The 44,714-nt window shown below is 39.2% G+C and carries 39 protein-coding genes, 1 other RNA gene, 4 pseudogenes and 1 CRISPR repeat array; of the genes and pseudogenes, 3 read left to right on the top strand and 41 right to left on the bottom strand.

Annotation, left to right across the window (positions count from 1 at the left end; genetic code table 11):
• Positions 1–564: a CRISPR direct-repeat array (repeat unit 36 nt; unit sequence GTTTTGTAACCATTCAAATCAACACAGCTCTAAAAC).
• 70 nt (positions 565–634) lie between these two features.
• The 9 genes from csn2 to ADH99_RS10495 form a co-directional block, all read right to left on the bottom strand.
• Positions 635–1,303 (bottom strand): type II-A CRISPR-associated protein Csn2, encoded by a 669-nt coding sequence (gene csn2, locus ADH99_RS03230; RefSeq protein ID WP_049554576.1) that lies wholly within the window; start codon positions 1,301–1,303, stop codon positions 635–637.
• On the bottom strand, positions 1,287–1,631 hold the full coding sequence (gene cas2 / locus ADH99_RS03225) for a CRISPR-associated endonuclease Cas2 (RefSeq protein ID WP_049554575.1): 345 nt from the start codon (positions 1,629–1,631) through the stop codon (positions 1,287–1,289). The genes csn2 and cas2 overlap by 17 nt, the downstream gene beginning before the upstream one ends.
• Positions 1,628–2,497 (bottom strand): type II CRISPR-associated endonuclease Cas1, encoded by an 870-nt coding sequence (gene cas1, locus ADH99_RS03220; RefSeq protein ID WP_179944349.1) that lies wholly within the window; start codon positions 2,495–2,497, stop codon positions 1,628–1,630. Before cas1 ends, cas2 begins: the two co-directional genes overlap by 4 nt.
• The gene (gene cas9 / locus ADH99_RS03215; RefSeq protein ID WP_049554573.1) at positions 2,494–6,522 is read right to left on the bottom strand and encodes a type II CRISPR RNA-guided endonuclease Cas9; all 4,029 of its coding nucleotides are present in this window, start codon (positions 6,520–6,522) and stop codon (positions 2,494–2,496) included. Before cas9 ends, cas1 begins: the two co-directional genes overlap by 4 nt.
• A 255-nt stretch (positions 6,523–6,777) precedes the next feature.
• Entirely contained in the window at positions 6,778–7,074 is a 297-nt protein-coding gene (locus ADH99_RS03210; RefSeq protein ID WP_082160229.1) for a helix-turn-helix domain-containing protein, read from the bottom strand.
• The gene (locus ADH99_RS03205; RefSeq protein ID WP_049554571.1) at positions 7,016–7,276 is read right to left on the bottom strand and encodes a hypothetical protein; all 261 of its coding nucleotides are present in this window, start codon (positions 7,274–7,276) and stop codon (positions 7,016–7,018) included. The genes ADH99_RS03210 and ADH99_RS03205 overlap by 59 nt, the downstream gene beginning before the upstream one ends.
• A 468-nt stretch (positions 7,277–7,744) precedes the next feature.
• The gene (locus ADH99_RS03200) at positions 7,745–8,023 is read right to left on the bottom strand and encodes a type II toxin-antitoxin system YafQ family toxin (protein ID WP_049554570.1); all 279 of its coding nucleotides are present in this window, start codon (positions 8,021–8,023) and stop codon (positions 7,745–7,747) included.
• Positions 8,020–8,292 (bottom strand): type II toxin-antitoxin system RelB/DinJ family antitoxin, encoded by a 273-nt coding sequence (locus tag ADH99_RS03195; RefSeq protein WP_049554569.1) that lies wholly within the window; start codon positions 8,290–8,292, stop codon positions 8,020–8,022. The genes ADH99_RS03200 and ADH99_RS03195 overlap by 4 nt, the downstream gene beginning before the upstream one ends.
• Before the next feature lie 133 nt (positions 8,293–8,425).
• Entirely contained in the window at positions 8,426–8,584 is a 159-nt protein-coding gene (locus ADH99_RS10495) for a hypothetical protein (RefSeq protein WP_160313161.1), read from the bottom strand.
• Here ADH99_RS10495 and ADH99_RS10260 point away from each other — a divergent pair.
• A pseudogene (locus ADH99_RS10260) lies at positions 8,571–9,916 on the top strand (IS3 family transposase). The gene ADH99_RS10495 and the pseudogene ADH99_RS10260 sit on opposite strands and share 14 nt — an antisense overlap.
• A gap of 274 nt (positions 9,917–10,190) precedes the next feature.
• Here the strand turns inward: ADH99_RS10260 and ADH99_RS03175 are convergent.
• The 10 genes and pseudogenes from ADH99_RS03175 to ADH99_RS03130 form a co-directional block, all read right to left on the bottom strand.
• Entirely contained in the window at positions 10,191–12,320 is a 2,130-nt protein-coding gene (locus tag ADH99_RS03175; protein WP_049554565.1) for a heavy metal translocating P-type ATPase, read from the bottom strand.
• The gene (locus ADH99_RS03170; protein WP_049554564.1) at positions 12,313–12,681 is read right to left on the bottom strand and encodes an ArsR/SmtB family transcription factor; all 369 of its coding nucleotides are present in this window, start codon (positions 12,679–12,681) and stop codon (positions 12,313–12,315) included. Before ADH99_RS03170 ends, ADH99_RS03175 begins: the two co-directional genes overlap by 8 nt.
• Positions 12,682–14,200: 1,519 nt before the next feature.
• Positions 14,201–16,429: a heavy metal translocating P-type ATPase gene (locus tag ADH99_RS03160; RefSeq protein ID WP_082160228.1), complete on the bottom strand. Its 2,229-nt coding sequence runs from the start codon at positions 16,427–16,429 to the stop codon at positions 14,201–14,203.
• A gap of 19 nt (positions 16,430–16,448) precedes the next feature.
• Positions 16,449–16,646 (bottom strand): annotated as a pseudogene (locus tag ADH99_RS10245) (CopY/TcrY family copper transport repressor); the annotation flags it as partial.
• A gap of 150 nt (positions 16,647–16,796) precedes the next feature.
• Positions 16,797–17,302: pseudogene (locus ADH99_RS03155) on the bottom strand (mobilization protein); the annotation flags it as partial.
• A gap of 191 nt (positions 17,303–17,493) precedes the next feature.
• Complete coding sequence (locus tag ADH99_RS03150) at positions 17,494–18,399, bottom strand: alpha/beta hydrolase family protein (RefSeq protein ID WP_005606297.1); 906 nt, start codon at positions 18,397–18,399, stop codon at positions 17,494–17,496.
• 127 nt (positions 18,400–18,526) lie between these two features.
• A complete protein-coding gene (locus ADH99_RS03145) occupies positions 18,527–19,213 on the bottom strand; it encodes a YjjG family noncanonical pyrimidine nucleotidase (protein ID WP_005606298.1) in 687 nt (228 codons plus the stop codon).
• 21 nt (positions 19,214–19,234) lie between these two features.
• A complete protein-coding gene (locus tag ADH99_RS03140; protein ID WP_049554563.1) occupies positions 19,235–19,720 on the bottom strand; it encodes a hypothetical protein in 486 nt (161 codons plus the stop codon).
• Between the two features lie 43 nt (positions 19,721–19,763).
• Positions 19,764–20,003, bottom strand: coding sequence for a hypothetical protein (locus ADH99_RS03135; protein WP_049554562.1), 240 nt, complete (start codon positions 20,001–20,003; stop codon positions 19,764–19,766).
• A 12-nt stretch (positions 20,004–20,015) separates the two neighbouring features.
• Positions 20,016–20,957, bottom strand: coding sequence for a hypothetical protein (locus tag ADH99_RS03130; protein ID WP_049554561.1), 942 nt, complete (start codon positions 20,955–20,957; stop codon positions 20,016–20,018).
• 411 nt (positions 20,958–21,368) lie between these two features.
• On the opposite strand from ADH99_RS03130, the gene ADH99_RS03125 reads away from it, so the two are divergent.
• A complete protein-coding gene (locus ADH99_RS03125) occupies positions 21,369–22,577 on the top strand; it encodes an alpha/beta hydrolase family protein (protein ID WP_049554560.1) in 1,209 nt (402 codons plus the stop codon).
• 425 nt (positions 22,578–23,002) lie between these two features.
• On the opposite strand, the gene ADH99_RS03120 is transcribed toward ADH99_RS03125, so the two are convergent.
• The 22 genes and pseudogenes from ADH99_RS03120 to guaB all read right to left on the bottom strand — a co-directional run bounded on the left by ADH99_RS03120 (position 23,003) and on the right by guaB (position 43,428).
• Entirely contained in the window at positions 23,003–23,464 is a 462-nt protein-coding gene (locus tag ADH99_RS03120) for a hypothetical protein (RefSeq protein ID WP_049554559.1), read from the bottom strand.
• Position 23,465: 1 nt separating this feature from the next.
• Positions 23,466–23,837: a TIGR02328 family protein gene (locus tag ADH99_RS03115; RefSeq protein WP_049554558.1), complete on the bottom strand. Its 372-nt coding sequence runs from the start codon at positions 23,835–23,837 to the stop codon at positions 23,466–23,468.
• 11 nt (positions 23,838–23,848) lie between these two features.
• A complete protein-coding gene (locus tag ADH99_RS03110; RefSeq protein WP_049554557.1) occupies positions 23,849–24,301 on the bottom strand; it encodes a hypothetical protein in 453 nt (150 codons plus the stop codon).
• A 193-nt stretch (positions 24,302–24,494) separates the two neighbouring features.
• Entirely contained in the window at positions 24,495–24,647 is a 153-nt protein-coding gene (locus ADH99_RS10240; RefSeq protein ID WP_289014922.1) for a DUF2992 family protein, read from the bottom strand.
• A 67-nt stretch (positions 24,648–24,714) separates the two neighbouring features.
• Positions 24,715–25,257 carry a ClbS/DfsB family four-helix bundle protein gene (locus ADH99_RS03105; RefSeq protein ID WP_049554556.1) on the bottom strand — a complete coding sequence of 181 codons (543 nt, stop codon included), beginning with the start codon at positions 25,255–25,257 and terminating at the stop codon, positions 24,715–24,717.
• Positions 25,258–25,410: 153 nt separating this feature from the next.
• Positions 25,411–26,307 carry a helix-turn-helix transcriptional regulator gene (locus ADH99_RS03100; RefSeq protein ID WP_049554555.1) on the bottom strand — a complete coding sequence of 299 codons (897 nt, stop codon included), beginning with the start codon at positions 26,305–26,307 and terminating at the stop codon, positions 25,411–25,413.
• Between the two features lie 205 nt (positions 26,308–26,512).
• A pseudogene (locus ADH99_RS10235) lies at positions 26,513–26,961 on the bottom strand (MobA/MobL family protein); the annotation flags it as partial.
• Positions 26,962–27,276: 315 nt separating this feature from the next.
• Positions 27,277–27,873, bottom strand: coding sequence for a recombination mediator RecR (gene recR / locus ADH99_RS03090; protein ID WP_005606316.1), 597 nt, complete (start codon positions 27,871–27,873; stop codon positions 27,277–27,279).
• A gap of 17 nt (positions 27,874–27,890) precedes the next feature.
• Entirely contained in the window at positions 27,891–28,208 is a 318-nt protein-coding gene (locus ADH99_RS03085; RefSeq protein WP_039848979.1) for a YbaB/EbfC family nucleoid-associated protein, read from the bottom strand.
• A gap of 29 nt (positions 28,209–28,237) precedes the next feature.
• Positions 28,238–29,956 carry a DNA polymerase III subunit gamma/tau gene (gene dnaX, locus ADH99_RS03080; protein WP_049554553.1) on the bottom strand — a complete coding sequence of 573 codons (1,719 nt, stop codon included), beginning with the start codon at positions 29,954–29,956 and terminating at the stop codon, positions 28,238–28,240.
• A gap of 61 nt (positions 29,957–30,017) precedes the next feature.
• Positions 30,018–32,162: a HelD family protein gene (locus tag ADH99_RS03075; protein ID WP_049554552.1), complete on the bottom strand. Its 2,145-nt coding sequence runs from the start codon at positions 32,160–32,162 to the stop codon at positions 30,018–30,020.
• Positions 32,163–32,240: 78 nt separating this feature from the next.
• An RNA gene (ffs, locus tag ADH99_RS10165) (signal recognition particle sRNA small type) lies at positions 32,241–32,327 on the bottom strand.
• A gap of 564 nt (positions 32,328–32,891) precedes the next feature.
• Positions 32,892–33,113 (bottom strand): hypothetical protein, encoded by a 222-nt coding sequence (locus ADH99_RS03070; RefSeq protein ID WP_049554551.1) that lies wholly within the window; start codon positions 33,111–33,113, stop codon positions 32,892–32,894.
• Positions 33,114–33,293: 180 nt separating this feature from the next.
• Positions 33,294–33,839 (bottom strand): DUF6609 family protein, encoded by a 546-nt coding sequence (locus ADH99_RS03065; protein ID WP_049554550.1) that lies wholly within the window; start codon positions 33,837–33,839, stop codon positions 33,294–33,296.
• Between the two features lie 116 nt (positions 33,840–33,955).
• Entirely contained in the window at positions 33,956–34,573 is a 618-nt protein-coding gene (locus tag ADH99_RS03060; RefSeq protein WP_049554549.1) for a DNA alkylation repair protein, read from the bottom strand.
• Positions 34,574–34,681: 108 nt separating this feature from the next.
• Entirely contained in the window at positions 34,682–34,948 is a 267-nt protein-coding gene (locus ADH99_RS03055) for a SemiSWEET family transporter (RefSeq protein WP_039848980.1), read from the bottom strand.
• Between the two features lie 115 nt (positions 34,949–35,063).
• Positions 35,064–35,570, bottom strand: coding sequence for a tRNA adenosine(34) deaminase TadA (tadA, locus tag ADH99_RS03050; RefSeq protein ID WP_082160226.1), 507 nt, complete (start codon positions 35,568–35,570; stop codon positions 35,064–35,066).
• Between the two features lie 4 nt (positions 35,571–35,574).
• On the bottom strand, positions 35,575–36,870 hold the full coding sequence (locus ADH99_RS03045) for a hypothetical protein (RefSeq protein WP_049554547.1): 1,296 nt from the start codon (positions 36,868–36,870) through the stop codon (positions 35,575–35,577).
• Positions 36,857–37,978: an AI-2E family transporter gene (locus tag ADH99_RS03040; RefSeq protein ID WP_049554546.1), complete on the bottom strand. Its 1,122-nt coding sequence runs from the start codon at positions 37,976–37,978 to the stop codon at positions 36,857–36,859. Before ADH99_RS03040 ends, ADH99_RS03045 begins: the two co-directional genes overlap by 14 nt.
• Position 37,979: 1 nt before the next feature.
• On the bottom strand, positions 37,980–38,432 hold the full coding sequence (locus ADH99_RS03035; protein WP_244266358.1) for a low molecular weight protein-tyrosine-phosphatase: 453 nt from the start codon (positions 38,430–38,432) through the stop codon (positions 37,980–37,982).
• An 835-nt stretch (positions 38,433–39,267) separates the two neighbouring features.
• Positions 39,268–41,076 (bottom strand): glutamine--fructose-6-phosphate transaminase (isomerizing), encoded by a 1,809-nt coding sequence (gene glmS, locus ADH99_RS03030; RefSeq protein WP_049554544.1) that lies wholly within the window; start codon positions 41,074–41,076, stop codon positions 39,268–39,270.
• Positions 41,077–41,949: 873 nt separating this feature from the next.
• Entirely contained in the window at positions 41,950–43,428 is a 1,479-nt protein-coding gene (gene guaB, locus ADH99_RS03025; RefSeq protein ID WP_005606346.1) for an IMP dehydrogenase, read from the bottom strand.
• Between the two features lie 198 nt (positions 43,429–43,626).
• Here guaB and ADH99_RS03020 point away from each other — a divergent pair, with 198 nt between their 5' ends.
• Complete coding sequence (locus tag ADH99_RS03020) at positions 43,627–44,406, top strand: M15 family metallopeptidase (protein ID WP_065427284.1); 780 nt, start codon at positions 43,627–43,629, stop codon at positions 44,404–44,406.
• Positions 44,407–44,714 lie beyond the last annotated feature (308 nt).

The raw sequence follows: 44,714 nt of genomic DNA, 5'->3' as shown, positions 1-44,714 counted from the left end.
GTTTTGTAACCATTCAAATCAACACAGCTCTAAAACAATGGACGGGTACGTAGAAAGGATACTAGAGTTTTGTAACCATTCAAATCAACACAGCTCTAAAACATTGCTAACTGATACGCTTTATCTTTCAACGTTTTGTAACCATTCAAATCAACACAGCTCTAAAACCAATGGTTTTAGCTTCTTCTTCGTCTGTTTGTTTTGTAACCATTCAAATCAACACAGCTCTAAAACGTTGTTTTCAACAGCATTTTCGATTTCTTCGTTTTGTAACCATTCAAATCAACACAGCTCTAAAACCAAGGAGTGAATAAAATGAATAAATTCCAAGTTTTGTAACCATTCAAATCAACACAGCTCTAAAACCACTGCATCCGCCAAGATTAGTAGTGTGGTGTTTTGTAACCATTCAAATCAACACAGCTCTAAAACTCCATCCTTGCCTTTAACAAAAGCATTCGAGTTTTGTAACCATTCAAATCAACACAGCTCTAAAACAACTCCCAGCGAACTCCTGAGGAATTGCGAGTTTTGTAACCATTCAAATCAACACAGCTCTAAAACCTCGCAGAAGGTTTCGTAATCGCGCTGCTCGTCTCAGCCGGACTACTGATTTGAATGATTTTCACTATTTTTACAAATTTTTGATTAATATAAAATCTTCATCAAGAGTATACTGCGGATAGTTAAACACACCTCTTGGCTCAATAAATAATACATTTATTTGATTCAACTCAATAAACTCTTTTATAGCATCTAATTCTTTCGCACTAAAGTAAGATGCAACATTAATAAAGATAAGTAGTTTCTTCTTTACAAGATACTTGAAAATTTGAAGTACTTCAAAGAGTTGCTCAAATAACGTATTCGACTCCGAGTCTATACGAACTTCTAATGCAGAAATAATTTTTTCAATCTTAAGTTCACTATACGTTAAATTCAACTCACTCTCTATGCATTGAGAACCTAAAATGCTTGTGATCTGCGTAAGCATCAAATCTAACTGATTTTTTATTTCGATATTCTCGTTCAGCTGGTCTAATAAATCAGACTGCACTGCTTTAACAACAGCTGGACTGTTAATGGAAAAACCAAGTAAATCTGAGATTACTATCAGTTCAGAAGGTTTAATTGTACGGAGTTCCGAATCGTACAACTTCAACTGACTAGCTTCATCGTACGCATAAATCAATTGCACGAGATGTGATAATACTTCTCGATTTTCTACGATAAATAAAGTAAAACTTTCTATTGGAATAGATTCGTCCAAAATTGGTAAATTCAATCTAATACTCTTCCCCATAATCTTCTCCCAAAAAAACTAATCGGTTATCCGTATTAGCAACACTCTCATCCTTTTCACCGTGTAAATAAATCATCCTCGCAAATTGCTTTTCGGTCACTGTTAAAATAGTGATTGAACCTTTATTAGGATTATTGGCCTTCAGTCGGTCGATTAATAACGAATTAGCGTTTCCATTCAGCAATAATCGACTATAAACTGAGTACTGGTGCATAAGAAAGCCTTCCGATAACAAGAACTTTCTAAACTTTCGATAAGCCCTCTTGTCTTCGACCGTTTCAGTAGGCATATCAAACATAATAATCATTCTCATAAAACGATAACTCATACCCGAAATACAGGAACCCCTTCTCCTTTATTATTTAACGCCCTTATGACTTTTTTCGTGTAGTCCGACACAATATTTGTTAGGAACATTTCCTTTCCTGAGTACTCATAATTGTGTATAAAAATCTGAAATAACTTCGCCTTAATTTTGCTGAAGTCACTTTCTCTATTCTCATATACAATACGATCTACAAGCGGTCGGAACGGTTCCATAATATCACTCGCAAAATTAAATGGATTGAACTGGTTGGCATGTTTCAAACCTAGTTGCGTCACACATCCAGTTGCTACTATTTCTCTAGCAAACATACTTAACAGTAGCGAATAACCATAATCCAACCCCGCATTAATATCATTTGATTGTTCGCGGTTAAAATCATTTCCAAATAGAGTATTAAAGTAAATCCGTGCCGCATGACCTTCACGATTGGTAGGATCAAACATTTGTAACTCATCATATAAGTGTGTCAAAGATTCACTCTTCTTATCGAAGCCACACTCGTAAAGAAAAACCGCCTGGTTGAAAATTTTCTGCGCGATAATCTCCGTCCAAACGAGACCTTTCACCGTTTCATTCCACTCAATTTGCTTAGCAAACTGCAAACTAGAATCATGTTTGCCGTAATATGGAACCAATTGTGCAACAGGTAATCTCTTGTCATCACAAAAAATTACTAATATATTTTCATCTGAAAGTCTCTTCGCCAACATTGTTGAAAGAACAATGTCTGTTGTCTCTAACAATAGAATGTCTATCTCAGACAGATGTATCATTTCTGTCCGAGACGAATCTTTATAAATCAAGTGGTTATTTTTATACGTCAGCTTTGAATGTTGATTGACAACAATTGTCCGCCATCCCATTATTGCTCACCAAATTTACTGAGATCAATACGTGTTTCGTATAGGCCAGTAAGAGCTTGTAAAACTAATATTCCATCCGCATGTTCTTTTGAACTATTGTATCTATAATTATTCCTTGTAATTTCCTCACCAAAGAAAACGAAGGTTGACGAAGCACCCAAATTTGTAATAGTAAGAAGGTTTACAAAAGATTTGGCAATCTCAAGATTATTTGATTCTGAAAAACGTGTATTGAACACTTTTCTTAATCTGTCAGACACCTTTGGCTTTTGGATATAAGAATCAACAAAATCCATAATTCTTTCAAATAATGGTTCAAATAACATTTTGTGTTCAGAAATATATTTGTCGTAATCATCTTCGCTTTCATCAACATATTTAGAACAATTATATAGCAATGGGATAAATTCCCTTGATAGATAAAGAGTGTTTCCTTTTTGCAACTCTGTGGCACTACTTAATAATCTTCTTCTACCATTTTCAAATTCAAATAAACTATTCTTATAAATCTTGAATATTCCAACAGTATTGTTGATGCCTTTTCCATTCAGATATCCAATTACATCTTTTTCAACAAGGACAACATCTTTAATTGGTATTTTTACAACCTTTCTACTAATTTTTTTGTTACCTTTTGCTATCTCTTCAAAAGCCACTAAAAGCGAATAAGCTTCTAACGGTTCTTTATAGCCCCCATACTTTTTAGTAGAAAGGTTTCTCTTAATCGAGATTAACTTACTGTCATCCTTTTCCTCTCTTGGATGAATCGTTTCTTTATAAAGAGGTCCACTTTCAACTCTCTCAATCTTCTTAACGATATTCACCTGGGGCATATTCAATACATTCCGGACAATCGGTAAGTCTTTATCATTATCCCAAATCAGTTCGCCATCCTCTGTAACTCTATCTTCGAGTGGCCCATTTAAGAAATTCAAGATATTCGAATAGAATAAGAAACGTCTCGTTGCTTTCTCATAAGTCTGTCTAGTCGTAAGCTTTTTGAATGCGCCATATACAAATTCGGACTCTAACTTAGGATATTTTTTTAATAATAAAGTTCCTACAATCGCATTTAAATACGCATCATGAGCATGGTGGAAATCATTTATTTCTCTAACCTTATATAATTCAAATTTTTTACGGAAATCTGAAACTAATTTTGATTTCAGCGTAATTACACGAACTTTTCTTATAGGCTCACCACTTTCATTCTTCTCGTGATTAAACCGTTCATCAAGAATTCGAGCAACTTGCTTCGTAATCTGGCGGGTTTCGACTAATTGACGACGAATAAAGACTTTTTTATCATCTTCTGTTAGCCCACCTCGTTCTGCTTTGGTTAAATTATTGTACTTTCTATCAGACATCAATCCAGCTTTTAACAACTGCTGCCAATAGCCTTTCATCTTACGTACTACCTCTGAACTTGGGACGTTATCCAACTTACCTCTATTATCCTCCCTTGTTGTCAAAGCAATATTATCAAGTGAGTCATCTTTAATGAAGCTTTGTGGAATAATATGGTCGATGTCATATGTTGACAACAGATTGATATCTAAATCTGCACCCGTATAGATATCCTTACCATTTTGAAGATAGTAGAGATATAACCTTTTGTTAGTCAGCAATTTATTTTCTTTTGGTAGTGATACATTGACTTTCCCTTCAAACTCAGCGAGAGCCTTTTCCAGACTTCTCATCCGTTCTCTAGAGCGTCTTTCTCCTTCTGCAGTCGCCTGTGCTTCTCTTGCCATTTCAATCACAATATTTTCCGGGTCGTATCCCATTACGCGACGAATCTCTTCCACAATTTTAAGACTTTGATGGATTCCTTTTTTGATTGCTGGACTACCAGGTATTTCTTGAACTAATTCTCTAAGACTCTGTGTAGTATCAATACTTGAAGCGTCTTTAATTTCTTTTGCGAAAGACAATTCATCAGCAGTTACAAGTTGCATCAAATTACGATTTGTATATCCGTCGTCTTCAAGAAATTCCATTATAGTTTTATGTGTTTGTTTATCTCGTATTCCACAGATGAGTTTCTTAGATAATTGTCCCCAACCTGTATAGTGTCGTCGTTCTAACTTTTTGAGTTGTTCTTTTGTAAAATGATCTTTATATTCCGATAATTTTTCACGGATAATTTCACGATCTTCAAAAAGTGTTAAAGTCTGGATAATATCTTCAATTTCTTCAGCATTCTCTGGATTATCCAAATATTCTTGAGAAACAATTTTCTTTAAATCATGATAAGTAGCATAAGAACTATTGAATTGTGGTTTCTTTCTGTCCAATCCCATCACTTTTGTAATATGAAAATCTGGATATTCTTTATCAAAAAATGCCAATAATTGTTTTTCTGTTACTTTCCGGGTCTTTTTGAATAACATCTCAAAAATCTTTATTTTCATTTCATTGTCTACTGCAAAATGTTTGTTGTTCTCTAAAACATATCGAATTTTTGTCAATTCATTAAATATCATGAATTTTTCATACAACAAACTATGCTTTGGCAAGACATTCTCACTAGGGAGGTAAGTACATCGATTCGTCATTCGAGTAATAAACTGTTCAGCCGTCGCACCTTTATCAATCTGCTCTTCCAAGTTCCATGGTTTAATGGCTTCGTTTCCTCTCCGAACTATCCAACCAAATTTACTATGCCCATTCGACAATGGCCCTACGTAATATGGGATTCGGAAAGTAAGGATAATCTCAATACGTTCTGCTTCTTTTTCTAAGAAAGGATAGTATTTCTTTTGTTTCTCAATAATTGCTTTTAATTCCGCTAAGTGAATTTGATGCGGAATAGCTCCATTATCAAATGTTCGTTGTTTTCTTAAAAAATCTTCTTGATCAATTTTATCGATAATCCAATGAGCATCATTGTCTTTCTCAAAAAATTTTTTAACTGCTTTATAAAATTCTACTTGCGATGTTTTTCCATCAATGTACCCAGCGTAATAAGGTTTTGTATTATCATTGAAGAAACTATTATAATCATAAGTGGGATGACTCTTAAAAAATCTCTTAAGTCGTTCTAAGTCCTCTTTATGTTCAGTGAAACGACGAACCATTGAACTTGAAAGCGGTGCTTCTGTCCCAGAAATATCTGATAACATTGAAGAAAGCAAAATACTATCGTATAAAGCTTTTGCAGAATATAATACTTCAAAATATTCATCTGGGATTTGTCCTTGTAACCCCTCTAAATCTTCTTCAAAACTTTCTCTTGGAATTTGAAGTTTGCATTCATTTTCTAATTCGAATTCCTTTTGAAAACTAACAGAGGTACCTACTGCTAAACTAATGAACTTAGCAAAAAAATCTCCCTTTTTTAAACCTGGATATAATTTAATAATATCCTCAATTTTCTTTGATTTCGTCGATTTAGCAACCAATATCGACTCCACTTCTACTGAACTATCTTTATCGTCATCAAACACTTCGTTGTAAATATCTACAAACTTAGAGAAGTTGCCTTTCAGATTGGCATTTTTTGGATCAACTTTTTCAAATAAAAAATGACCACGATATTTAATAATATGAGCTAATGCTAAATATACCAATCGAATATCTGCTTTTGTATCGCTATCGGCAAGCTCTTTTCTCAAATGATAAATCGTTGGAAATGTTTCATGATACTCTAATTCCTCTTTCAAAGTACCAAAAATTGGATGCTTGCTTCCTTGTTTATCATCTGGCCAAAGAAAAGATTCTTCTAATCTCATAAAGAAATTCGGATCTACCTTATCTATTTCTGATTTAAAAATTTCTTGCAGATAGAGCAATCTATTCCGTCTTCTCGTATATCGTCTTCTTTGCCCACGTTTCATACGTGTTTCTTTGGCTGTTTCTCCCCCTTCAAAGAGAAGCGCTCCTAGTAAATTCTTCTTAATATATTTTTTGTCAGTGTTTCCCTCCACTTTCATTTTCTTCGACGGAACTTTATAGTCATCTGTTATAACCGCCCAACCAACACTATTTGTTCCGATGTCCAACCCAATTGAATATGGTTTATTCATAAAACACCCTCCTAAATTTAATAACTTGCAAAATAATTTTATCATAAAACCGTTTACATTTTAATAGGTTTGTAGTAAAATAACATTGTTGAAACCATTCAAATCAACACAGCAAGTTAAAATAAGGCTTAGTCCGTATCCAGCCACTTAGTGGTGTGCACCGATTCGGTGCTTTTTTTATTGCCTAATTAATCCTATATCTAATTTACTGGCGATTACTGTTAAGTATCTCTTTCAAACAACGCCATGTAATTGCTAGAATTTCTTTTTATTCATCTTAATCTCAACCTCATACCCATTTTGTCTTGCTAGTTCTACAAGACTTAGAATGGTCGGATTATGATGACCACTTTCAGCTCTATTCAATACACTTCGTACTATTCCATTTCTCTCTGCACACTGATCTTGGTTCAGTCCTTGTTCAAGGCGCATTTTAATAAGACTTAACGCAACTTTTTGAAGGGTTACTTCGTTTAATAGGTCCTTCTCGAAGTTAGGATACTTTGAAGATAACATCGTGAATACTTTGTTCAAAGAAGAAGTCACTGCCATCCACCCCCTCTTTAACGTCTGATAATGGAATTCTTAAGTACCACTCTCCGTCTCTCTGGAATCCCCAATGTTCTAATACTTCTGGCGTCACTCCATCGTCTTGCAAGATTTTTAACACTGCAGCAAGTCGAATCATTTCATTGTATTCGTAGTTTTCTAACTGCATTGCCATGTCCATTGTAATCTTAAATTTCTTCCCCAATTTGAACACCTCCATTTTCTTCATTGTAGCATATTTGCTACTGTAGCATATATGCTACTTTTTGCTTTTTTGAAGCCCTATTTTGCACGCAAAAAACGCTATTCAAATACTAAATAGCGTCTCTTAAAAATATATAATATTAGTTGCAAATTTGAGTCCTCAAGCTCCCTTCTTCTTAGAAGAAACCTTATTAAATAAAGAATGTTACACTTCCCCTAGCAAAACTTTTCATTATCCTTTTGAAGGTAACCATCTTATTTAATTTTAATTATTAGATTGATATTTATATAAGAATTTATGATTTATATATTCGTAATGTTCATTTATAGGAATTATTCTTACTTTCTGTAGAAAAATTATTATTAATTTTTTAGTCTTAATTTTTATTAATTTGCTTGTTTTTTCGGAAAATACGCCTTTTTAAACACAAAAAAAGGAAGCCTAAGAATAGCTTCCTAGCAATATAATTTAAAACAAATCAGAATGGCTTCCGGTTCTTTGCAAAGACAAAACTAATATATCTTCAAAAATTTCGTAAATCATTAGCCAATCTGGTTCACTATGACATTCTCTCGTTCCTTTATAATCTCCTATTAAAGAATGATCTCTATATTTTGCTTCAAGCGTTTCTCCTTGAGCAAGCTTCTCGATAATATCAAATAATTTATCTAAATCTTTACCTTGCTTCTTTGCAAGTTTAATATCTTTTTTAAAGCGATTTGTAAAACGAATTTCATATTTAGTCATAGCTCTAACGCTTTCTTCAATTCACCCACTGAGTGATACCCTTTTACATTTGGATCTTTAGCAATCTTTCTTCCTTCTTCAATTGCTTCAATAGTTTCTTTATTAAATTTATCCAATTTCAGAGAGAAAGGAATACCTTGTTCTCGAATACTAGCGCGTAAAAATAGATTTACTGCTGCTGTCATCGTCAATCCTAATTCATTAAATAATTGATCTGCTTGTTCTTTAATATCTTTATCCATTCGGATATTTAAATTTGATGTTGCCATCCTTATCACCTCTTTATGCGTACATCGTACATCTTTTTACGTTCAATGTCAACACAATGTAATGCATTTATCTTTTTGTTACACAAAAAACCGAGGCACTCGCCCCGGTTTTTTAAGTTTATTCTATTGTTGTTTAGCTCCCCTGTTTCGGCACCACCTCTAGATAATCGAGCAGTGTCCAGACGAATTCGCGGCCTTTGATGCGGTTGATGGCTCCTTCGGCACAAGAGATTTCGTCGTAATGTTCGACCTTATCCTGACGGATGCCAGGTCCTGAGATGACGATTGGCACCGGCTCACCACTTGCTTTTGCCCCCAGAAAACAGAGATTTAGCTACTCACGACTTGCAGATATGTTCGGTATAGATGCGAGAAATCTTTCCTACATGATTAAATTGATTGAACGTTATGGGTTAGAGATAGTTAAAAAAGGGAGAAATAATTATTATTCTCCAGAAATAAAACAAGAAATGATTGATAAAGTCTTACTCGAAGGTTGGAGTAAAGAAAGAGTTTCTCTCGAATACGGCCTCCCTGCGCGTGCCACTCTTCACAACTAGCTCGCACAATACAAGAAAAATAAGTATACTATTGTTGAGAAAACAAGAGGGAGAGTACGTGAAATGGGACGTAAGCCAAAGAAAAAACCAGAAGAGATGACAGAACTAGAACGCCTTCAGGCTGAAAATGAGTATTTAAGAGCGGAGAATGCCATTCTAAAAAAGTTGAGAGAACTCCGCTTGAAGGAGGAAAAAGAGAAAGAAGAAAGACGCAGATTGTCAGAGAGTTAGTGTCAGAGTTTCCTTTAGATATTCTTCCAAAGATTATTACACTTGCTCGTTCAACTTACTACTATCACTTAAAGCAGCTAAACCTAGAAGATAAGAATCAGGCCGTAAAAAACGAAATAGAAACCATTTATACCGAACATAAAGGAAATTATGGATATCGTCGTATTACTCTTGAACTTAGAAACCGTGGGTTCATCGTAAACCATAAGAAGCTACAACGCTTGATGAAACTGTTGGGGCTAACTGCTCGTATTCGTAGAAAACGTAAGTATTCTTCTTATCATGGAGAAGTTGGTAAGAAAGCTGAGAATATTATTCAACGTCAATTTACAGCTGAAAAACCGATGGAAAAGTGCTATACAGGCATTACAGAGTTTTCTATTCCAACAAGTAATCAAAAACTATATTTATCACCAATTTTAGATGGTTATAACAGCGAGATTATAGCGTATACTCTATCGTCTTCGCCAAATTTAAAACAAGTAAAGGATATGTTAGAACAAGCTTTTAGAGAAGAAGAATACGAGAATACTATTCTCCACAGTGATCAGGGGTGGCAATACCAACATGAAGCTAATCATCGTTTTCTTGCCAGTAAAGGTATACGTCCATCCATGTCTCGCAAGGGAACCAGCATAGATAATGGCATGATGGAGTCCTTCTTTGGTATCTTGAAAACAGAAATGTTTTACGGATTTGAGAAAAATTTCAAGTCTCTGGATCAACTGGAGCAAGCTATTACCGAGTATATTTTTTACTACAACAATAAACGCATTAAAGCAAAACTAAAAGGACTTAGTCCTGTTCAGTATAGAACTAAATCCTTTCAATAATATTTTTTGTCTAACTTTTTGGGGTCAGTACAATGACTCATAAATATTTTTTTGCAAGTTCAAATACTCCATGAGATTAATAACTTTATTATTTTCGCCAACTTTACTAATCGTATAAACATTCTCCAAATTTCTCAACATCAATTGAGAAATTTGGCTTTTTCCGTTGCTCAGTTAAAGCGTCCTTTAGTTGTATATTTCCTGTTAATATCCCTTTTGAAGCATAACATTGTTCTCAATGATCGCACCCGATTGTTGACACCCATTTTAGAACCTATTCTTTGATTTTCAATAAGCGTAAACTGTTTAATGTTACAAGTAAAGTTGCTCCCATATCAGCAAATATCGCTATCCAAAGTGTTAACCAACCGGGCATGACCAAAAGTAATGCCACTAATTTAATCGCCAAAGAGAAGGTAATGTTTTGCTTGATGATTGCTAAAGCCTTACGACTTAATTTTATTGTATATGGCAATTTACTCAAATCATCAGACATTAAGGCGATGTCAGCCGTTTCTAAAGCTGTATCGGTTCCAGCACCACCCATTGCTACACCAACGGTAGATGCCGCAAGGGCTGGAGCATCATTCACGCCATCTCCGACCATCCCCACACTTTGATGTTTTTCTCGAAGTTCTTTAATAAAATCAAGCTTATCTTCTGGAAGTAAGTCAGCTTTAATATCCGAAACACCAACTTGTTTTCCGATGGCTGTTGCCGTTCTTTGGTTATCGCCTGTTAGCATCACTGTTTCGATTCCCATATTGTTCAACTTGCCGATAACTTCTTTAGACGATTCCCTCATTTCATCGGCTACGGCAATAAACGAAAGAATTTCTTTTTCTGTTCCTAACACCATCACCGTTTTACCTTGAGTTTGCATATCGGCAATTTTTTCTTTTTTATCGCTTGAAATGCTTCCGTGTAATTCCTCAAAAAGATTTTGACTTCCCACATAATACATTTCATTATTTATTTTGGCTTTAACGCCTTTACCTGTAATGGATTGAAAATCCTCTACTGTTACTTCATTGAATTTTAATCCATTTTCTTCTGCTTTTCGCATAATCGCTGAAGCAAGAGGGTGCTGCGATCCTTTTTCAATGGCTGATGTTATGGTTATTAATTCATTTTCATTTCTACCATATGTCACAATGTCTGTTACAGCTGGAATCCCTTTGGTTAATGTTCCTGTTTTATCAAAGGCTATCGCTTTTAAGTGTCCTGCTGCTTCTAAATGGATACCACCTTTAATTAATACACCATTTTTCGCTGCATTTCCTATTGCTGTAACCACAGCAACTGGAGTTGAGACTACTAAGGCACAAGGACAACCAACCACTAATACAGCTAATCCTTGATAAATCCATTGGCTCCAGTCTCCGCCAAATAATGGTGGAACTACTGCAATTAAAAGAGCTAGTATGACAATAGCTGGTGTATAGTATTTTGCAAATTTATCGACAAACGCTTGAGAGGGGGCCCGTTCTGCTTGGGCTTCTTCTACCAAGTGAATGATTTTTGAAAGAGTGGTATCTTCAACTCGTTTTGTTACTTTAACCTCAAGTAACCCTTCTTCATTCAAGGTTCCTGCAAATACTTCATCATTTGTGATTTTCGTTACTGGAACACTTTCACCTGTAATCGCAGCCTGATTTAATGTCGATGTACCTTTAACCACTATTCCATCCATTGCTAACTTTTGACCGGGCTTAACTATCATGATGTCTCCAACTTGAATCTCATCAACATGAATCATCATTTCTTCATTGCCTCGTCGAATTAACGCTTCTTTTGGGGCAATATCCATTAAAGATTCAATAGATTGACGTGCTTTATCCATTGAATAACGCTCTAATGCTTCACTAATCGCAAATAGGATAACAACGGTTGCCCCTTCACCCCATTCACCAATAATTGCAGCTCCTATAATGGCAATAGTCATAAGCGTATTCATATCGAAATTTAATCTGCTTAAATTTTTGAGACCTTTAATAAATAACGAATATCCACCGATTAAAATGGACGCTGCATAACCAATTGTCGGTAGAACATGCTCTTCACCATACTGCTCTCCTAAGAACCAGCTAACTACAAGTAAAAGAGCTGATATATATACCTTAATGTTTTCTTTCTGCTTCCAAAAAGGTTCTCCTTCTACCCTTTGTTCTTTTTCATCTCGAATTTTTAAATTTTCAAATGCTCCTGCTTTTTCTAATTCTTCAATGGTTGTCGTCCCTTTAACATAAACTTTAGATGCTCCGAAATTTACTTTCGCATCCTGAACACCGGGAAGTTCTTTAACATTATTTTCAAAAATGGCTGCACAGTTAGTACAAGTAAATCCTTGAACACGATAGGCTTTCATTTCTTCTTCGAACTGTTTTGCTTTCCCACTAGACATTGATCTTCACCTCTTTCTTAAATGCCAATGCAATCATCATAATTTGTCTGATATGCTCATCATCTAATGAATAAAATGCAAGTTTCCCCTCTTTTCGAAACTTAACAATCCCTTGCTTATGGAGCGTTCGCAGGTGATGAGAGGCATTTGCAACCGTAACACCTATAATATTTGCAATATCACACACACACAGTTCGTCATCTTGACACAATGCATAGGTAATTTTTGCTCTATTTTTATCTGCAATAGCTTTTAACATTTGGGCAACACTAGAAATATCTACTGTCTGTAAATTACCTTGTATTCGATTGACCTTTTCTTCGTCATAACAATAAATTTCACAAGTATCTTTTTTAATCATATTCTCACCTCAATATCATTCAAGTATTTGTTTGAATATAGTATCACCCTTTTCATTAATTAAGTCAAGTGTTTTTTTGAGTGAATAAAAAAATTCATAAAAAAAGACTTGGAGTACCCAATTCTAATAACAAAATAACCAATCTGCATAAGACTTTAAGTACATAACATTATTAGTATTGAACTTGTTGAGGAGGTGCTCTATGAATCAGCTTGAATTTCAGCGTAATCACCTACAAATTTATCAAACAACTGAAATTCTCAAGAACTATTTATAATTCGAATCGGATTTTCCGGGACTTTTATCGTTTCAAGTGCCTTTTTATGCCATCTCCTTACCGTTCTTACATCAGCAAATAGAACTTCTCCGATACGCTACCAAGTATAATTATGAAGATAGCAATACATCAAAACCATCTGTTCGGCTGTGTCTTTGACGGTCATTAGCAAATCTCTTATCTCTAATAAATTCTAATCAACAGTACCACACACTCCACATGTGCTGATAGCACCCCCCTATACTATAGAACGAAAGACTGTTGATAAGAGCTGAAATGATACTGTGGAACGAAACTGTCCCATATCTAAAAAATCAAATTTCCACTAAAATCCTCTCAAACAGCTCTGTTAGTTTCTCTTTAGAAGAGAATCCACTAATCTACCGCTATTCGTACAAGAAAACTACAACATATTTAGTACAAAAATAGGAGTGATGCAAAAGACCACTCCTATTTTCTATCGTCTCATTATATAATTAAAATCACCATTTTATTGAAGCAAATAGATTCTTAGGAATTATTTTTTCTATAATATCTAATTGCGCCGAATGTACTGGTACTTCTTCCTTTTAAATGAAATGTTTAGGTTTTATTGGCTTATCAAAATAGATGGGTTTGCAAGAATATCTCTACTATCATCTACCCTTTTTGGGAGACGAGAATTTTAATCATCTCGTCCTGATAATATGTGCCAATTTTTGGTCCCAGATATTGTTATTTTGTTTCATCATTTCAGCCATGATTTTCAGCTCAAACTCTGCGCAATTATTCCTGGGTTTGAACTAGCTTTGCCAACAGGCGTTGCATTATTAAACGTTGAATTACCGGAGACCGTAATCAAGGCTAAATTACCAAAGCAATTCAGATCTTCATTTTCCAAAGGGAGCAACTCTGTTGGATTTTGCGGATAGATATGAAGAAAATTTATAATTTGTGCATTTAAGCCCTTCAAAGTCTTCAACTTTAAACATTAGCGGCTTGTAACTTTCAAATCGCTGATTGATGTTGTCATTGTATATCATTGTTGAAAAAGCCCACTAAGCACCTACGATTAGTACGAGTACAGTGAGCACAATCATTCGTACTCTTGATTTTTTTGAGTTTCTCATTAAAAATCGTGTTGGTAGAAAAATCGTCTACTTCTACCAACACGATTTTACAAAGAGCCTGTACTTACATCTCTTTTTCTCCTGTAAAACTATTGTATCTTGATACTTTAAGGAGTTGCAATCAGTCAATCTGTTACCCATTATTTTTTGGATCTAAACTTAATAACATCGCATTAATGGCGACGATGACTGTTGACACAGACATTAGGATTGCTCCTAATGCAGGGCTTAATGTGATACCAATAGGAGCCAAAATTCCTGCAGCTAGAGGGATAGCTATAAAGTTATAACCAGCTCCCCAAAATAGGTTTTGTTTCATTTTACGAGTTGTTTTGTGTGCTAATTCAATGAATGATTCAATATCTCCTGGATCGGATTGAGTCAATATGACATCAGCTGAATCCAATGCAACTTGAGTTCCAGCACCTATAGCTATACCAACATCTGCTAAGGCAAGAGAAGGAGCATCATTTACACCATCACCTACCATGATACCTTTCTTTCCTTCATCTTTAAGTGTTTTAACCAACTCATATTTGTCTTGTGGAGATTGATTTGATCTATATTCAATCCCTAAAACTTCTGCTGCGCCTTGAGCCGCTTTTTCATTATCACCTGTTGCCATAATTGGTTGAATATTGTTCTTTTTAAGAGCTTTAATTAACTCTTTACTCGTTGGTTTTAATTCGTCCCCTAAAGCTACAGCACCAATGGCATCATCGTTTTCTACTAAGACACTAAGAGTTGCTCCTTTTGGAATATCCATATCAAGATTACGTCCATAGGCTTTTTGACTGATTAATTGGTAACGGTGCTCACCTGCTTTACCCTCTACTCCAGCACCGGAAATCACATCAATCGAATCAAAAGATGCTGGACGTATATCTTGCTGCTCGGCGAACCTTATAATTGATTGAGCAATTGGGTGGCTCGATCCTCCTTCAATACCTGCCAATAAGGCAATGATTTCCTCTTTTGTATATTTGTCATTAAGAAGTTTTACATCTAATACTTTAAATTCACCAGTTGTTAAAGTACCCGTTTTATCTAAAATCATCACATCTGCATCTTGAGCTATTTCTAAGGCTTGGCGGTCTTTTACTAGTAAGCCACGGCTAGCCCCTAAGCTTGTGCTACGGGCGGTTACCAATGGAATAGCCAGACCCAATGCGTGCGGACAAGCAATAACTAATGTAGTAATAGTAAATATAACTGCCGTTGGGATATCTCCAATAATCATCCACACTACAAAAGCAAATAGCGCGACAATAACAGCAATATAGAAGAGCCACCCTGCAACCTTTTGCGCAATATTTTCTGCCCTGGAAGGCTGACTTTGAGCTTGGCTAATTAAAGTCTGTACTTGAGAGATAAAGGATTGATCACCTGTCTCAAGCACTTTAATATAAAGTACCCCTTCTCCATTTGTTGAGCCCCCGATTACTTCATCGCCAGGGCCTTTTTTTACTGCTTTTGACTCCCCAGTTAGAAGAGCTTCATTTAAACGTGATTCGCCACGCTCGATAATCCCGTCTGCTGGCACATTTTCTCCGGCTTGAACACGAATTAAATCACCTATCTTTAAGTCAGCAACTGGTCGTGTTTCAATTGAATCGTCTTCTAATACAACGTGAGCATCTTTCGGCACTAACTTAGCCAATGCTGCTTGTGCGTCTCCTGCTTCTCCAATAGCTTTCATCTCAATCCAGTGACCTAATAGCATGATTAATAGTAATGAAGCAAATTCAAAGAAAAAGTCCATCACGTGTCCACCCGTTACGTAGGTAATGATCACAGCATAAATACTGTATAAATATGAAACACTTATACCTAAAGAAACGAGTGCCATCATTCCAGGTTTTTTTTGTTTAAATTCGTCAACTGCACCTTGATAGAATGGACGTCCACCATAAACAATTAATATAGTAGATAAAATAGCTACTACAATATCAGAATATGGAAAAGTAAACTGGAATGGTAGTTTAAATCCATGCAAAGGGGAAAAGAACATAATAATAATTCCTAGTGGCAATGACTTTAAGAAAAGTTCCTTAAAGCTTCCGTGATGATGGTGGGCATGCCCACTGTGTCCTCTGTGATTATGCCCGCTGTGATCATGCCCACTGTGCCCGCTGTGATCATGCCCACTGTGATTATGCCCACTGTGCCCGCTGTGATCATGCCCACTATGCCCGCTGTGATCATGCCCACTATGCCCGCTGTGATCATGCTCAGCATGATGTACTTGATGTTGATCCTTATGGTATCCATGTTCATCTGTGATTCCATGCTCCTGTTTTAACTTATCCATGTCGTCATAATCATGGTGATTATGGGACGAATATCTGTTGTCATTATTCATTTTAAATTCCTCCTTATACTTAATGATGATGTAAATGACATTCGCATTGTCCTTCTGGACAATTGCAATCCACTTCTTCTACTGCGAAAGATTTTTTCATCTCTAATATTTTTTCTAGTCGATCTATATCATCGAAGCTTAAAACATGATCTTAAATGATGCTTCCTATTACATTTCCGACTTTCTTATTGCAAATACGGTTAAAAATATCTTCTGCATCTGTGATATAAGTATTAAATTCTATTGTGCTCATTCTCCTTTTCCCTAGTTGTTTACAGATGTGAACAACTATGTTCAAAGCAAGTTTACTATTGTAAACGAATTGTGTCAAGTCTTTTTAATAAATATAAGCAACGCTTATAGCTTTTTATCTCTCCACTTCTATCCCATAATAATTTTCATAGTTTTTCCTATACTGAACAAGGTCAGAAAATTGTTCTTTATTCAAAGAATACTCTTGCATAAGGGTGTTCTTTTTTCTTGCAATTTATCGAGTTTTGATAGTATTTCTTTTGTTTTTGGTAGCTTTTTATAGTTTTCTAAAATTTCTTTAGTGGCAATTTTATATACGGAAAGTTCGCTATAATACTCCTCTGCAAATTGTTCATCTTCAGGATTTCTCTTGTGGTATTTATAGATTTCACGATACTTATTTATAGTATTTATATTTTCCATATCTTGAGATAAACTCTTCATTTTAGTTTCAATGTTCTTTATTTTATGTAACAAATCTTGTCTATCATCGGCAGATTTTTTGATTAGATCATCGAGCTAGGTAATGGAATTAATGCCTTGTTTTCTTAATTTAATTATTGAATCTGCCATGGTTTTGATATTATGTTTTCTTGCCTAAACTTCATAACCTTTGGCACTGAACCCCGTAAATGAGAATTAAATAAAAACACCTCCAAGTTGAATTGAAGTGCACCCCAAAAGTTAGACACAAAATCTAACTTTTGGGGTGCACTTCACTTAGCCGGTGGTTTTTGATTGAAACTATACAAAAAACCAGAGCCCTCGCCCTGGTTTCTCCTGTTTGTTGTATTTAATTTTCTATGTCGCTTTTACTTCATCCCATTAAAAATCTCATCGGCAATTTCTAGTCCAATTTGTGCTTGTTGCTCTGCTGTGAGGGAGTGTCCGGTTTCGTCTAGGGTGGTTAATCGTGCGTCCTTGAGGGTTTTCACCGCTTTTTTGGAAGCAGTGATGGGCACGATAAAGTCATCCGCGCCGTGATAAATATGGACGGGTGAACTAATCTTGCCCAGTCCCTCATACGCGTCGATTGGATAGACGTCGGCTAAGTATTTCTTGCTAATTTTTGTCCCTAGAAGATTAAACGTTTCAGGGGCTGCGTCTAGGCTCGCGAAGGTACTTCTGATATCGTCTGGTAAGGAGAACGCTGGATAGAGCAAGAAGACTCCCGCTAAATTTGCCGCCTCTTGCGCCAAGAGTGCCGAGACGAATCCGCCTTGACTGCTTCCCATTAAATAGAGTCGGTCCGTATTGACAAACGGGAGGGAACTTGCAAATTGCAAGGCATCTCGCAAGTTTTGCACTTCGGTTAGAACAGACATTTCCGTCGTGGCCCCCTCGCTTTTTGGAGAGGAGGAAGAAGATCCACCGGCAAATTCAAAGCTGAACACCGCCACCCCGGACTTCGCCAAGGTTTTCTGTACTTCTTCATCGTGCTCCACGCTGGCTCCGAGTCCATGGCTATAGACCACTAAAGGAACTTGTCCTTGAACATATGGAATGTACGCTCTGGCATAGAGTTTCTTCCCGTTACTAACAAAGGTGTATTCCTTCACGGTATAGGTACCGTCTGCTTTCACTTCCACGCGCAGGGCTTGCGTGGTCTCTTGAACGGTTGTTGTCGTAGGAGCCTCCGTGTTTTCTGTCAGTAGTCCGCATGCTCCTAGTAGGAGTACCGCAAATAGTGTTCCTAGTAATTTCAATCGTTGTTTCATCGAATTCCATCTTTCTTTTCTGGTAGAGGGTCTTTGCCCTTTTTAGTAGTCTACCCGCTTCCCCTTGAAAGCTCAACTGTTCTGTTTGCAAAAAACGACCGCAAGACATTCCCGCAGTCGTTTTCATTTATACTAAAAATTCTAATAATTCCGCGTAGCTACGGACTTCCACGGTTGGTTTTACCGCCGTTCGGTTCTCCTTACGCGCTAGGTTCATCCAAATCGTGTCGATTCCCGCATTAATCCCGCCTTGGATATCGGCTGTGAGCGAATCCCCAATCATCACCGCTGTCTCTTTGTCGAAATCCGGGATGTCTTTTGCCACTCGTTCGAAAAAGAGCGGACTTGGTTTTGCGACTTTTAATTCTTCCGAGATAAATACTTTTTTGAAATACTTCGTAACCGGAGAATGCTCCAAGCGACCCTTTTGAATCGTCGTGATGCCATTCGTAGCTGCGTAGAGTTCATATCCCGCCTTGGTAAGCGTATGTAGCATTTCCTCCGCACCATCGATCGTTTGCCCTTGCGTGGAGAGGATGGCCTCATATTCGGATGCTAATTCGTGGCCATCTTTTTCCAAACCGAAATGGTCGAATAACTTGGCAAAACGCGTCCCCACTAACTCTTCACGGGTGATTTCGTTTTTCTCCAGCGAGCGCCACATCGCACGATTCATCGGAATGTACACCTCAATATACTTCTCTATCTCACTGACCCCTTGATTCTCCAGCAATTTCGTCAGCGCGTAGTTCTCCGCCGAATGAAAATCCCACACCGTCGAATCCAAATCAAATAGTAATGTTTTGTAAATCATCTACCTAACCCCTTTACATTGTTACCTTATTTTTTGTTCAAATTGATATTCCGTTTGCAATGATTTTAAAAAGCCTTCTAGTCCTTTTACAAGGGTGCGATTTGTCTCGAGTGGTTTCTTTTTCCCAAAAGTGATTTCTTCCTTTGCCCGTTCCACTAAAGCATTGAATTCTTTCTTGAAAGAATGACGTCTCCAGAAAAAGACAGCTCCTAGAACGATAAAAGGAACACTCCACGTCCAGAAATAGTGGCTCGTGACGGTCACCACGAATTCGAATGTTTCCCAAGCGCCAACCTCAAAAACAGTTGCAAATGCACCCCCTATAATCGAAAAAGCGTGCGCATTTTGTAAATAGACACCTGCAAAACAAAGAGCGAATAGTGGCACTAGTATTCGCGCTATTTGATGTTCTTTCGGCAAAGGTGCTGCATCTTCTCTTTCAGAAATCACCTTTTCCAATAATTCTCGGAGTCGGTTGGCTGTTTCTTGTGTGACTTTCTTCTTCATTCTTACTCCTTCTGTTTTTAAATCTCTTTATTTTAAAGTAGCCTTATAACCCGTAAGTTCTATATTTTTTAACGAGTAGTTTCGCGCGTTTCACGTAGTCGTTCTCGTTCCCGCTAAGAGCGTCCAGTGCTTCTTGGGCAACCGGCAAGAGTGCGCGGATGTCTTTTTGGATGAAGAGTTGGTTGTGTGTATATAATGCCTTTAAAAAGAACATCCCTAACATCCAGATGATGACGAGCGGGAAGAACACGAGCATTTCTTTGTTGCTCAGCCGTTTTTTCACGCTCTTTCCTCCCTACACCCCATATTTTATTCGTAAGAACAGCACGTAATCGTACAGTGCTTTAATAGGCTCTGGAATCTTGTCCCAAGGAACATCCTTATAGGCTGAAATATCTGTACAAGCTATTTTTAACAATTGTCTGAAGTGTCGTCCTCGAATAAAGCAAGAGATGGTCCATCCCATCGAACAAATAAACAAAACGACCAGCCATATCCAATTATTCTCCCATAAGAGATTCAAAGCATGGTCCAATTGTTCTATCAAAACCAAAACGAAAACCATTCCAAACGCGAAAAGGGATAAAATCCAGAAAACCATCACGCCGAAAAAGCGAGAGTTTTCAACCCAATACTCCGAGCAGCCTTTTGGTAACGACGCTTTCTCCTCAGGATTTTCAGATGAATCCTCCGCAATCAGTTGACGGAGTGTTAACAGTTCCTCTTGAGAGACTTCTGTCGGGAAGAATAACGCGAGTAACGCATTTTGTTTTTTAATCGGCGCCTCCACTGTGAAAGCCAGCTTTTCGGCATTCCATTGGGGTGGTATTTCCTGCGCATACAGTTGTTTCTCTTGCGGATGAGTTTCTTCAGAAATCAGCTCTGCCTCAACATCCGGACCAGCCATTTGCAATAAGTGCTCTACTTCGTTTTTGTACAGTCTGTTTCGGATCCAACGAAAGACAAAAAACAAGACGATGGCCGTTTCCCATATCGGTAACAGAACTCTATTTCTTCCTGCTAAGAAAGTGGTACCCATGGTGAACCACAAGTATACTCCAAGTGGAAACAACGTGACGATTAACACCGCAATCATGAGTATTTCTCCATCGGAAAGGATTCTTCTGGCGAGTTTCCTTCCAGGTGGTAAGGCTAAAGGGGTCTTTTCTCTTTGTATCCGTTTGGCAAGCCTCGTTCGTAATTGAGTTATTTCTTCTTCACTCAGGCGTTTTTTCACGCTCTTTCCTCCCTACACCCCAACATTTTTTTCGTAGTTTGCGATAATGAACTCCGCGTCTTCAATGTCGCTCGCCATATCTGTGAGGTTCATTTTTTTTAATTTTTTTCTAACACTTTCAATATAGTAAAAAGTTAACAAAGTTCTTTATTTAAGGTGGAGCCGTAACATTTTGACGTTGTAGCTCCAAAGCGTATGTTATGTACTTTCCTCATTAAATGATTCTATCTTCTATTGGTAACGAGAATTGCTTATATTGTACCATAAACATACGGAAAATAAATATGACAAGATAGTTAAAAACCTTTGTAAATAAAGCTTAAATCAATCTTCGATAATTTAAATGTGTTAAAGATTCATCGATATGGTATGATAAAAAAACAGGAATATTCTGAAGTTAAGAGGCGCGTTATGAAAGAAAATGAAGTTATTTTAAAAAGACAATCTACCCGGATATTTTTCAAAAATGGGGATACGGATTTTTTCTTTAATTGGTTGTTAGGTATAGGAGAAGTTTTTGGTTTTTCTCACGGAGAACTTTATTATCTTGCCCAAGAGTTGGGCAAATCACCAAAACCTGATAACTGGAAAAATGTTTTTTTATCGCATGGAAACTATCTTGAACAAAAAGTAAGTCATTCGGGTTTAAGTGAGCAAACAAAGGCACAATATTATCTAGCACAGACCTATTCCCTTCGTTCAGCAATTCAGTTTATCAATCCTTTTTCTGACGAGTATTTGCCTACCGTTCATAAAATGGAGACGGCGTTTTCTAACGCCATTCAATCACTAGGAGCCCCAGTCGAAGAATTATCGATTCCTTATCAAGATTCCTATTTGCCGGGCTATTATCTTTACAGTGGCAATCATTGTCCAACCTTGATTATGATTGGTGGTGGAGATACCTATCGCGAAGATTTATTTTACTTTGCTGGCTATCCAGGCTGGATGAGAAGTTACAATGTTTTAATGGTTGATCTACCTGGTCAAGGGTCCAACCCTGGCAGAGGTTTAACTTTTGATGTAAATGCCTCTATTCCAATTTCACAGTGCATAGACTGGTTAGAAGGCAGAAATCCTCAGCTGAATCATCTAGCCATTTATGGAGTTAGCGGAGGGGGATATTTTACCGCACAAGCTGTCGAAGAAGATACAAGAATCCATGCATGGATTGCAAGCACTCCTATTTATGACGTTTCGGAAATCTTTAGAAAAGAATTTGGGGCAGGCCTAAAAACTCCAAGTTGGTTAATGAATGTCCTTTTAAAGTTAGCTGGAAGTCTGAATGAGGCTGCGGATTTAAATCTTAAAAAATATGCTTGGCAGTTTGGTACTTCTGATTTTAAGAGTGCTATTAATGAAGTGTTTAACCGTGCAAAGGTTGTGGACTATCAAAAAATTCAGTGTCCTTGCCTATTTATCATGGGAGAGGGTGAAGGCGCCGAATTACAACACCAAACCAGAGTGATTTTCGAAGCACTTAGGTCTAAAAATTCGCAAACTAAACTTCAAATTTTTGAAGCAGAAAGTGGTGCGGATGCTCATTGCCAGGTCAACAATTTGAGACTCGCTCATAATGTCGTTTTTGATTGGTTGGACACCTTATTTGAATGGAATTAGAAGGGATAAATTAGATTTATAATCCTGATTATAGTCCTCCTAACAATAATGTTTGAGCAGCTGTAACATCCTTTTGATTGAGTAGTTGCGCTATTTGATTCATCTTAGGCTAAGCAGATAAACAGAAAACTAAAATCTTTTGTTTATCTTTGCATACTTCCGTTCATCAAAATTACCTTTTATAGTTTCGTCGCAAAAAACGGCTTTCTTGTAAGTGCACGTAGCAACACAAGAAAGCCGTTTTTATTTATCTCTCTATGTTTAGACCTCTATGATTCCTAACCCTAACTCTGGGGCTTGCATTTTCATTGCCTTCAATCTGATGGTTTGTTGAAGTTATTTTTCAATTACATTCAACTACTCTTTACCCAAGCATATAAACAAACTCCCTTTACAAATCCATCATATCAATGAATTTCATACCTTCATAAACTGTTGTTTTCGTAGTTTTCGATAATAAACTCCGCGTCTTCGATGTCAGTCGTCATGTCTGTGCGGTTGGTTTCTTTTAAAATCGCCAGACTCTTCTTGATCAGCACGATGAGTCCACCGATTTCCTTTTCATAAAATTTTTGTTTTAAAAATAGGAGCAAGCACCAGAGGAAGAACAGCGGAACAGCAAAATACAAGACTAAGAGCGAGATGGAAACAAATCCCGGTTCCTGTGCTACACGAGCAACAATGGCCATCGTTGGGGCTTTGAAAAGTTCGGTCTTGATAAAGAAATACCCTAAAAATCCCATAATAAATCCAATTATCGCCAGCCTTTGTTCTGCACGCTTTGGTTTTGCCTGTTTGACGCCTGCTTCTTGCGTCAATGTATCGGTCAAATAACGAAACTGCGCTAATTGTTCATTCGTAATTCGATTATGAAACGAAAATTTCATACTATTCTCCTCCTAGAACGATTCCTTTTTGTGCTAAATTCTCCACACATTCTTTGTAATACGCATCATCATGCTCTTTGTATAACGGACGCTTCCACGCACACGTCACGACTTCGGTATACGGCGGACACACTTTACCCCGGTACGACGCCTCTTTCCATAGAGGAGTCACATTATACCCACGGTGCTCCATTTCATCCATAATCAACGTATGGTACTGATAAAGCACATACGGGCTATAAGTAAACACATAGTCCACCGTTGCGTGCTTCTTGCCCCATCCATTTCCTCTAAGGGCACAACATTCACGGTGTTGCCCCAAGAGTTGCGGACGCGGAAGCTTTCCAATCAAGTCTTCATGCCATAATCTCATCACATTTCCTCCTAAAATCCAAATCGGTCCTTATAGTCCGCCATCAGCACTTCTACATCTTCGATATCCTCTGCCAGTTCCGTGCGCCCCTCTTCTCTCAATCGAGCGACCACCTGCTCAGCAAAAGTCACTAAGTTTTTTAATTCTTGTTTTAAATCCTTTTGAATCCATAATTGATCTAAAAACAAGACCAAATTGACACTAATCAAAATAAAGAGAACGGGAATTCCAATAGAAAACCAACCAAACTGTTCCAACAATGTCTGAAACGGAACCCAAGTAAACGAACTCCGATAGAAAATGATGGCAAGTGCCAGCACGACAACCGTTGGCACAACAGGATTCCGTTCGATTTTTTCCGGAACCTCCTCTGTCAACTCTGCTTTTTCAGCTAAAAACTCAACGATTTCACGAAAACGACTGACCGTCTTCTTTGACAGAAAACTTCTAAACAACTGATTCACTGCCTTCCCCTTCCTGGAACATGCCTTTTTACTTTATTTCCCAATTATACCATCTCCTGCCCCACTTCGCCTACACCCTCGCGAATGTATAAGATACCCCCAAAATTAATCTGTCCTATTTTTCTTTCAAGAACCCCTTAATTCACAAAAAAACCAGTAAATCCGGTTGACTTACTGGTTTTTGGGACATAAACTATTTTCCTCTATGTTTTTGTTTTCGTTTTTCTTGTTTTAATTGAAACTTTCTCTTTTTCTCTAATTCTCTTTGTTGCTTGCTTTCAACTCTTCTTTCCAATTTCATTTCTTCTCTTTGTTGCTGCAGAGCCATTTGAGATTTTGAACAAATTCATTCCATTCTTTGAAGATAGTATTCCTTTTACTTTTGTAAAATGCACTTTACTATCCTATTCCGGCTATTTTGATTTACAGTTTTTCTGATGAGCTTTTAACTTTTTCATAGCCCAATCATAATGACTTGATGTTGCACTTACAAAATAGGAACCCAATGTACTCCCACCTGTCCACTTATAGACACCTTTGGAAAATAATTCTTCACTTGTAAATTTTTCAGCTAATGCTAATACATCAACATGGGATTTATGAAACATATCCGTAGCGTCTTCAAGAGAAGTATTTTGATGTTTCTTCCAAAATTCTACATTCATATCTCCATATGTTTTCCAGTTATATGGTTCAGGCAAAAACGGTTTCCCTTCTCCCTTTTGATTGGAATGTACCCAATTAAAAATAAGCTGATGCCATTCATAGAGATGGATTAAAACATCTCTTAAGTTTTTATCTCTTTTCCAATGAGCTTCTTTTTTCTTTTCATCTTTTGAAAAATCAAACGGTGTGTTTAACTCTTCCTCTGTCATCTTTGAAATAAGTAAATTTAACTTTTCATAGTTTTCCTTAGCAGCAGTCATTAAATCATTTTTTGTCGTTGGTCTTGGCATAATACTTTACTCCTTCCATCTGAATTTGTACCATAAAGTTCTTTCCCTTCACCAATAGACATAGCACAACACTGACAATACTTCATATCCATTGTTTATTCCTTCTTATCTTTATTTAAGATAATTATACCTCAATATACTTGACACCATTTGTCATATTATATATTTCCCCGCCATTTTATTTATCATTTCTTTAATCTGCATTCGTATCTCCTTTGGCTCTAATACTTCTACCCCATCTCCGAAAGAAAAAATATAGTTGAATAGGTTATAGTCATTTGGTATTTCTATTTCAGCATATAAATTCTCATCATCTTCTGTGATTGCTCCATTTAACTCATCATATACCCTGAAAGCAACTTTCCGATCAAATTTAACCTTTATACGCACTTTATTATCATTTGGCATTTCTTTTTTGAGTATCACATCATCAAAGCTGTTTTCAAACTTTTCCGCTTGGGTTTCCAAATTCTTTATCCGGGACAATTTGAAATATCTAAAGTCATTTCTAAGTAAACACAAGGCATATAGATACCAATCTTGACTCTTGAAAAGCAGTCTAACAGGTTTAACTCTTCTGCTTGTTTCTTTTTCATTACTGCTAAAATATGTGAATGAAACAATGTTCTTACTTAAAATTGCGGACTTAATATCATTAAATGTTTTTTCATACAACTTATTGTTTTGCCAATTATTAAAATCAACTTCTATCCAACTGGTATTTTTTATTTTAAAGAGTGCGGATAGTTTTGTTAGAAGCTCATTCTCATGTTGTATTGTTGTATTCTCCAATCCCTGAAGAGCTAACATAATCTGTTGTTTCTCGTTTTCAGACAGTAGTGATTTACTAAGCACAAAATCTTCAGCAATTTCTATTCCACCGCCCTTTCCTTGTGTGGCATAGATGGGAATCCCTGCACTGCTGATAGAGTCAATATCTCTATAGATCGTCCTGACTGATACCTCAAATTTATCTGCAAGTTCATTTGCCGTAACTTTTCCCTTTTCTAAAATATAATATAGTATCCTAAATAGCCTATTATCTTTCATCGTCTTAACATCACCTATATTTATTGTACCACAATAACTCGACATCTATTGTCATATTATGAAATGTTTTTCCAAATCATGATAGTGCTACTTATCTCTCTTATTCACTGTTATAAAAATAGTCAAAGTCCATTCTTCCGTCTCGCTAAAATTAAATTTATTTCACTCAATATTATTAATGTTAGATTTATATTTTTACTACGTTTTACAACCCTAACTCTTGCTTCTTTACCTTTGTTAATCCTCTCTTTTCTTGCAGTAATTTATCTATACAGCTTCTAACACTTTCGGCCTGTTCCACTTCTTTTCGTATATCTGTGATTTGAGAATATAGAGTATCTTGTTCTTTCCTCAAAGTGCCTATTTCTGATTTCCTTTTGGATATATTTATGGTTTTGCTTTCTCCTAAATGCTCTTTCAGATATTTTTGGCAATTTCAAATAAAACAATCTCTGCGGTATGTTCATTGTAGAAAGTATCTTGTTTGTTTTTCTTTAGCTTGGTATAGGCTTTGTTTGTAATGTCTGCCCACGACTTTCTCCACTCTTCTGCTTTGCCTTGCTCATTCCAATCGACTGTATCTATTTTCCTTGTTTTGTAATTACCATTTTTGAGTTTTACTTTCTCGCCATTTTTATCAAGGATATATTCCTTTACAGTTGATAGTATGCCCCCATCGAAACGCACTCTCCCGCCTCCTCGAAGGAAAAAATAAAATCTATTGATTTAAAGCAGTATTGTTGGCTTAAAAAAGCCCTCGGGGACTCTATAGTGAGAATAGTAAAGAGAAAGCAACCAATGCGAAATAGAGCCACAAGAGAATTTATTCTCCTGTGGCTCTTTGAGGCTTGGTAGGATTGAGACCTTGGCTCAATCCGATGCCTTTACTATCATCACTATGAAGATGTCCCCCGAGGGCGATTTAAGACAACGTCTTAACCTTCATTTTCATTGAATCAATAGATTTTATTATAGTTCTCTTCGTCCTTCGATGGCGCGGAAGAGAGTCATTTCGTCTGCGTATTCGATGTCGCTGCCGACCGCTAGCCCATGAGCCAGACGCGTTACTTTAATGCCCGCTGGCTTGATGAGACGGGACAAGTACATGGCAGTCGCTTCACCTTCCGCTGTCGCATTAGTGGCGATGATAACCTCTTGGATTTCCGGATCCTGCAACCTCGTAATCAGTGACGTAATATTAATATCATCCGGCCCCGTCCCTTCCATCGGAGACAACACCCCGTGAAGCACATGATAGAGCCCTTTATATTCCTTCATCCGCTCCATACTCATCACATCTCGGGCATCTTCCACCACGAGAATCTTCGTACGGTCACGCGTTGTATCCGCACAAATCTCACACGGATCCTCTTGCGTCACATTGCCACAAACCGAGCACATTCGTAAGTCACGCTTGCAGCTAATGAGCGAATTTGCAAAATTTAAGACGTCTTCTTCACGCATATCCATGCAGAAGAAGGCAAGTCGTGCAGCCGTCTTCGCACCAATCCCCGGCAGCTTCATAAAACTGTCCATCAATCGTGCAATCGGTTCTGGATAATGCATGCTCCAACCTCCATTGATTAAAATCCTGGGATGTTTAATCCTTTAGTGAATTGACCCATTGTTTGGTCGTTGGCTTTTTCCGCTTGCGTTAACGCATCGTTTGTCGCCATTAACACTAAGTCTTGTAATAATTCTACATCCTCTGGATCAACTGCTTCTGGTTTGATTTCCACGTTTAAGACTTGGCGTTTTCCGTTTACCGTTACTTTGACCAAATCACTTTGAGAAGTTCCTGTGTATTCTGTTTGGTTTAACTCTTCTTGAGCTTGTGCCATTTGTTTTTGCAATTTTTGCATTTGTTTCATCATGCCTTGCATATTTCCCATTCCACGCATGGTTGTACCTCCGTTAATTCGTATTTTTTCTATTCTTCAATTTGAACGAACTCTTCTCCGAAAAGCTCAATCGTATCTTGTACTTTTTGTTTAAATTCTTGTTCTTCCTGAGAAATCGGCTCTTCCACAACAGGTGCTTCCGTCACATGAGAGACCGCTTCGCCTTCTTTATTCTTCTTGCGTTCCAAAACGAAATCGGAACGAATTTGTTGCCATTGTTCACTTGTGACTCCGACAAAGGTTCCGCTATAGCCTCCGAGGCGTTCGAGATGTCCTTGAACTTCTTCATGGAATCCTACAGTCGTCTCAGCTAGCCCGCAAATGTGTTCATACATAAATTGCATCACAAATCCATTTGGCCCTGCAGCAACCGGTTGTGCTTGATTCATCAGCGCTCGTTGTTGCGGCGTTAAGCAGCTGAGCAAGTCGCCCCATAAGTCGCGCACCTTTTCGATGTCTTCTTTGGTAGCTTCCATCAAAATTTTGTTCACGGCCGACACATTCGGCTTGAAGCTTGCTTTTGGTGTTTTTGCAACTGGTTTTGGCGGAGCAGGTTGCGAAGAAGGAACGCTTCCTCCTTGCATCAATGCAGCCATTTGTTGACGTAACTGCGCGAGTTGTTGTTGCAATTGCTCTACTTCCTCGCTACTTGGCGCTTCTATTGCTCTAGGTGCAGCAGCTGTTTGTGGTTGCGCCATTTTAATCGTTAAGACTTCGAGTGAAATCGTTGGTTTCGTCGTGAAGCGCATTTCTTGTTGCGTTTGATTTAAAGCTTCCACAAAGCGGTATAAGAAGCTTGCATCCACTTCGTCTTTAAACTGCAAGAAGCGTTCGCTACGACCCACTGCCTCGCCACTTTGTTTGGCTACAAGGAGGTCTCTAGCAAATTCCAGCCATTCTTCCACCAAACGGCTTGCTTCTTTTCCCATTTTAAAGAGTTGTTGTAAGCTCTCCAAAGCTTCTTCTGCTTTTTGCGCTTGTAAGTCCGCTACAAAATCAATCATCAAGTCATCCGTCAGGCTTCCTGACACTTGAATTGCTTCTTCAAACGTGACTTTCCCGTCGCCAAACGAAATCATTTGATCGAGTAGACTAAGGGCGTCCCGCATTCCCCCGTTGGCACATCTAGCCACTACACTGAGGGCATCCGCTTCGTACTCTATACCTTCTTGGTCTAGAATATACGCCAAGCGGTCGATAATTTCTTGCGACGTAATGCGTCTAAAGTCAAACCGTTGCGTCCGAGAAATAATCGTCGCTGGAATCTTATGCGGTTCCGTCGTTGCGAGAATGAAGATGACCTTTTGAGGCGGTTCTTCTAAAGTTTTTAAGAGTGCATTGAACGCTCCTGTTGAGAGCATATGCACTTCGTCGATAATATAAATTTTGTATTCGGCTTGCGTTGGTGCATAACGTGCCTTGTCGCGAATATCACGGATTTCTTCAACCCCATTATTGCTGGCCGCATCGATTTCAATCACATCGCCAATCGTTCCGTTCGTGATGCCTTTACAGATTTCACATTCGTTACAAGGTTCACCGTTTTTTTGGTTTGGACAGTTAATGGCCTTTGCAAAGACCTTCGCGGCACTCGTTTTTCCTGTCCCACGAGGCCCCGTAAATAAGTAAGCATGACTCGTTTTTTGATTACTAATCGCGTTTTTTAACGTATGCGTCACCGCACTCTGCCCGACCATATCATCGAACGTTTGTGGACGCCATTTTCGATATAATGCTTGATAAGCCATATTACTTCCCTGCCTTTTTAAAAATTTACAGTTCTATTCTAGTATAGATTCTTCAAAAATTCTACTGTTCGACGCGTTTCATCGGCGCCTGTGACGTCTGAATAAAGCGACTTTCTGTCCCTTTTGGAACAATGAGGGATAGACGGTGTTTTGCCCTTGTACAAGTCGTATACAGCATCATTTGTTCTTTCGCGGTATGATACGCTTCATCCGTCGCATTCCAAATAATCACTTCGTCAAACTCCATCCCTTTCGCCACTTGAATCGTCGTTAATACAAAGCGACTGCCAAGAGACTCACTGCTATCTTCTAGAAGCGCAATGTCTTCCACGTTTAGCAGTTGATGTAAGGCTTTGGCTTCTTCCATCGTTCGACATAAAATCGCCGTTGTGTGATACACTTGCGGACTTTCTTCCAATAAGCCTTTCAAACGCGTCAACTGCATGCCATCTGCGTCGCTATACAGCGTTACTTCGCTTCCTGTACGTGGGAATACATTTTTATCGAGTGGCCATTTCAAAATTCCATTGGCAAATCGTGTAATTTGTGCGGTACAACGATAGCTGATTTCAAGCGAGCGATTTGTCAAGGTCCGGTTTGGGAAGACGAGCTCGACCAGTTCTGGATGTCGCGCTCCCAATGTGAAAATCGTAGAAGACGTCGAGAATGACTGGTAAGTGTCCCCAACGACCGTGAATTTCGCACGGAAATAAAAGTTCGATAAGGTGCCTAACCATAATAAGGACACGTCTTGCACTTCGTCGATAAAGAGATGGCTATACCCCACATAATCGCGAACCGGAGTGACTCTTGTCAACACATATTGCAAGAGGCGAATCCCTTCTGCCGTCACTTGGAGACGAGATCCTTCTATTTTCTTCAACGGAATTGGCGCATTGTCCATCTTCTCTAGTTCTTGTCGGCGCGCTTTCGCTTGCGGCATCCATTGTTGAACTAGATAAGCGATGTCCACGAATGCGAACATTTCTACTTGTTGCGTCACTTCAAGCACTTCTTTTTCGAAGACTTTTTGTCCAAGTACTTGGAAATACTCTGCCTCACTCTTCGTCTCAACATCCTTCATCAAGACTTCGATTTGCATCGCATTCATAGACTCGTAGACGGCTTTAGCCTTCTCGGACATAAAGAATTTATTGAGACGGCGTTTTAAAGTACGCTCTAAGACGGTTTGCATTTGCGTTAATTGCTGATGCAATGGTAAGGTCACATTCACATTTTCAGTGAGTTTTTCGTAGTCTTTCATCGTGAAGACCGCTTGCCCTTTAATCCCGATTGCTCGATACGGTAAGTCTTTCGCCGTTAGCCCTTGGAGATTGCGATGAACGAGTGCAATCCACTCACTATCCGTTAAGTACACTTTACGCGTTGGTACTTGGCTTAAAGTCGTTGTTTTATGCAAGTACATCTTGCGGTATAACTCAATCGTATGTTGCGCTAGCGTTTGTTGGTATAATTCGCTTCCCGTTAAACTTGGGATCACATGCGATACGTATTTTGCAAAGAGTTGGTTGCGTGATAGGAGCAACATATCGCTCATCCGCTTTTCTTTGGCTTGATACATCAAATACGCAATGCGTTGTAGTAAGATCGTCGTTTTCCCACTTCCGGCACATCCATTCACGATGAGCCAGTCTTTCGGGTTCAGACGGATAATTTCATTTTGTTCTTTTTGAATCGTTGCGGTGATGCCTTCTAAATGCCCATCCTTATTCGTCGGTGCACTTAAGGCCTCCATTAAGAGCGATTCTTCATTTTCAATATCATAAACAGACTGTAAGGTTCCTTTTTTGATGACGATGTCGCGTTTTAGGAAGGCTTGTGCTTTTTGCGCCCCGTTTGGAGTCTCGTAATGGAGCTCTCCTAAGGTTCCTTCATAAAACAAACTTGCAATGGGTGCTCTCCAGTCATACACTTGCACTTGATCTTCTTCATCAAAGAAGGTCGCTGGTCCAATATACATTTTTTCTACTTTTTCGTCTTTTCCAAATTGAACGTCAATTCTTCCAAAGTACGGAGATTCTTTTTGTCTTTCTAATTGCTGGATTCCATACCGAATTGTATCTTGTCTAGTGATATCCAGGTCGCGTTCTTGCAGACGTTTTTCTTCGAATGCAATTTTGTCTTCCATTAGCTTTTTCACACCTTCTAGATGTTTAGCTTCTTCTTGGAAATTCTGGTTCTTCATGCGACTCACTCTCCCTCCACTGGATATTCTTTCTCATAAAAACAGGCTGAACCTCTGGTCCAGCCTGAATCTTCTTCTATGTACATACAGCACATAGCGAACATTACTTATAGCTGCTTCCTTCCGGACCTGACTCGATTCATAAGTTCGCTATTGCCATATGGCCTAACGGCACGTATTATTATACAAAACTTCTTTTTGAAAAGCAAGCAGATAACGCTTGAGAAAGAAATTATTGGAAACGACAAAATAAAGGTCGCAAATGAAACTATCCCATCGTTTTTTGCGGTTAGATGCTGGGAGTATTCCATACATAGTTTTCTCTTCTTAAAAGCACACCCTTCGGGGGTTGATTTCTTCGAGTGCTTGCGGATTATTTTATAGTAGCGGTAACGTTGCACCGGTTCGAGCCTCTTCGAGTCTCTCACCTTTAAAGCTTCAAAGCAGGAGTACGTCCACAAGCGGACTACTCCTGCTAATTCACATTTAATGCGTCACACGTTACTACTACTATAAAATCCGCAAGCTTCTTCGAAATCAACGTGAAGAAATAAATAGGCTACTCCCTACCGCAAACGATGGAGTTTCGTGCACCTCTATGTGGTGTTTCTTTTTCAATTGAAACTGCTTGGTTTTCTAAAATAAAACCGTGACGAGGGACAGCAAAAGAGACACTAAAAAAGATAGTCTCTCCAGAAGGAAAAACTATCTAAAAATGTTTGCTTGTGCTTACTGATGGTTTGCTTTTTTTGTTTCTTCTCTTTCATCGAAAAATAACATCAATGGTAATAGCGTCCACAATAGATTTCCATCGAACACACTTAGCCAGGATTCGCCTGTATATAATTTCAACCCTATTCGAAAGATTAAGGCTAGCACGTTTACCACTATGGCTATCGTAAATAATTGTTTGGCTAATTGAGAACTTTCTTTTTGTTTCGGTTTTTCCATGTTGAACTCTCCTTATCGGCTTTTGTTATCTTTATTAAATCATTTTAAGGAGTCGTGCAACAGGCACTTTCGTCATGAATTATCATTACTAAAGTCATGGTTTGCTTGATTTCGTAGGAACAGCGGAAATTTAAAAAACAGCAAACCAGATTGATTTGCTGCTTGTTCTCTAAAATAAGTTTATGCTTTGGATGGTTTGGATAAGAAGAATAGGTAAAGTCCAAAGGCTAATTTAATAATGGCATCGATATAGGTGATGGTCACCAGAGAGCTTTGCGGAGAGAGGTATCCGACCGCTGCATTGATCACGCATGCCAATCCTAGGAAAATCATTGATTTTCCATGGACGAAGTAGTATGGGAAGAAATGGATTCCTGTTGCTAGGAGCGCACCTAACCAGATGAGTCTCCAGTTTTCTGATTCAAAAAATGGTCCTCCTAAGAATACTAGCAAAATAAATAAGAGAATCACTGAGTATAACGATACTTTTCGTTGGAAAGGCGTTGAAGGCCCGTCCGAAAACTTATGAAGGACTTTTTTATTCAGATTGATGGAAAAGAAACTCACCACATAGCCGATGCTGAAGACCTGCATATTAATGATTTGTTCTCCACCTACAACCGTCGCGAGTGCAATCACGAATGCGACCGCAATAAGCCATAATCCACACGCTTTTTTGTAATTGAATTCTAACGTTTCTCCTTTGTTATAACCTAAAAATGACATCCATATTCCTCCAGTTCACTTTGAAACTTTTAACGATATCCTCTATTCTACTCCTGTAAAAATGAGAATTCAAACGTCAAACCCCTTTAAGCGTCCTATCTAGTGAGGAGATTTTCTTATTGAAGGAATTTGCTGGCTAGTGAATAGACTTGCTTGATTGCCTTGCCATCCAGTTTCCATGTTGCTAGTTCTGCTTCGATGAGTTCTGGGAACTTCTTGCTAATATCTCGAAGGGCATTGCCGACAGATTTTCGGACATACTCGCTTTCGTCTTCTTTGAGGGCGGCAATTCTTCGGATGGCTTCATGAGGATGTTCTTTAAAATACGGTCTGCTCGTCCAGATCCGTAAGCCTTCTGTGACCGCTCGTCTTGTATTTGGATGTGGATGGGTTAGCCACTCATCGATGACGGGAAGTGCTTTTTCATAGCCGACTTTTTTACAAAACTCGTCAAACGCCTTCGCTAACACTTCTTGCACTCTCCAGTTGTCATCCTTGGAGACTTCCTCTCTCATAAAGGCTAGAATTTCCTCTTTTTGTGATAAATAGCCAAATAGGAAGACTCCATACATTCGAACTTGATACACCTCAGACTGATAGGCGAGATGTGCTAATTGCTCTACTTCTTCTTGCTTGTAGTTTTGATAATCTTGTAGGGCTCTTCTTTCTTCCTCTTTGAACCCGCTCTGGATTGGTGAACAATCCTTTTCAAGTTGCTCGATATATTTTTTCAAACAAATGCTCCTTTCTTTTAGCTTTTACCGAAATGAATCGCCTTTATTATACTCCATCCAATCAAAAAGCACAGCCTTTACTTGAAAAGCTGTGCCTGGTTTTAGAAATTAAAATAATGCAGTTAAAGCAGATGCTAGACCGAAGAAGATTCCTGGTGCGTTTGCAGCTGCTAACGGAATATCACGGTTGGGTTTGAAGAGTCCATAGTACACCCATAATGAGCAGTTCAATGCGGCAACGAGTGGTTGAATGAAGTCCCCTTTATTCCCAGCTAAGTTGTTCATAATTTGAGGGATATACGCAACATACATCGCAACGGACATACAAGTCGCAATCCAACCTAATACTTGCGTTTGTTTTTCTGATAATTTCATACAATCTGCTCCTTTCACAAATTATGTAAAATAATATATAAAATGAAAACAATTTTCAAGTATATTCAACCGATTACAACTTTAAGTTTTCATTAAGAGAAAACAAGCACAGCTCCTACTCGGATTGCTGTGCTTGTTTGGCTTCTTGTTTTCGTTTTTTATTGCGTTCACGAAGGCCTTTGAAGAAAGAACGTAAGATTTCTTGGCATTCCTCTTCAAGGACCCCTTGCTCCACTTCGACTTGATGATTGAATCGGCTATCTTGGAGCAGATTCATAAAGGTACCAGCCGTCCCTGCTTTTGGGTCGAAGGCTCCAAATACCACTTTCTTCATCCGCGCGAGAATCATCGCTCCACTGCACATCGGACAAGGTTCCAATGTGACGAAGAGTTCACAGTCTTCGAGTCGCCAGCTTCCAAGGTGCTGGTTTGCCTGGCGAATCGCTTTGATTTCAGCGTGAAGGGTGGCGTCTTGTTCCTTCTCGCGTAAGTTGTGGCCACGACCGATGATTTCACCATTCAGGACGACAACCGCCCCGATTGGCACCTCTTCTTGGTCATAAGCTTTCTGCGCTTCCTTCAACGCTTCCCTCATAAAGAATTCTTTTTCCTGAAGTTCCATATTCTTACTGATAGACGCGCTTAGTCACAACTAGACTGTGCGGTCTCTCAAACTCCTTATCTAAGTAGTCTTGATACGTCCCTGGGGAAATAAACCCTCGGGCGCTTAAAATATCCGTTCCTGCTTTTCCGACAATCGTATCTGCTAGTAACACGCAGTTTGTACTCATCACAAAATACGTCTTGAATTTTGAAGAGACGAACTTATACAATTTCGCGTCCGCTTCTTGTTTTAACTTGTACGCATACATTGGTTCGACTTTATCGATTCCTGGATGCGCTGGTTTCACGGTTTGTGGTGGGTCCCATGGCACTGTGAGCGACATCAGTTTGGCGATTTCCTTATCGATGGCCGCGAGTTGTTCCGGAGACAAGGCGAGACCATATCCCAGTAAGGTCTTATGGTTTTCGCGTTTACAAAATTCAATGTATTTTTCACGGTCGGCACTAAAAAGAACCCCATCCCCCATCGCTCCAAACAGGCGCTCGGAATTCGTATCGTAGTTCCCGAATGAAATAATGCGTCCCTTATAACATAGGTCGACATGCCCGATTGCCCCAAATCCGTCTTTTGTGACGTGAATAAACATTTCTAAGTTTGGTTCTGCATTTTCTTTGGCACGGTCGTAAATTTCAGAAGCGGTTTCGCCTTCTCCGAGTTCCAACGCATCATTGATTTTTTGCAAAGTCACACGAGGAATAATCGCAGCCAGTACCAACGGCATCCCTCGACGCAAGCGTCTACGAAGGACTTTCTTTCCAACTTCGGCCTCGAAGAACCATCCGTCACGAATGTTACTAGTCCCAAGCCCGATGAAATAAAGCGCAAGGAAGAACATTTGTAAGTTGCCGTCGCCCCCAAGAGCCAGTAAAGTCGCTACCCCGACAACTGAGAGCCAAATGGTATCAATGAGCAAGCGCAGTCGCGGACGGATACCGTCTTTGACATAAATATAGTACGTTACGCCACTAGTGGCCGCTTTCATCACTTCGTTAAGCCCCATCAAGATACTGACAATCGCAATCGGAAGCGAGATAAAAAATTGATTTCCTGCTAAAAATCCGTAAAGGAAAAATTTAGCAACATTCAGCCATAATGGATCTTTTGCCGCCGCCTTACTAAACCAACGGAACAAGAAATTCCATAGTTCACGAGCCCATAAGAATGTTAAAAACAGACGTAACATCAATTCTGGGAAGCTTGGTCCGTAGATTAGGAGCAACACCCCAGCAATAAGGAATGCAATCCCTTCAATTAGGAGCTTTTTCCCTGTAATCCCTAGTTCACTAATTTTCTTCATCAATTATACCTCCTACAGCTACCACTGAAGCAGCTTGTTCATGTTTCTCCACCCATTCTTTCACGAAACGGTAAATCACGGCAAAAATTGGTATGAAGAAAATCATTCCTACTAAACCAAAGAGATTTCCACCGATTAACGCAGCAGCAAGGGTTAGAATCGTTGGCAAACCAACGGAACTGCCGACAACCTTCGGATAGACGACATTTCCTTCCACTATTTGAACGATCATAAAGACGACAAGTGAAATGAGTGCTTGGATTGGGCTTTCTGTAAAGGTGAAAAGCATTCCAATTCCGCACGCCATAAACGGCCCGATATACGGAATGAATGAGAGTACTCCGGACAGCACCCCAACAAGTCCTGCATATGGCAACCCTACAAGAGAGTATCCAGCAAAAATCATAACCCCAACGATTCCCGCCTCGATGATTTGACTCATCAAGAAACGGTCATACGTATCCACGATGACTTCCCCAACATAAGTAATGTGCTCGATTTTATCTTTTGGCAAGACCACATTAAGAATGCGAAGCGTTAAACGTGCGAGCATTTCCTTACTTGCGAGAATATTAATCATGAAGAAAATCCCCATAATTACAGAGAACACATTTGAGAAGAGCCCTGAAATATTCGTTGTAAATCCGCCAAGGAATGTAATGACAGACGATACGATATTGCTTTGACTTAGTGAGTCGGTAATCTGACTCACTTCACTGGATTGCATTAATTTTGAATGTTGTACAAAATCCGCAACCACGAATAGTAAGTGATTTACACTATCGCCCAGTTGTGACACGGTTTTAGCAATCATCGGCGCAATAATCCAAATCAACAGCGAAATAATCAGAAGCAGAATCACAATAATGCTCAGGATTGCGACACTTCTACGCAGCTTTTGCGGGAAGTTTATCTTCTCCAACACTTGTTCAATTCGCTTCATTGGCACGTTTAAAACAAATGCCAAAATCATCCCTAAAATAAGCGGGAACATCATCCCAATAAATTCGGAAATCCATGTGAGGATGGCGCTAAAATTCAAGACGACAAGTAACGAAACAGCCGCCAGAGCAATCATCACTGCCCAATCTTTTCTAATCTTATCCATACTATAATTCCTTTTTTAATTGTTCTAAGAGCGCATTGCATCCCAATGTCACATCACGGTACGTCGCATCAAAGTCTCCTGTATACCACGGATCGGCAATATCGCGCGGCACTCCTGCCACTTCTAACAAGCGAGCCACCGTCGCATCCGATTTTCCATCGACAAAAGCGTGAATATTACGCACATTCGACGCATCCATTCCAAGAATGTAGTCTGCGTCCAGGTCGGTTTCATCCAACGTCCGTGACACAAGCCCTTTTGCGGAAATGCCGTGCTCCTCGAGCTTCTTCCGAGTGCCGTGATGCACCGGATTCCCATGCTCCCACGTACTTGTCGCAGCGGAATCTATCGTAATTTTATCTTCCAGTCCTTCTTCATGAACCATTTTTCTAAATACAGCTTCTGCCATTGGCGAACGACAAATATTCCCCAGGCAGACGAACACAACCTTCATGACCGTCCCTCGCTTTCCATTCTTTCCTTTCATTATAACAGACAACCTTGCGCCTTCGCAAAAAAATGTCTGTGTGGTGTTATAGCTTACTCGAACGAACTAAATTTTCTAAAATATCCCCTGTAGAAAGCAAAGACAAGATTCCTTCAAATCCTTGCGGATTTTTTTATAATCGCTGTAATGGGGCACCGGCTTGAGCCTACGTCTCAAGCACTTTCGAGATTCAAACGGACTCTAAAAGAGTCCGTAATTCACTTCGAATGCTATCCCCCATCACTTCGATTATAAAATCCGCATGATTTTCCCTAATCTTGTCTGCACTCTTTATCCAATTTTTGCTAGCAGAATTTTGTTCGAGTAAGCACATCCGCAATTTTTTGCAAGGCACCCTCATCTGTTACAGTGCGAGAAACATTTGAACGCATGTCACGCCCCTTCATCACCGCACCCCTGCAGCGACTATATTTTCTGCACCTAACTTAGTTTTTCTTCTCTCTCTTTCTTTCGAATGAAGCAAAATCCATTTGAAATAAGGCACAAACGTTGGGATAAAAAATAAACGGAATACCCTTCGGATTCTATAGCGGCAATAATAGCGATTGTAATCGATGTGAATTACTGACTCTGTAAATTCATTTCCTAGAGTCAGTTTGAAGCTCGATAGGGAGCGAGACCCTAGGCTCGCCCCGGTACAGCTATTATCGCAGCTATGAAGATATCCGAAGCGGTATGAAGTTTATTTTTTAGACCTCCGGTCTAATTCTCCTCTCCTATTTCAAATGGATTTTGCGTCCTTCGAAAAAAAAAAATGGTGGACAGCCGTCCACCATTTTTTCTATTCTACTGTAACCGATTTGGCCAAGTTACGCGGTTTGTCCACGTCTAAGCCTTTACCTAGAGAAGTGTAGTACGCGATTAATTGCGTTACCACTACAGATACGATTGGTGCAAGTAGGATTGGCACCGCTGGAACGATGATATCGTCGCCTTCTTGTTCAACGCCTTCCATCGCGATTGTTGTTACGACAGCGCCACGAGCTTTCACTTCTTGGATATTTCCGCGAGTGTGGCTCGCTACAACTGGTTCGCTTAATAATGCGATTACTGGAGTGCCTTCTTCGATAAGGGCGATTGTTCCGTGTTTTAATTCTCCTGCGGCAAAGCTTTCAGTTTGCACGTATGAGATTTCTTTTAATTTCAACGCTGCTTCCATTGCTACATAGTAGTCTAAGTGACGACCGATGTAGAAAGCATTGCGAGTTTCTAATAAGCGCTCTTGAACTAAGTCTTGAACGGCTTGTTTGTCTGATAATACGCTCTCGATTGAAGCCGCAACGACACCTAAGTCGTGTTTCATGTCGAATGGAGCTTCTAAACCTTTAGAAGCGCGTAATGCGTCTGCTAAAACGGCCATTACTGCGATTTGTGCAGTGTAAGCTTTTGTTGAAGCTACGGCAATTTCAGGGCCTGCGTGTAATAGTAAAGTATAGCTTGCTTCACGAGAAAGAGTTGAACCTTTCACGTTTGTGATTGTTAATGATGGGAAGTTTTGCTCGTTTACTTTTACTAACGCTTGACGGCTGTCCGCTGTTTCCCCACTTTGTGATAAGAAAATGAAGAATGGTTTTTGTGATAATAATGGTTGGTGGTAAGCAAACTCACTTGCTAAGTGAACTTCTACTGGAATACCAGCAAGTTGTTCTAATAATGCTTTACCAACCCATCCTGCATGGTAGCTTGTTCCGCAGGCAATCACGTAAATGCGGTCGCTTGCTAAAATGCTATCTTGGATTTCTTTATCGACTTGTAATTGACCATTTTCGTCTTGGTAGTTTTGAATGATTTTACGTAATACGGCTGGTTGCTCATCCATTTCTTTTAACATGTAGTGAGCGTAAGCCCCTTTTTCTAAATCGTCTGCATCTAATTCTGCAACGTATGGTGCACGTTCTACTGGTTCGCCGTCGATTGTTTCGATTTCTACAGAGTCAGCTGTTAAAGTGATTAACTCTTCGTCTTTGATTTCGATGTAACGGTCTGTTTCAGCGATTGTTGCCATTGCATCTGAACAGATTACGTTGAAACCTTCGCCAACCCCTACTAATAATGGGCTCTTATGTTTCGCTGCGTAAAGAACGCCTGGTTTTTCGCTGTCTAATAAACCGAAAGCGAATGATCCGCGGATTTCTTTCAACGCGCGACGGAAAGCTTCTTTTCCTGATAAGTTTTCTTTTTTCGCAAAGTATTCTACTAAGTTTACAGCAACTTCTGTATCTGTTTGAGATTTGAAGTCAACATCGCTTAAGAATTCTTTTTTCAATTCGTCATAGTTTTCGATTACGCCGTTGTGCACTAATGTGAAACGACCTGATTGTGATTGGTGAGGGTGAGCGTTGTTTTCTGTCGCTGGTCCGTGTGTTGCCCAACGAGTATGCCCAATCCCTGCAAATGCTGGAATAGCTTCATCCACTGCATCACGAAGATTTTGAATACGACCGACACGTTTTACTAATTGTGTTGATCCATCTTCATCCATAATAAATAATCCTGCTGAGTCATATCCACGATACTCAAGCTTTTCTAATCCGTTTAACACTACAGTTTGAATTCTGTCGTGTCCAATACATCCTACGATTCCGCACATAATTTTAACTCCTTTAATAAGAGGTCCCTCTCGGCGCCTCCTACTTCTGTAATTTTTGATTATGTTTCTGGTGCATGCTATCAATTTTGTCATTTCTTTACAAAACGGTTTGTATGTAGCTGTAGACTGCACTGCCTTGAGTCATCCGCCGAGTATTTCGATAAACTCATTCCTCGTCACCCGTTTTTTAAAACAGGCCTGGCGCTATCCTTGTCGCTTCCTTCCAAAGCTTTTCATAAATTTTCAGAAACAAGTTCATCATAACCGATGACCCACTAAAAAAACAACTAATTTTCCTTTTTTCTAATATTTTAAAGACCAAACTTCAACAGAAAACCCACTAAAACCGCACCCTTGTCGCATTTCTTGGCACTAGTCCTCTAAGTACCACTTCATCAACATTTCTTAACTCTTTCCTATTAAAGCTCCATCTCCATTCCGAAACTTTTGTATTTTTAGTTCAGAAGCACACACCACCTTATTAGCCGTGAAACGCACACACCCTGTCCTATCCCTCTCTCCTTCAAAAAGAATATCCCTTTGTCGTTAATGGTAAAAGGCACACATAATATCCTTTCGCCTCCCTGACTCTCAAAGAGAATACCAGTTTGTCGTATGTGGTGAAAAGCACACATGATGTTCTGTCTCATTCTCTGATGAACTATTTAAAAAAATAGCTATTAACCAAGGTTTGGATTCTATAATAGCAATAATAGCGAGTGTACTCGAAACGAATTACTGCCTCTGGGGATTTTATTCCCTAGAGGCAGTTTGAGAGTCGAGAGGAACTGAGACCTTAGGCTCAGTCCGGTACAGCTATTATCGCTATTATGAAGATATCCAAAAACCTTCGGTTAATAGGTTTTTGTTTCCCTATGAAATTGAATAGTTTGGTGCTTCTTTAGTAATTTGAACATCATGCGGATGGCTTTCTCTTAGCCCCGCACCACTCATACGCACAAACTGCGTATTCTCGCGAAGCTCTTCTAAATTACGCGCCCCCACATACCCCATACCAGAGCGAAGTCCGCCGACCATTTGGAAGATAATATCCGCCGCAGATCCTTTGTAAGCAACGCGTCCTTCGATTCCTTCCGGCACGCGTTTGTTGGCTTCGTTTTTCGCTTGGAAGTAACGGTCCCCTGAACCATTTTCCATCGCTGCTAGACTTCCCATTCCGCGGTATGTCTTGAAGCGACGTCCTTGGAAGATTTCAAATTCCCCTGGAGATTCATCGGTTCCGGCAAGCATACTTCCTAACATCACCGCATGTCCACCCGCTGCGATGGCTTTAGCGATATCCCCTGAGTACTTGATTCCACCGTCTGCGATAATCGCTTTTCCAAATTCTTTAGCCACTGTTGCGGCATCATAAATTGCTGTGATTTGCGGAACACCGACACCAGCAACGACACGAGTTGTACAGATTGAACCCGGTCCAATTCCGACTTTAACCACATCAACACCCGTTTCAAATAAGGCGCGAGTTCCTTCGGCAGTTGCCACATTCCCAGCAATCAATGTAGCTTCTGGGAAAGTTTCACGGATTTCTTTGATTTTACGAATCACTCCGGCACTGTGTCCGTGAGCTGTATCAATGACGATAGCATCTGCACCGGCATCAAGTAGCGCTGTTGCACGTTCAAATGTATCCGAAGTAATACCCACTGCAGCCGCTACTAATAGACGGCCGTGTTCATCTTTTGCAGAGTTTGGGAATTCGATGACTTTTTCGATGTCTTTGATGGTGATTAACCCCGCTAAGCATCCTTTGTCATCTACTAAAGGTAATTTTTCAATTTTATGTTTTTGAAGAATGGCTTCTGCATCTTTGAGGGATGTTCCAACTGGAGCCGTTACAAGGTGCTCTTTTGTCATTACTTCGTCAATTAAAATGGAATAATCTGAAATGAATCGTAAGTCACGGTTTGTCAAAATCCCAACGAGGTGACGTGTTTCTAAGTCATCAACGATTGGAACACCGCTAATACGGTATTTTGCCATGAGGTCTTCCGCATCTTGTACTTTATGGGATGGAGTTAAGAAAAATGGATTAATGATAACGCCACTCTCTGATCGTTTTACTTTGTGCACTTCTTCCGCCTGCTCGGCAATCGACATATTTTTATGGATGACCCCAAGACCTCCTTGGCGCGCAATCGCAATCGCCATCGTCGCATCTGTGACCGTATCCATGCTGGCACTGATTAAAGGGATATTTAAACGAATATTTTTCGCTAATTGCACACGCAAATCAACGTCATTCGGCAATACATGACTCTCTGCTGGAATTAATAAAACATCGTCAAATGTGTACCCTTCTTTTTGAAATTTTGTTTCCCATTTTGACATCGTACAAACCTCCAGTGATTAAATTTATTAACGAATAATATACCATTTTTTGGGCAAAATGCAAGCTTTTTCACAGTATTTATCATCATTCACAAAAGTTTTACATTTTATTGTTCGTAATTTTAGAAACATTAATTTTTTAAAAATATCCATCTCCCCCCTCACAGATTGTGCTACACTATAAGTAACAAGGAAAGGATGATTCGCGTGAAAAAACAACTGTTATCGGCGGTTGTACTGAGCCTAGTTCTTCTTGGTTGCTCAAATAAAAACAATCCGAGTGAAACTACGGCCTCTCCATCAACCTCTACACAAACAACAAAAACCACAACTACTGACACAACGACAACTGCAAAAACGACTTCTTCTAGCACAGAGGCTTCCTCTGAAGAATCCTCTACTAAGGACATAGCGACAGAAAAACAACAGTCCTCTCAAGGAAGCGGGATGGCAGATGTCTCTTTAGGCTATCAGATGGTTGTCAATAAGAAACACGCTCTTCCTTCGACTTATGCTCCGGGAGAAGATCCTACCGCAGGGGCACAAGTAAAGAAACTCATTCAAAAAATGCAAGAACTGGAATATCCGATTAGTGATGTTTACAGCGGATATCGCTCTTATGAATATCAAGAACAACTCTATAACAATTATGTCGCTCGTGAAGGCAAAGAGGCTGCGGATACGTATTCCGCAAGACCTGGCTACAGCGAACATCAAACAGGACTAGCCTTTGATCTCTTAGATACAACAGGGAATTTACTAGACGGTGAAGAAAATAAGGACGCCATCGACTGGCTCCACACCCACGCCCATGAGTATGGATTTATTATCCGATTCCAAGCTGGAAAAGAAGCCATCACTGGATACCAAGCCGAAGCCTGGCATTTGCGCTATGTCGGCGACAAAGCAACAGACATCTATAACTCCGGCCTCTCCCTTGAAGAGTACTACGGAGTAGAAGGTGGAGGATATGAATAGCAGGATGTGAGTCTTCGCGGTTAGAAATCGACCACTGGACCAAACCAACGCAAGCATCGTAAAAAACGATGTGCGTATGGGTTGGGAAGTGGACGCGATTTCTGCGATGACGAGTTCAACTACACAGGATACGAGGGTGAGTGGTCAGCTTTCGACCCTTTACCGAAATTAACGCAAGCGTCCGAAAAGGACGTGCGGATAATTATCGGAAAGGAACGCGAAAGCTACGAGCCCGAGTTCAACTCCAGGATACGAGGGTGAGTGGTCAGCTTTCGACCCTTTACCGAAATTAACGCAAGCGTCCGAAA

The sequence above is a fragment of the Granulicatella sp. 572.rep1_STHE genome, assembly GCF_001073445.1.
GTDB lineage: Bacteria > Bacillota > Bacilli > Lactobacillales > Aerococcaceae > Granulicatella > Granulicatella adiacens.
Note: the sequence above shows the minus strand (reverse complement) of the source record. Positions and strands in the feature narration are given on the sequence as shown.

Bases quoted from the DNA above. Each gene is read 5' to 3' on its own strand.
- ADH99_RS03070 (WP_049554551.1), bottom strand. From the start codon at position 33,113: ATGGAAAAACCGAAACAAAAAGAAAGTTCTCAATTAGCCAAACAATTA.
- ADH99_RS03085 (WP_039848979.1), bottom strand. From the start codon at position 28,208: ATGCGTGGAATGGGAAATATGCAAGGCATGATGAAACAAATGCAAAAA.
- ADH99_RS03115 (WP_049554558.1), bottom strand. From the start codon at position 23,837: ATGAGATTATGGCATGAAGACTTGATTGGAAAGCTTCCGCGTCCGCAA.
- ADH99_RS03125 (WP_049554560.1), top strand. From the start codon at position 21,369: ATGAAAGAAAATGAAGTTATTTTAAAAAGACAATCTACCCGGATATTT.
- ADH99_RS03145 (WP_005606298.1), bottom strand. From the start codon at position 19,213: ATGATTTACAAAACATTACTATTTGATTTGGATTCGACGGTGTGGGAT.
- guaB (WP_005606346.1), bottom strand. From the start codon at position 43,428: ATGTCAAAATGGGAAACAAAATTTCAAAAAGAAGGGTACACATTTGAC.
- ADH99_RS03175 (WP_049554565.1), bottom strand. From the start codon at position 12,320: ATGTCTAGTGGGAAAGCAAAACAGTTCGAAGAAGAAATGAAAGCCTAT.
- ADH99_RS03140 (WP_049554563.1), bottom strand. From the start codon at position 19,720: ATGAAGAAGAAAGTCACACAAGAAACAGCCAACCGACTCCGAGAATTA.
- ADH99_RS03075 (WP_049554552.1), bottom strand. From the start codon at position 32,162: ATGAAGAACCAGAATTTCCAAGAAGAAGCTAAACATCTAGAAGGTGTG.
- ADH99_RS03200 (WP_049554570.1), bottom strand. From the start codon at position 8,023: ATGACTAAATATGAAATTCGTTTTACAAATCGCTTTAAAAAAGATATT.
- ADH99_RS03150 (WP_005606297.1), bottom strand. From the start codon at position 18,399: ATGAAACAACGATTGAAATTACTAGGAACACTATTTGCGGTACTCCTA.
- ADH99_RS03045 (WP_049554547.1), bottom strand. From the start codon at position 36,870: ATGAAGAAAATTAGTGAACTAGGGATTACAGGGAAAAAGCTCCTAATT.
- ADH99_RS03210 (WP_082160229.1), bottom strand. From the start codon at position 7,074: ATGGCAGTGACTTCTTCTTTGAACAAAGTATTCACGATGTTATCTTCA.
- glmS (WP_049554544.1), bottom strand. From the start codon at position 41,076: ATGTGCGGAATCGTAGGATGTATTGGACACGACAGAATTCAAACTGTA.
- ADH99_RS03035 (WP_244266358.1), bottom strand. From the start codon at position 38,432: ATGAAGGTTGTGTTCGTCTGCCTGGGGAATATTTGTCGTTCGCCAATG.
- ADH99_RS03100 (WP_049554555.1), bottom strand. From the start codon at position 26,307: ATGAAAGATAATAGGCTATTTAGGATACTATATTATATTTTAGAAAAG.
- dnaX (WP_049554553.1), bottom strand. From the start codon at position 29,956: ATGGCTTATCAAGCATTATATCGAAAATGGCGTCCACAAACGTTCGAT.
- ADH99_RS03195 (WP_049554569.1), bottom strand. From the start codon at position 8,292: ATGGCAACATCAAATTTAAATATCCGAATGGATAAAGATATTAAAGAA.
- cas2 (WP_049554575.1), bottom strand. From the start codon at position 1,631: ATGAGTTATCGTTTTATGAGAATGATTATTATGTTTGATATGCCTACT.
- tadA (WP_082160226.1), bottom strand. From the start codon at position 35,570: ATGGAACTTCAGGAAAAAGAATTCTTTATGAGGGAAGCGTTGAAGGAA.
- ADH99_RS03055 (WP_039848980.1), bottom strand. From the start codon at position 34,948: ATGAAATTATCAGAAAAACAAACGCAAGTATTAGGTTGGATTGCGACT.
- ADH99_RS03020 (WP_065427284.1), top strand. From the start codon at position 43,627: ATGATTCGCGTGAAAAAACAACTGTTATCGGCGGTTGTACTGAGCCTA.
- ADH99_RS03065 (WP_049554550.1), bottom strand. From the start codon at position 33,839: ATGTCATTTTTAGGTTATAACAAAGGAGAAACGTTAGAATTCAATTAC.
- ADH99_RS03040 (WP_049554546.1), bottom strand. From the start codon at position 37,978: ATGGATAAGATTAGAAAAGATTGGGCAGTGATGATTGCTCTGGCGGCT.
- csn2 (WP_049554576.1), bottom strand. From the start codon at position 1,303: ATGGGGAAGAGTATTAGATTGAATTTACCAATTTTGGACGAATCTATT.
- ADH99_RS03105 (WP_049554556.1), bottom strand. From the start codon at position 25,257: ATGCCAAGACCAACGACAAAAAATGATTTAATGACTGCTGCTAAGGAA.
- recR (WP_005606316.1), bottom strand. From the start codon at position 27,873: ATGCATTATCCAGAACCGATTGCACGATTGATGGACAGTTTTATGAAG.
- cas9 (WP_049554573.1), bottom strand. From the start codon at position 6,522: ATGAATAAACCATATTCAATTGGGTTGGACATCGGAACAAATAGTGTT.
- ADH99_RS03120 (WP_049554559.1), bottom strand. From the start codon at position 23,464: ATGAAATTTTCGTTTCATAATCGAATTACGAATGAACAATTAGCGCAG.
- ADH99_RS03170 (WP_049554564.1), bottom strand. From the start codon at position 12,681: ATGATTAAAAAAGATACTTGTGAAATTTATTGTTATGACGAAGAAAAG.
- ADH99_RS03160 (WP_082160228.1), bottom strand. From the start codon at position 16,429: ATGAATAATGACAACAGATATTCGTCCCATAATCACCATGATTATGAC.